Here is a 57,671-nt window from a genome sequence, read left to right on the forward strand (position 1 = left end):
TAACGAAGACGTTGGCATCACGGGAAATGTCTGCCATCCAGCCATTTTAGAGTGTGTTGCGCTTCTGCATGGCTTGCCGGCATGAAAAAGGCCGGATGGCTTCCGCCACCCGGCCCCCTCAAACACTTATGTCATTAACGCAGAATCGCCGCCGGATTCTGCTTGGCCTTCAGAGCGGCACACAGCAGCGTCTGCTCGCGCGTCTGCGCCAAACCGCGATTGGCACCAGTGATGTCCTTCACGCGCGGCGCGAAGTAGGCCTCCAGACGATCGGCTTCTGCCTTGGAGCAACCGCCGCCACCTACCAGCCTGGGCAGCATGCCACCCGCAAAGCTGCCGGTGCGCGCCAACACCTGGTCGTAGTGGCCGGTGAACCAATGCCACAGCGCATCGCGCTGGGCTTGGGTATCGCGATCCCCGCGAAGCACCGCAGCCATCTCGCCGACTTTCACCTGTTTGCTCAGCGCAAAGTCGCGCGCTTCATCTGCCAGCGCTGGTGTATCGGCAGCACTCAAGCCAGCCAGCATGGCATTGCGCAATGCAGGGTCGGTGGTCTTTGGCAATTCGGCAATCAACGCATCGACTGCCGGCTTGCCGTGCTCTTGCACGGCAACGGCAAGGGCATCGCCAAGCAAGTCCGGATCGGCAGCAGCCAAATGGAGGCGTCCATCGGATTTACGGGTCAGCGCCGCATCACCCTGCTTGAGCAGGGCCGCGCGCACTTCCGGAATCTTGAAATCCAGCGCCAGCGCATGGGCTAGCGTAGTGCGCAGGATGATGTCGCCATCCGATTCACCCGGCTTGCGCTGATAGCCCAGCTGCTGCATGCGTCCCAAGTAAGCATCTTTTACCCAGGCCACAACCTTGGCGCGCTGCGCATCCGTCACGGCTTCATTGCGATAAATCCAATCCACTGTCTCCAATGGCGCCACGACCACCTCGCGGGTGCTCGCTCCCGCCAACGGCTTGAGAGCAAGCAATGCATCGCCCGCGTCAAGATCACCGTGGCGGAAGCCGGCATCAATGCCATCGGCATACGCCAGTTGTTCGTTGTCACTCAATGCAGCGATGTGCTGGGTGAGATCAGCCCATTCCTTCTTCGCCAAGCTAAAGCGGTAGTAACCGCGCGCATTTGCGTTCGGCATCACCCAGGTCGGTTGACTGGCGTCTGCCAGCATCATGGATCCGGTCGGCTTATCAAACATTTCGCAGCTGACCTTGCTACCGCCGCTCGTGCCATAACGCACGCAAACCGGAATGCCCCATACGCGCTTGGCATCGCCAGTGCTGCCTACGGGCAAATAACGGCTCTGGCTCAAATGCAGAATGGTCTGGCCACCCTTCTGCTCAAGTCGAGTCTGCACATAAGGCACACCCGACTGGTCGAGGAAGCTGTTGAAGGCATGCTTGAATGCATCTCCCTGATGCGCGGCCGTGGCGATCGCGTCGACCAAGTCGTTGGCCGTGGCGTTGCCGAATTTATGCGCCTGGATATAGGCACGCATGCCTTTCTGGAAGACGTCATCGCCGACGTATCCCTCGAACATGCCGATGACGGCCGCGCCCTTCTGATACGTGATGCCATCGAACGCCGTCTCGATATCCCCGTTGCCGGTGATCGGCTGGCGAATCTGACGTGCGCTCACCAGGCTGTCGTTCTGCATGGCGCGTTCGGCACCGATGATGCGATCGAGGTCTGCTCGGTATTCTGGATGCACCTTCATGGTGACCTTCTGTTGCATCCAGGTCGCAAACGCTTCGTTCAACCAGATATCGTTCCACCATGCCAGCGTGACGGTGTCACCGGTCCATTGATGGGCGAGTTCATGCGCAGTGACGTTGAACGAGCCACGTACATATTTGGCGGGCGAGTCCGGATCGAGCAGCAGCAACCAATCACGGAATGTCACCAGTCCGGGATTTTCCATTGCACCTGCGGCAAAATCCGGTGCGGCCAGCAGGTCGAGCTTGCCAAAGGGATAGCCGAAACCGTAGTAGTTTTCGAGCGCATGAATGATGCTCGGCGTTTCGCTGAGCACATGCTGCATGCGATGACCTTCTCCGTGAGCGGCGATCCCGCGCAACGGCAGCACTTCGCTGCGATAGCTGTCTGGCGTGATATCCGGTCCATTGACAATGTCCCACGGTCCCACCGCAAAAGCGACAAGATAGGTCGGCAACGGTCGCGTCTGCGCGAACGTCAGTGTCTTCCACTTCTCACCTGCCGCCGTCTCGCTGATCTGCCTGGTGTTGGCGACGGCCGTCAGATCGGCAGGAATGGTGAGCGTGATGTCATATGGCGTCTTGAAATCCGGCTCGTCAAAGCCAGGGAAGGCGTAGCGCGCGCTGATCGGCTCCATCTGCGTCATCGCATACGGCACACCGGCATGGGTCACCTTGTACAAGCCCTGCAACTGCTCATTGAGAGGTGCCGTGTACTCCACGGTGACCGTCAATGGCTGAGGCTTGAGCACGCTGCCGAAATCGATGCGCGAGACGCCCTCTTTCGGTGCTACGGCCACGTACTTGCCGTCATGTGTCTTTCCAGACGCGTCGGTGATCGTCACCTTGGAAACATCAAGCTCACGACCATCGAGCCAGACATGATCCGCCGCTTGCTTCAGGTCGACCTTGATCGTGGTCGTACCAGAGAATATTTGTGCGGAAGGATCGACTTTGAATGCAAGTCGATACGACTCCGGTACCGCCCATCGTGGCAACTGTTCGTGAGGAGTCTGGTCGGCGGGCGTCGCCGCGAACGCGGCTCCACAGCACACCGCCAGCGCGGTCATCGCAAAAGGACGGATAAAACGATTCACGGGCACCCCACCTGCGTCACAAAAAGATTTTCACGCTAGAGCACGCAGGCGGTTCACCACAGTGCCAGAGGGCATATACCTCCGGTGATTCGCTCACCTCCCCGCCGAGCATTTTGTGCCAGCACGGTTGGCTCGTAACTTTCCGCTTGTATTATCAAAATCGATCACTACTATATCTTCCATAGACCATACCTATAATTCCTCTATGAACTTGCGCGATCTGCATTACTTGGTTTCCCTGGCCGAGCACCGTCATTTCGGACGCGCGGCCGACGCCTGCTTCGTCAGCCAGCCCACCTTGTCTACCCAGATCAAGAAGCTGGAAGACGAGCTAGGGGTTGCTCTCGTGGAGCGGACGCCGCGAAAGGTTCTGCTCACCGACGTTGGCCGTGAAATCGCGAACCGCGCCCGTGAAGTGCTCAACGAGATCGAGCAGATCAAAGGCATTGCTCGCCGCACTGTGGATCCGGAGTCCGGGACCGTGCGACTTGGTATTTTCCCTACCCTTGGCCCCTATCTGCTACCGCACGTGGTGCCGATGGTGCGCGAGCGCTTTCCACGACTTGAGCTGCTTCTTGTGGAGGAAAAGACCGAAACCGTGCTGCATCGGCTGCGCGAAGGAAAGCTCGATGCGGGCATTCTTGCGTTGCCTATCCATGACGACAGCCTGCATTCGGAATTCCTGTTCGAGGAGCCCTTTCTACTGGCCGTTCCGCAATCCCATCCACTCGCCAAACGAACGCATCTGAAGCTCAACGATCTTTCCGATCAGAGCCTGCTGTTGCTGGAGGACGGCCACTGCCTGCGCGACCAGGCGCTGGAGGTTTGCCACATGGCCGGCGCTGGCGAGAAGAGCGGCTTCCGCGCCACCAGCCTTGAAACCCTGCGGCAGATGGTTGCTGCCAACGTCGGCATTACGCTGCTGCCCACCCTCGCCGTGAAACCGCCGGTCGCGCAAGCACCCAACCTGCAACTGGTTGAGTTCAGCGGCCATCCGCCGAGCCGCCGCATTGCGATGGTGTGGCGCAAAAGCTCGGCCATGGGCGGATTCCTCAAGCAGCTGGCGGAGGTCTTCAAGACATTGCCGCACGATCTGCTTGATCCTCATACCGCGACCACCCTGCCTGCCAAGCGCCGCCGGACAACCTGAAGCGGTGAGCCGAGCCATAGTCTCAATCAATCGTCTTCATAAGAACAATCAATTTCATATTTGACTCGCACCGCGTTAGCCTGGGACAGTACGGCCAGTCATGGCCATCTCTTGCATTGCCCTCTCAAGCCCAACGCCACGAGGTGATGTCATGAGCAAGTTGAAAGGCTCCAAGACGGAGCAAAACCTGAAAGACGCATTCGCCGGCGAATCGATGGCCAACCGTCGATATCTTTATTTCGCATCGAAAGCCGACGTGGAAGGCTATAACGACGTTTCCACGGTATTCCGCTCCACCGCCGAAGGTGAGACTGGACATGCTCACGGTCATCTGGAGTATTTGGAGCAGTGCGGCGACCCTGCTACGGGCAAGCCATTTGGCGCAACGCGCTTGAATCTTGAAAGCGCCATCGCGGGTGAAACCCACGAGTACACCGACATGTATCCGGGCATGGCCAAAATGGCGCATGACGAAGGCTTCGATGAAGTCGCCGACTGGTTCGAAACATTGGCCAAAGCGGAACGCTCGCACGCGAACCGCTTCCAGAAGGCCTTGAACGAACTAACTTGATGCAAAGCATCGGCAGGCTCCATTCGGGCCTGCACGGTGCTTCGGGTGCACCTCCCCCTTTACAGGGGGAGGCGGGGAGGAGCAAACCTATCGGACGGGTTGTTACACGTTCTGTCCCGCCCGCTGTCCGGGCGGGAATGTCTCGTCATGAGGGCTGACGACCCGTCGGAGGCAGAAGCTATGGCAGAACCGATCAATACGGCTCGCGAAGGCAACCTGGAAGCACCGACTCGTCATCCGCTGGACTGGATGAAGCCGGAGTTCTGGGAGCGGCAATCCCTCGAAACGGAACTGGAACGCGTTTTCAACATCTGCCACGGTTGTCGCCGCTGCGTCAGTCTTTGTCATGCGTTTCCCACGCTTTTCGATCTCATCGATGCTTCTGAATCGATGGAGATCGACGGCGTCGCCAAGAGCGATTACGGCAAGGTCGTCGAGCAATGTTATTTGTGCGACCTGTGCTACCTCACCAAATGCCCCTATGTGCCACCCCATCCGTGGAATGTGGATTTTCCACATCTGATGCTGCGCGCCAAGGCAGTGGAGTTTCGCGAGCATAAAGCGCCATGGTCGGCGAGGATCCTTTCCAACACACGCGGCGTAGGTAAGCTCGCATCGATTCCGGTCATCGTGCAGACGATCAACGCGACAAACAAGAACAAGACAGCACGCAAGTTGCTCGAAAAAACCATGAACGTGGACGCGCAGGCGCGTGTCCCCACTTACCAGACACCTACCGCACGGAAGCGCTTACGCAAACTCAAAGGCGAAGGCGAACCCCGGCCAGCCGGGCGTACTCGCGGCAAAGTCGCCATCTTCGCAACCTGTTATTGCGATCATTCCGCACCCGGTATCGTGGAAGACCTCGCTGCAGTCTTGCAACACAATGCGATCCCGGTACGTCTGGTGGAGCAGGAAAGCTGCTGCGGCATGCCCAAGTTTGAACTCGGCGACCTGGACACTGTGCGCAAGTACAAAGAGCGGAATATCCCCGTGCTAGCCAGGATGGCGCGCGAGGGCTGGGATTTTACGGCGGCGATTCCTTCCTGCGTCTTGATGTTCAAGCAAGAACTGCCACTGATGTTTCCAGATGAGGAAGACGTCGCCTTCGTAGGCGATCGTTTCTTCGATCCTTTCGAATATCTGGCCGAACGTCACAAGGCCGGATTGTTCGCCATCGATTTCAAGCAGTCGTTAGGCAAGGTCGCGTGGCAGGTGCCTTGCCATCAGCGCGTCCAAAAAATCGGTCCGAAAACCAGCGATATTCTGCAACTGATACCCGGCACGGACGTTGTCACCATCGAACGGTGTTCCGGGCACGACGGTACTTACGGGGTGAAGCACAAGACCTATGCCCTGTCGCGCAAGCTCGCCAAGCCCGTTGAAAACAGAGTCGCGCAGGCTGAGGCCACCCACTTCACCAGCGATTGCCCGATGGCCGGCGGTCACATAGCTCACGGCCTGGATGACAAGCCCGCCGCAGAGCACCCCTTGACGCTACTGCGCAAGGCTTACGGCATTTGATCCGATCCCGGACCCGGAAGCATCCATGCACACGTCATCACATGAAAACTACGCTATGAACAAATTGCAGCGCCACGATCTACTCTCGCTCGAAGCGTATGCCACGCAGCGCCAGGATTTTCGCGCACGCGTCATGGCACATAAAAAACATCGGGGCGTGCGCCTGGGCGAACATCTGCATCTCGTATTCGAAGACCGGCTTACCATTCAATATCAAATTCAGGAAATGCTACGCATCGAACGCATTTTCGAAGCAGCAGGGATCAACGAGGAACTGGACGCTTACAATCCGCTCATACCGGACGGCACAAACCTCAAGGCAACGCTGTTCGTGGAGTACCCGGATGTAGAACAACGCAAACGCGAATTGGCCCGGCTCGTCGATATCGAACACGGTATCGCCCTGACAGTGACAGGGCACACGCCAGTAACTGCCATCGCTGACGAAGACATGGATCGCAGCACGGAAGAAAAGACAGCCGCGGTGCATTTTCTTCGCTTCGAATTGGACGAAGGAATGATTCGGGACTGGAAAGCAGGCGCCGCCGTAATGCTTGCGTCCACGCTTCCAGCCATGCATGAACAAGTGACGCTTACACCTGCGGTGCGGCAGGCACTCGCCGTTGATTTCGACTAATACAAGCCGGGTTCACGGGGCTTTGACTTCGTACGTTCTTTCCTGAGACGTCATTCCCGCCCTTAGGGGAATGACGTCCGCTGATGATTGACGCAAAGAGAGCAATGCAAACGCTCAAGCCAGCAACCCTATCGGGCAGGAAACCCCGGTGCCGCCCAAACCGCAGTAACCATCGGGATGCTTCGATAAATACTGCTGGTGCTCATCCTCAGCGAAGTAGAACGGACCTGCCATGCTTATTTCGGTGGTGACAGGGCCGTAGCCTGCACGCGTCAGTTCCGACTGGAACTGCTTGGCGGATGCTTGCGCGGCGTCGAGTTGCGCAGCCGTTGTCGCGTAAATAGCCGAGCGGTATTGCGTTCCAGTGTCATTACCCTGGCGCATGCCTTGGGTGGGGTCGTGGTTCTCCCAAAACACTTTCAGCAAGGTGTCAAACGATACGCGCGACGGGTCGTACACCACGTCAACGACTTCGGCATGGCCCGTCATGCCGGAACACACTTCGCGATAGCTGGGATGAGGCGTATAGCCGCCTGCATAACCCACCGCGGTGGTCAACACACCGGGCAGATTCCAGAATTTACGCTCGGCGCCCCAAAAGCAGCCCATGCCGAACAGCACGCTTTCGCTGCCCGGAAAGGCATCCTGCCGCAAGGGGCGGCCGTGGACGTGGTGTGCCTGAGATGGCTGTATCGCTTGCTCACGTCCCGGCAGGGCCTCTTCAGGACGAGGCATACGTTGTTTCCAAGCGCCGATGCCAAGCATGACTGCACCTCTTTCGCTTCGATGAGAATGCTGGAAAGGTGTGGCCGCCTGTCAATAATGCAACACCGTATGCAGCGGCACGTCCTGGGGCCATAAGGCGCGTCCCTGCAACGCCAGCAGCTCGATAACCACAGACGCGCCCACCAGTTCGGCACCCAGCTGCTCAAGCAAGTGACGCGCAGCACCCAGTGTTCCTCCCGTTGCCAGTACGTCATCCACCAGCAGTACGCGCTCACCTTCGCGCAAAGTATCAACGCGCGCTTCGAGCCGATCGGTACCGTATTCGAGCTGATATTCCGCATGCACAACCGGCGGCGGCAGCTTGCCCGGCTTGCGCAGCGGCACGAACCCCGCTTTCAATTTTTGTGCGAGGGCGGCAGCGAAAATAAAGCCGCGCGATTCAACGCCGCATACAGCCTGAACGTGGGTATTGCTCCACGGTTCCGCCATGGCATCAATACATCGTGCAAAAGCAGCACCGTCGGCCAGCAATGGTGTGATGTCGCGAAAGGTGATGCCAGGCTTTGGAAAATCCGGCACCGCACGGATCAGGCTTTCAAACGAGGTCATGCATAGCTCCCATTAGACACGCTGCCGTGGACGCAGCGCGCCCAATAGGATACCTGCCAGCGCAAGCATCAATCCTATCCAATCGCCAGCAACGGTCGGCCGCCCCAGCAACACGACATCCAACACGAACGCCAGCGCAGGTTGTAGCAGCAATAACAAGCCCACCAGCGAAGCTGGCAGACGTGGCATCGCTCGTACCATCAAAAGCCAAGCAAGTACCTGCCCGCAAAAGCCCAGTGCCAGCAGCACCCCCAGGTTCCGCATGTCATGCAACACGAACGAATCACCCTCGCCCCATCCCCAAAGTCCCAGAAGCAGCGCACTGAGCAAGCTCATGAGCGCTAGGAATTGCGCCGACGAGAGTCGCGTATGGATTTTCAATGCCCGCCTGAAACTCAGCAGATAAACGGTATAGGCCACGCCGCTACCAAGGCCGAGCCAGATCCCCAGACGATGCCTCGCATCAAATGCGGACCAATGTGCACCGACTAGCAGCCATAAACCGCCCATCGCCAACAGCATGCCCGGCAGAAACCAGCGCGCCAGGCGTTCGCGAAAAAACGCGAAACCAATCCCTGCCATCAGGAACACCTGAAAATTGGTCAGCAAAGTCGCTATGCCGGGACCGACCCACAAGATGCTTCGATGCCATTGAATCAAGTCGGCGGAAAAGCCTAAGGCGGGCAATAGCACCAGGTAGAGATCACGCCAGCCGATTCTTCGCCACCCGCCGCTGATGACCACCCATACCAGCAGCATGCTTCCGCCGAACAGCATCCGATAGAAACCCGATACCGTAGGGGCCGTGTGGGCGTAGACCACGAACAAGCTTGTGCTGGAGAGCAGCGCTGCACCCGCCGCCATCTGGAGAATGGCGTTGCGCAGCGGCACATCATGACCGACGCCCGGGGACGTCGCGGCAGAACCTTCGGACATGGACATCCCTAGCTGGGCTGCAAGGCAGCATCCCCGGTATCGTCATCCAGCTCCTGGATCGCCGATCGGGCTTCGGCCAAGGCTTGATCGATCTCGCGCACAATCGGCTCAGCGATATCCAGGCTGGATTCGGGAACAAGCACCGCGACATAGTCCAGCGCAGGCAGTTGTCCCACCCCCCCGGTCAAATATTCGCCTGAAATAAAGGCAGGCACTTCCGCACTCTCAAGCGCATCTTTCACCAGATGGGCGTCGATCAGGTTTTGGGCTCGGTAGACAATGCGCATGCATGCACGCTACTGCTGTGCGCCTCGCCAGGCAACCAGATATCCCGGCGCATCGACTTTCAATCGTCGGGCATAAGACGATGGGAACCATCCCCTGCGCATTCACCAAAAGGCGCGGATACCCGCCACGCCCTGCCCCCCATGTCTGCGCGCCTCTTCTGCTTGAAGAGGGGTCAAGCCGCCAAGCGCATAGACTGGCAATGCTGCGGAAGCGGCAAGTGCCTGGAACGCCAGCCAGCCCAGGGGCGCGGCTTGCGGATGGCTCTGCGTGGAAGCTACCGGCGAAAGGGTGGCGAAATCGGCCACGCGCATGGCGGCAGCCAGCTCAAGCGCATGGTGACAGCTAGCTCCCACCAGCTGGGTCCATGGCAAGGGACGCTCTGTGAGCTCACCCAGCTGCACGGCGGTCACGTGAACGCCGACGCCTGCTCCAAGTTTGAACGCGCCGTCGATATCGCTGTTGAGCAATAGATGGGCGTTCGCTTGCACGGCTTCCGCTTGCAAGCGGGCCGCCAGCGCACGGACTTGTTCAATGGACCAGAGCGGGAAGCGCAATTCGATCAGCCGCGTCCCCTGCTTGAATGCGGCAGAGATGCGCACGTACCACGCATCGAAGTCATCGGGAACCACCTCTGCAGGCGTGATGGCGTATACGGCAGGGAGGCGTAGCGCCTGCAAAATGGGACGATCCGCGGGGGCCAGCAGAGAGGGATCGGCTTCTGCAGGGAGTACCCACTGCAAAGCCTGTCCTTCAAGAGAAGCGGGGGTACCTTGCCAGCGCGTGAATTGCCACGCATCGAGCAACAGCTGCGCCCCACCTTCATGGCACCAAGGGATGCGGATCAGGGGCACGCCATCGGCAGCATCGACCTGAATACCCAATTCTTCCCGCAGTTCGCGCCTCAAGGCCTGCTGGGGAAGTTCGCCTGATTCGAGCTTTCCTCCGGGAAATTCCCAGAAACCGGCAAGATGCTTCCCAGGCGGACGTTGCGCCAACAGCACCCGGCCCTGCGCATCACGTAGCACACCAGCCATGACGTGCAACGGCGTGCTGCTCGGGTCGCTCATGCAAGCGCTCAATTGTTGCGGATGTACTCGACCATGTCGAAGTCGTAGCTGTGCTCGCTGTCTTTCTTATGATGCGTGCGCTTGACTTCAGTCCAATCACTGAAATGAATACCGGGAAAGAACGTGTCAGCACCTTCGACCGCCGCACCCACCCAAGTTAGGTACATGCGGCGCGCCAACGGCAATGCTTCGTGAAATACCTTGCCGCCACCGATAACCATCAAGCCGGTGCCATCGGCACGCGCTAGCGCTTCCTCGATCGAGCGTACGGTAATCTGCCCCGGAAACGGTGCCTCATGACGAAGCGAGAGCACCAGATTCTCACGATCCGGAAGCGCCCTGCCAATCGAAATCGCCGTGTTGTATCCCATCAGTACGTGTTTGCCGACAGTCAACTGCTTGAACCATTTCAGGTCATCCGGAAGGTGCCAGGGCAGCTGGCCCTTACGACCGATTGCAAAATTCTCGTCGAGGGCAGCGATCAACGATATGGCCATGGAAACTCCGGGAGGTAACAGTTAGGCAGAACGGCACGTGCAGCCGGACACCGCCCCGGCCACGCTGACCGTCCATTATAGCGATACAGGAGGTTGGCAAGCATGCTGAATCTACTGGGGCTGCTAGCGATGGCAACAGCGGCAGCCAGCGCACCGCCGCAACCGTCAGCTCAACTCATTCCGACGCTATGGCAAGCAGGTCACTTCTTCGCGATACCTCAAACAAAAGACGGAAAGACCCTGCGCCTGTTGATCTATACGGGCGGAGGCGGCGCGGCCCACCTCTATTGGCTCAGCACGTCCGCTGCAAAACGATTGGGATGGGCAACTCACGCCTGCGGAAAGGGTGAAGAGGCTATCCAAGTAGTGGATATTCCCCATTTCGCGCCTGATCGTTCATTACCCGCCCCGTTGGTGGGACCGTGCGGCCACGCTGCCATGGTGATCCCCATGCCGAGCAACCCTCTGCATGTCGACGGACAACTGGGCGCCAGTTTTCTGCTTGGACGCATCTGGACCTTCGATTATCCGGACAGACACGTCATATTAGAGCCTTCGAACTGGCAACCCGATCCTGACGCCCATGCCGCGCCACTGCGGTTTCTACGCGACGAGAGCGGCGTCCCCGTCGATGGCTTCGCTCGTATCCGCATCGAGGTCGATGGACAAGCGCTCGACATGCTGCTGGACACGGGTGCCAGCGCGCACCCCACCGAAGCTGGCGAAAAGGCCAGTCGTACGCCTGTCGTCGACGGCATAGGAGTAACGAGCTATATCACCACGAGTACGCTCGAACGCTGGCATGCCAAACATCCTGACTGGGACGTCGTGGACAAGGGCGACGATTTGCACGGAGCCCACCGCGCAACACGCATCATCAAGGTGCCCGAAGTAAGCATCGCGGGATGGTTGGCAGGTCCCATCTGGTTCACCGAGCAACCGGACTACGCGTTTCACACTTACATGGCGCAATGGATGGACAAGCCAACAGAAGGCGCGGTAGGCGCCAACGTATTCCAACACTTCATCATGACCATCGACTATCCGCGCGCTACCGTGTACTTGCGCTGCGTGGAAAGTTGTCATGCGGCTAGACAGCCACGGGTGCCTTGATCCCGGGATGGGGGTGATAGTCTTCGAACGCTATGTCTTCGTAGCGAAAATCGAAAATCGAGGGCACCTGCGGATTGAGTACAAGGCGAGGCAAAGGCCGCGGCTCGCGCGTCAATTGCAGTTGTGCTTGTTCCAGGTGATTTCGGTAGAGATGTGCGTCTCCCAAGGTATGCACGAAATCGCCGACGCCCAGACCGCAAACCTGCGCGATCATATGCGTCAACAAGGCATAACTGGCTATGTTGAACGGTACGCCAAGGAAAATATCGCCAGAACGCTGGTATAACTGGCAGCTCAACTTGCCGTTCGCCACGTAGAACTGAAACAGGGCGTGGCAAGGCATTAACGCCATCTTCGACAGCTCGCCCACGTTCCATGCGCTGACGATCAATCGACGCGAATCCGGATTGCGCTTGATCTCCTCGACCACCCAGCGAATCTGATCCACGGCATGGCCATCGGCAGCCGCCCACGAGCGCCACTGCTTGCCATACACCGGACCAAGGTCGCCGTTCGCATCGGCCCATTCGTCCCAGATGCTGACGCCATGTTCCTTCAGGTAAGCAATGTTGGTATCGCCACGCAGGAACCAGATCAACTCGTGCACGATCGACTTCAGATGCAGCTTCTTTGTGGTGACCAGCGGAAAGCCTTCGCCAAGATCGAAGCGCATCTGGTAGCCGAATACGCTGCGCGTACCGGTCCCGGTGCGATCGGTTTTTTCGGTGCCATGTTCCAGCACATGACGAAGCAGGTCGAGGTAAACGCGCATACCGAAAGTTTACTATGCCGTTGGCGTCGTTTCCGTCTTTGCCAGGGGCAGTGTCGGTGCCCGGCGTGACATCCACAACAGCCAGATACCGATGACGATCAGCGGCAAGGACTGAATTTGCCCCATGGTCAGCCAGCCCCAGGCCAGGTAACCCAACTGGATGTCCGGAACACGCACAAATTCCACGGCGAAACGGAAGCAGCCATACATCAGGGCAAACAGGCCTGAAATCAGATAGCGCGGGCGTGGCTTCATCGACACCAGCCATAGCACGGTGAACATCACCACGCCTTCCAGCGCCAGTTCATACAACTCCGATGGATGCCTGGGCAGGCCACCGTACTGCTGCATGAGCTGGGCCAGATGCGGATTGCCTGCTGCCAGCGCGACATCTTCATCATGCGCATTGGGGAAAATCATGGCCCACGGCACATCCCCCGGCTTACCCCAGAGCTCCCCGTTGATGAAGTTGCCCAACCGCCCCAAGCCCAAGCCCAGGGGAACAAGCGGGGCAACGAAATCCACCGTATCGAAAAAATGCAGCTTGTACCGGCGCGACCACCAGAAACCCGCCACCAGTACACCGAGCAGTCCTCCGTGGAAACTCATGCCGCCATCCCAGACGCGGAACAAGGCCAACGGATCGGTCCAGATCCAGTGGATGCTGCCCGCGTAGTAGAACAACATGTACCAGATACGGCCGCCAAGGATGATACCCATCATCGCGTAGAAGACCAGGTCGCCCAAGGCATCACGGCTCACCGGCAGACGGCCGCGCCTGCGGCGGTACTCCCCCAGCATCCATGCCCCAAGAAAGCCAAACAGATACATCAATCCGTACCAGTGAACCTGGAGTGGTCCCAGGTGGACCGCAATCGGGTTGAAATGCACGACGAAGGGCTGGGACATGATGTAACCACAAAGACTCAAAGCCGGCAGTTTAGCCTTCCCGCGACCAGGACGTCAGGACATGGCGGCAATTTCGTACCCATTCCTACCTCCCAAGCGGCGCGCCACTTCGAAGAATTCGCACGAGGTCATGGCGGAATACACCATCAACCGAATCCTGGAATGCGCACGGTGCTGGATGCAGGGCACAAACCCTACAAGGGCTCACAAACCCAAGGAAGGTCATGGTTTCAACAAGGAAGAACGCCACGTGAGTCGGCGCCATGCAGGGACGACGCTCTTTTTCATTGCCTTGCGCAACAAGCGCGTTTGACGCCGCGCTGCGCAAGGTGCAATGGCTCAAAGCGAATGCTACAAACGACGTCGCCGAGGGTGGCTCAAGAAACCGTCACCTGCGCTTGCAACGACCGGTAATCCCTGCCAACTAAAAACCTGGATCGAGTTCGCATTGGACGATTGCGTACGTCGCAATAGGTAACAAGCAACAGCCTGCGATCACGGTTCGAACGATTGCTTGAAGATCCGTGGACCAGGTTAGGATGAAAATAGAGCAGGCTCCCCATTGGTCCTTCGGCAGACACCTGCCCTCCCGCTTGCCGCAGCGCTTCGACCTGGGCATCACCAAGCGTATAGCTCTCCCCCGTAACCACTTCACGCTGCCGGGGATCGGACGTCGATTGCACAAACGGCAGCACCGGTAAGACTCCACCAGCATGCGAACCGGGGATGAGCTGTATCGGCCCACTGTCAGACCCCACGTCATCCAAAAAGACGACCGCATTGATCAAAGCGGCGGATGGCAGCTGATCCTCGTTTTTCCAATAAATAAAATCCTGATGCCAACTCCACGCCCCACCTGTATATGCGCGCTTGAAGTTGACCTTCAGTTGATAGATATACAGATCATCGCCTAGCAACTGTTGTGCGGGACGTAACAAGCGGCTATCGCGCGCCATCTCGGCCAATGCGCCCGTCTTCAGATGCGAGCAATAAATCGAACGTGGGGTACGACCGTCCTCTTCCGTGATATAGCCCTCGCTGCAATCCTTCAGCAGTTCAGACAATGCGCCCTCCAGTTCCGATACATCGCACAAGAACCGCGGTAAAAGCAGGTAGCCCTGGCTTGCGTAATGTTGCCGCTGCTCGCCGCTCAACTCCATAAGCGCTCTCCTGTATTGGCAAACACCACATCACTAATGCCCTTCCACATCTGCAACTGATGCTGAGCTATGAATTCAAAATTCTTTTGCACGATACCGGGATGTCGCATCCATATTTTTTCAAGCGGCCCAAAGGTGCTCCCGAAGTGGTCGCCACCACGATGCACGTCAAAGAACGTAAGCGCATCCCCCTTGATACCGAGCCTTTCCGCGAGCCGATAGAGGTTTTCGTAATCGGTATTATCGAGAAACTCATAGGCCGAAAAGATCGACCATTTTCCGTCCCAATCTGTTTCGAGCAACGCCTGCACATGGCCCTCATCGAAGGCCATGAGGAAAGGCGCATAGTGCTCGTTACTCAGCACCTCTTGGCGGATGTCCGGATCAATGCATTCGGCGAAGCGGAAAAATAGCTGCTCATGAGGTTCATGATCTTCCCCAAGCGTACCGAGCTCATCGGCAATATTGCGCATAATGATGCCCTGGCATTCACCCTTCGGCGCCCAGCTCGCCATGATCCACAGAAACCGATGGAAGTGGCCGCGCGCGTGATAGAAGAGGCGGCAAAACAACTTTGCCTGGTCCCGATTAATGTCTTCAACTACACCGGCAAAAAGAGGAACGTTATTCGCCTGCTTCTGATAATCCGATTCCCACGAATGCAAAAATTCCACAAGGGTATTCATACCGATGATGCTCCGTGTTCCGAACAGGTCGTTATATTCCCCTTGGCATGAGCGCGGTTCCGTGACCGCAGGCAGAGCAAGCTTGCGATGCAACTCACAGTTTTTACAGCTTGCAAGCCATCTGTGCTGACCTAAACCCCGCCTTCACTGTGCCTATATTTTTTCTACACATATCCCACACGTTTTCGCGACAGATACCTCGGTGTCGCCCATCGCGTAGACATCCTGTGGCGGGAATCTTGCGGCGGCCAGGCATCACCAGGCATGCAGGGGCTAAAAGGTTCCTGGGCTTTACCGAAGTGATGCCATCGCATACGGCGGTTGATCAGGCGACGGAGTCTATATGCATGGATGACTCACGCAACACGCTACCGAACTGGCCCGATGAGGTGGCATCAGCATATTAAAGCGTTCTCGCAACATAACAAAAAGCCGCCGTCAGACGGCCTTTCTGCTACGCATCAACCGCCCGAATGCATGGCGACCATGTCGGCCTTGGTGCGCTCCAGCGCAATCACACTAGTGGGCGATTTACCCATGGCCGTTTTCAATTCTCGATAGACGTTCAGCACCATTTGGCCATAGCCGCGTGCCAACGCGACATCGTGGCTATGGTAATAACCGATGCGCAACACCGGGTCGCCGCTCTCTTTCATCGCCTTGCGCAACAAACGTGTTCCGATATCAATATTGCGTGCTGGATTGAGCAATGCGATGGGATCGGGCTCCATATCGCGGTGCATGGGGTAATAGACCTGCATGATGCCGACATCCTGCACGGGCACTGCCAGGAGATTAGCCAATTCGATGGCATGTTCCGACTGGGCACGCGTGCCGTTGTGCAAGTGACCGTTGATACGCACGATCCACGGACTTGGAGCCACCGACCCATCTGGCTGCACCCCGCGACTTTCGACTAGCGCGATCGCATAAATAAGGACCGGGTCGATGTGATAACGCGCACCGGCCCTTGCCCACAAGCTAGCAGGCGACGTGACGTCAAGATTGAATCCTCCCGCATGATTGCTAGGCGCCTGTGCCACCACGACGATCGTGCCATCGCCTGCGAGTCCAAGTGCCGTGTCACGTGACTGATTGGAGAGACCTACCTTAGCCGTTCTTCGCGTGGGCAACTGATAAATGGATGAATCCGGCATACGCACGGATTTAGATGACGCAACCGGGTGCTCGACCCGCGCCTGCGCCACGGCCGCCGACGCCACAGTTGCAGACATGCGATGGGCATGCCAACTGTGCATGGCCAACGCAACCCCAGCAATCGCCGCCATCGATCCCAGGTATCCAACCAACGGAACACGATAGGTAATTGCGCGCTGCTTCAAGCCAGACAGCATGGCGACATCAAGCGGCAGCTTCAAAGGCCCTGGGCGATACGTCGCCATCCACTGCCGAACCAAGCTGAGCCCTATCGGCCTTACATCGTTGCGTTGAATTCGGACGGCAATATGGCGGCGCGCCGCCCATCCCTGCGGACCGACCATCAGGATTTTCTTCCCTGATGCTTGCCCACCCGCCGCGCGCTGCCCCCAAAATGCTGCGGGCGCACACAGCACGACCCGCTGCGTCGCATGCGGACGATTTTTAGCCAGGGGGGATTCTGGTCCGGCCAAAGTCATGGAAATTTACGTTTGGCCGAAAACGCTTTCGAGCACACCACGAGTCAACATCCTGACGGCGCCAAACGGCGAGTCGGATAGACAAGCACAAATCGGGCCGAGCGCCAAGCGTCCTGTCAGTGGAAGCAGCGCATCCGTGGCCGTCACAAGGCAACCTCACCGCCCCTCCCAGACCGCCAAAACCCCACCCTTTTTTGGCCAGCAACATCCATCGCGCCGGTCATAAGCACAACAAGACATTTCCCCATGACATTTTTTTGCCGGATGCCTAAGTTTTGATCGTCGCCACTATTCAAGCAGGCTGCGCAATGATTTCAAAAAAATGTCCCGACACGCGCTCATTTTTTGCAAGTCTTCGTTCGTATCTGCACGCGTGGTCCGAGCTTTGGTTTCATCACAGCGGCTTATGTGTTCCATCACACCGCTCTCACTGGGCGCAATGTGGAAAAACCTCGCTGCAAGAGCAATTTCCTATTGGCATTACGCATCAGTCCAGAGTACTCGAAGTGCTTGGAACACCCGATTCGGAAAGCCATCTGCCGCATGCCACCTTTTGGCATTATCACGTGCAGGAATACTGGAGGCCTCTTTCTACACTTTGCGCAGAGCCGCCGCTGATGCGCCGCCATGAACTTGAGTTCATCTTCGACGCTCAAGGCAAACTTAATGGCGTGAACAAATCCATGCATTGATACCGCTGCGCTTTTTCCAAGCCTTGCGCTTTATAACGCGCAGCTTTTGCCGCTTGTCGCCCGCATGCTCGCGGCACCCTTATTTCTGCCGCCAATGACGGCGCCAGGATGCAGCCGTGAGTATTTCTCCACGGCGCCAGCGCTACGGACCGGCATTCATGATGTGGACGCGGGATGATCAAGAACACGTGTTCCCTTGGTCGTCGTAAGCGAACGCCGGTCACCGAAAACAACAAAGGCCTGCGGAACCGCAAGCCTTTGTTTTGTCTGGCGCCCGAAGTTGGACTCGAACCAACGACCCCCTGATTAACAGTCAAGTGCTCTAACCGGCTGAGCTATTCGGGCGGGGAGCTGCATAGTTTGAGGAAATTGGCCATGGCCTGTCAAGCCATGACCGTGTTCACGAACCCGCTTAGTTGGTCAGCACGCGGTAGCAAGGTACGTAAGCGGTACCGCCGGGAAGCTTCATGCGGTGTTGTTGCACAAAAGCCTGCAACAAGCGGTCAAGCGCCCGCATGATTTCGGTCTCACCGTCGATCTCGAAGGGGCCGTATTTTTCGATGGCTCGCACGCCCTCGTCCTTCACATTGCCGGCAACGATGCCGGAGAACGCTCGCCTCAGGTCGGCAGCGAGTTCGTGCCGGGGACGATCACGATGGATCGCCAAGGCGCGCATGGCCTCATGGGTGGGCACGAAAGGCTGTTGGAATGCCAGCGGGATGCTCAATGACCAGTTGAAGAAAAACGCGTCTTTGTTATCCAGGCGATGATGCCGCACCTTGTCGATGCCGCGCACGACTTCATGCGCTACGGCGATGGGGTCGTCCACGATGATTTTGTAATGCTGAGCGACCTCGTCGCCGAGCGCCAACCTTAGGAACGTGTCGATCTGCTCGAAATAAGCGGCCGACTGTTTGGGGCCGGTGAAAATCAGGGGGAACGGAATGCCGGCATTGTCCGGATGCAGCAAGATACCCAGCAGATAGAGTATCTCCTCCGCTGTACCTGCGCCCCCCGGAAACACAACGATGCTGTGGCCCATGCGTACGAATGCTTCGAGCCGCTTCTCGATATCCGGCATGATCACCAGCTGGTTCACGATCGGGTTGGGCGATTCCGCCGCGATGATGCCGGGCTCTGTCACGCCAATATAGCGATCGCTGCGCCGACGTTGCTTGGCGTGCGCGATAGTGGCGCCTTTCATCGGACCTTTCATGGCGCCCGGACCACAACCGGTGCAGATGTCCAGCCCTCGCAGACCAAGCTGATAACCTACCGACTTGGTGTATTCGTATTCGTCACGCGATATCGAATGCCCACCCCAGCAGACGGCGAGGTTGGGATCGATTTGCGGCTTGAGGATGCGTGCGTTGCGCAAGATCTCGAACACAGCATGGGTAATGCCGACTGTATCGTCGAGATCGAACGCACCCTGCGCTAATTGCGTCGACACGTAGACGATATCCCGCACCACGGCAACCAACAGCTCGTTGATGCCACGAATGATCTGCCCATCGACGAAGGCCTTGGCGGGTGCATGGGACAGCTCGATTTTGATGCCCCGGTCCTGTTGCAGCACCTGAATGTCGAAATTCGGATATTGCTCGAACATACCGCGCGGATCGTCACCCACATCACCGGAGGTCAACACTGCCAGCGCGCAGCGACGCAACAGACCGTGCAAGCCCGACCCACTGGCGTCACGCAAGCGCACCACTTCATTGCGAGAGAGAATATCCAGTCCACCGGCAGGCGAAATGCGCGCACTCACCGTTGCAGGCTTGCCGGATTTGTCGATCTGCGTGTCATTCATTCCCATTCTTCTCCTACCACTTCCTACATAAGGGCATGCGTGCGTTTGCCGCAGCCCGGCCACCTAGCATCTCGCCTGGGCGTGGCAGGGTCAATGGATCGCCAACACCAGGCATTGGCGCACACAAAAAAAGAAGCCCTGCGACAAGCGCAGGGCTTCTTGGACATTGCGTATGCACCGCATCACGCGGCCATGGCAAACCTCGGACTTACTGGAACGATGCGCCGACGGTGACCATGTATGTACGCGGCTGCAGCAGGCCGTAGTACGGCGTGCTCGCATACAACGACGGATACAGCTTCTCGCCAGAGGTGGCCAGGAACTGCGCGGAGCCCACGTACGAGAAAGCACGCTTGTCGGTGAGGTTGGACAGGTTGAGCTTGATGTACGGCTTCTTCAACCAATCCCAATCGCCGAAACGATAGCCTGCGCTGAAGTTGAAGGTGGTGAAGCCACCTACATGCTCGGTGTTCAGGTAATCGCCATACAGCGAGCTGGTGACACGGCCGTTGAGGGTCGCCCACAGGCGCGAGTCATCGTAGCTCAGGCTCAGGTTGCCGATGTTCTTGGCGGTATCCGGCATCATCTTGCCGTTGGTCGGATACATACCATCGCCACCGCCATCGATGCTGCCTACGATGTCCGCCTTGGTATAGGTGTACGAGGAGTAGACGGTCCAATCCTGCGCAACCTTGTAGCTGATCTCGCCGTTGAAGCCGCGCATGTGCATGCGATTGATGGCGGTGTAATACGTCTGACCGTTGGCTTCGTCGTACGCGCTTTCCTGCTTGTTGCTGTAGTTGCTGTTGTACAGGTCCGCGCTGGCCGAAATCGCGTCACCGTAGTAACGCCAGCCGAGATCGGTATTCCATGACGTTTCCGGCTTCTTCAGATCCTGGCCCACAAAAGAGTTGAGCAGAACCACGGTATTGGTAGGCACGCGGAAGGTCTTACCGGTACCGATAAAGAACTGATTGTGCTCATCCAATTGGAACTTGATGCCCGCCGTCGGCAGGAATTTGTTCCAGGATGCGTCGGCCGTGGTGTAGGTCTGCTGCTTGGAGACCGAACCCGCAAACGAACCGGGATAGTCATAACCCCAAGCCGTGCGATTGGCATGCAGGAAGGAGGCGCCTGCCGTGAAGGTCCACTGATCGGTCGGTGTCCAGTTGTCGGTGACGAAGCCCTTCTCGATTTCAGTGTTGGTGTACTCGTGGTAGTAGGTCATCGGCATACCGCTCGGGTACGTGATGTAGTTGGAATTACCCCACTCGCTCGCCGGCTGGCCATTGGCGTCGACCTGGAAGTAGCTGTCGTCCTGGGTCTTGCGTGAATCTTCGTACCAGAAGCCATATTCCAAGCTGTTATCCAGCCCGAAGTCCTGGTTGAACTTGACAATCACGCCAGGGCGATAGGTCAGGGCAGCTGAGTACGAGTACACCACGCCCTGTTCGCCATTGACGACGGCGCCGCTGTTGTTGACGTCCATATCGGCATAGCCGAAGCGGTCGGTGTTCGCCGTGCTTTCGGTGACCGTGGCTGCCGAACCGCCACCGCCATTGCCGTACCAGAAATACGGAATCACCGACACGTGCAGGCTATTGGTCAGCTTGAATTCGCCGTCCAAGCTGAAGAGATAGCTGCGGAACGGATTGGTGCGCAGACCGTAGTAGTACGTGTCATTGCTGATCGCGTTCTTGAGTGCGGTACCCGTGAGACCTGCGGTCGGAATCCAGGTGGTGTTGTAATCGGTGAAATAACCGTTCTGCGCAACCTGCTGCTTGGAAACGGTTTCGTAGTTGATGTTGTTTTCGCGGTTGTATTGCAGCGATGCGCTGATCGAATCGTCATCGTCGATCGTCCACACCGACTTGCCATCAACCTTGGTGACGTCCAGCTTTCCCTGGCCACGCCACTTGTCGGCGGTGTTGTCCGAATACGACACCCAGGAGCGCACCGGACCGAGATCGCCCGTGTTCAAGCGGAAAAAGGTGCGGCGATAATCGTTGCCGCCGACGGTCTGGGTGAAATCAACGCCGCCCTGATGCGAAGGATCGATGGTGGCCCAGCCGATATGGCCGCCGCTCGCGCCGGAGTCAGGCATATCCACATCTGGAATACCCTGCAGCACGGTGATATCGCCCATATTTTCGGAGTCGCCATATTCCGTGGCGTAAACCGAATAGCTGCCGGTATCAGTAATCGGCGCACCGTTGACGGTCATGCCGATGTCGGACGAATCGTAACCGCGGATGCTGTAGTGGCCATTCGCCAGGCCGGTGACGTCATCCGTCGCCGCATTGACGCCAGGGATCGTGGCGATCATCTGCGTAAAATTGCTGCCCGGGCTCGCTTTTTCGATAGCTTCGCGCGTAATGGTCGACACAGCCTTGGGTGCTGTCTGCACCGACATCAGGCCGCCACCCAGTGACAGCGATTGTGCCTGCACCGTTACCTGCGACATCTGCTTTACGTCACGCTGGGTGGCGTTGGCCGTCGTAGTGTTGGAGGTGCTGGATGCGTTGACGCGCTGCTGGACCGTCGTACTGCCCTGGCCAGTCTGGGTTTGATCGTTGCCGGTGGTCTGTGCCATCACGACACCGGTCGTCATGCAACAGGCCATGGCAATCGCTGCGGAAAGATGCGTACGTTTCATTAAGAGCCCCGTAGTCCGGTTATTGATTTAAAAAGCTTGGCACCGCTTGTTTTTGGTATGGCCGCTTGAACACTTGCGATGAGCACGCCATCAGCCGACCTCTCCAGACCTTGCGCCGCGGCAATTCTTCGACACAAAAAGGCTCGGGCTCATGAATCGCATGAGCCGCTTCGGCCTTCTCTGGAACCCTAGGTTTTGCGATTTTCGGGAGCGAAGCAAACTACTTCGATCCGTTGACTCACCCTGGACAATACGTGCAAGTGACTGACTCCAGCGCCTTTCTCAGCCTCATGACAAGCTTGAGCCCCGAAAGCGCGGCCACGTATCCTTAGCGATACCTTAGCACGATTGCACATAAGCTTTACATTAATTTTACAGTAGCATCTCAGCTGGTGCAAAGCACCATTGCGCGCGCAGAACGGCAGGCCGCGCCCTTGCGCGGCCTGCCGTTTTCATCGATGACGTATCAGATGCTCTTGCCCAGATAGCGAGCACGTTTGGCCGGTTTGAGACGTGCCAGATCCAGCATGACCAAACCGTCGACACAACCCGAAAAGCCCGGGTCTTCGCCGAAGTCGAGAAACTGCACGCCATCCGGTTCGACCAGGTCGACATATTGGCGGTACAGCACCGGCAGGCTTACGCCGAGGGCATCAAGATGATTACGGAGGCGCCCTAGCCCGCTCACGGAATCCAAGCCCTCCAATTCCCGCCGAACACCTTCAAGGACATCTGGCGACACTCTAAAGGGCTGGCGTGCCGAAGCCAGCCCTGGCGCTCCGAAATAATGCTGATGAGCTGCAGCAATCCATTCGCGCGCCTGGCGCGGCAGGTTGACCGACATGCTCACCGGTCCAAACAGATAACGCACTTCCGGATGGCGCTGGAGGTACAAACCGATTCCCTGCCAGAGCTGGTCCAGTGCGCGCGAGCGCCAATAAGCGGGGGCAATGAAGCTGCGTCCGAGTTCCAGCCCCTGCGCCAGGCGCGACTCCAGCGCCGGCGAGTAATTGAACAGGCTGGCGGTGTACAAACCACCCATACCGCGCTCAGCGATCAAGCGGCCGCCCTGGCCGAGCCGATAAGAGCCAACAATATGCAAGGCCTTCGGATCCCACAGCACCAGATGCTCGTAATGTGCATCGTAGGCATCCAGATCACGGCGAGTATTCGTGCCCTCGCCAACCTTGCGAAAAGTCAGCTCGCGCAACCGCCCGATCTCGCGCAGTGCAGCACCATCGGATGAACCGCGCAGCACCAGCAGTTGCTTGCCATCGGGGAGATCGATCAACTTTTCGCACTGCGCCAGTTCCATCACGATGCGATCGATCGGCTCGGGATGCGCCAGCGGCACCTGACCACCAAAGATCAAGCCACGGCGCCGCCCCAGTCGGTAAACGTGCCGGCGCATCAGATTCGCAGCGCGCTGCGGCGAACCTTCGCTGCGCCGCTCCAACTCTTCCGCGCTTACCAGCGCACCGACGCTGAAGCCGATCCGGCTGACGCTGGTCGCAACCGCTTCACGCGGGAGCATGGCCGTGCTGAGGGGCTTGGCCAACATCGACAGACCATAGAACATGGCTGAATTGCGCGCAGCGACATGAATAGGCAGCACGGGCACCTTGCTACGCAAAGCCAATCTGGCAAACCCGTCCGCCCAGCGTCCATCGCGCACCCCTGCAGGCCCCATGCGCGACACTTCGCCAGCCGGAAAAATAATGAGCGCCTCACCCCGATCCAGCGCGCGATAGATATTGCGCAGACGCGAAGCGGCGCCGCCGCCGAATACGTCTACCGGCAGCAGCAAGGGGCCGAGTTGCGGCACCGCAGCCAGCCAGTCATTTCCCAGAATACGTACGTCCTGGCGTACCGACCCGATCAGTTGCAGCAAAGCAACCGCATCGAGCATGCCAAGCGGATGGTTCGCCACCACCAGCACGCCCCCCTCGACAGGGATGTGCTCTCTTTCCCGCTGCACAACGTGATAGCTGCAGCCAAGCAGATCCAGCACCTTTTCGACGAAGTCGAACCCCTGGGTATCTGCAAGCCGATCAAGGACACGATTGAAGCCTGCCTCATCTGCAAGACGCCCCAACACGCCGGCGACGGGCCTGCGGATCATTGGATGCTGCGCAAGCCATGGCAGACGTTCGGTAAGGGCCTGTTCAACGCGAAGCATGACCGCCTCCCTTGGTTTTAATCCATGTTGCCGACCAAGTGTGACAACTGCGCGAAATTGCGGGGTCAACCATGGCACCGGGCGCAAGAATACACGATCGATTCGGATAGAAGGCTTAAAAGCTTGTTCAACATCACGCTTGCAACGGTCCAGCCGCTGCGAGCAAGACAATGGGAACGCGCCTTACACCGATAGATGCAGGTATGCCGCAACACCACCTAAAAACATTTGCACCGATAAAGCAATCAGCAGCATACCCATCACGCGCTCCAGAGCGATAAGCACGCTTTCGCCCAGCCAGCGAAACAAATAAGTGGAACTGAGCAGAATGATCGCCGTTGCCAACCACGCGCACAGCAATGCTATGGCCCAATCCGCTGTGCGTCCCGGCTGCGTATTCGTGAGCAGCAGCAGCGCCGCCATGGCGGAGGGGCCGGCCACGCCAGGAATCGCCATCGGCACAATGAAGGGTTCGCCCTCGCCGGACTGTCCGAAAATGCCTCCTTCGGCCGGAGGAAATACCATACGGATTCCGATCAGGAAGAGCACGATGCCACCGGCGATGCTGATGGATTCCTCGCGCAGTTGCAGCAGCTTGAGAATCAACTGCCCTCCCATCAGGAATACCAGCAGGACGGCGAGTGCAATCAACAGCTCCCGCACCATCACTGCACGGCGTCGCTTGGGTGGCACGTCTTTGAGCAAGCTGAGGAAAAGTGGAATGTTGCCGAGCGGATCCATGATCAGAAACAGCAGGATTGCCGCCGACAAGGTCGTCATCTGCGTTTCCATTCCGTCCCCTTTTTGTTGCCCGGTGCAGACCGTGGCGCGAATGCGATCATGCTACGCGCAAGTCCAAGATCCCGCCTCGCGCAGCAGCGGCTTGATTGCTCAATAAATAAAGAGCGGCTTCGGCGGCCACATCCGGCGACGGTTGCTGCATGGTGTCTTCGCCGAAATAAGCCATTCGGCGCAAAGCGGTACGCATTGGCGCGGGCAGCAACGCGTGTACCCTGAAAACGCCGGAATCGTACTCGTCATGAAGAATGGAAACGAAGCGTTCAAGCGCTGCCTTCGATACCCCGTATGCGCCCCAATGTGCGCGCTGCACCAGTTCCGGGTTATCCAGCACGAATACGGCGGCGCTATCGGGCGCTGCTGTCAGCAAGGGCAAACACGCCTGCGTAAGTGCAAAAGGAGCGGATGCATTGATGTGCAGCGCGCGCAGCCAGGCATCGGGTTTATGCATAGAGATAGGTGTCAGGCCCGCGAAGCTCACCGCAGCGTGGACGATGCCATCCAAGCGTCCCAGATCGCGCTGCAAGCCATCCGCCAAGGCTTCGTAGTCCTGTGGCGTTGCCACTTCCATATCCAACGGATGAATGACCGGCTCAGGCAAACCCTCTTTCACCATGGCGTCGTACAGCTGCTCAAGCTGCCGCTTCCGCTTACCCGTGATCACCACGGTTGCGCCCGCACGCGCTGCCGCACGCGATACCGCGCTGCCCAATCCGCCATACGCCCCAGTGACCAGCACCACTCGGCCATCCAGTTCCTGCCAGGCGGGTTTCCACGCTGAGGGTAGACGGCACAGCGGCAAGCTCATGCGTGGCTCTCCCCCGAGACATCTCGCGCCATCCGGGCCAACTCTCCGGAAACCTTGAGATCCTCGACGATATCGCAGCCACCGATCAATTCGCCCTGGATGAAAAGTTGCGGGAACGTGGGCCAATTGGCGTAATGCGGCAGCGCGGCGCGAATTTCCGGATCAGCCAGCACGTTCACGGCATGGAACACTGCTCCCGATTCCGTCAGCGCCTGCACCGCACGACTGGAGAAGCCGCACATCGGAAATTGCGGCGTGCCTTTCATAAAAAGCACGATAGGGTGCTCGGCCAGCACCGCCTTGATTCGCTCGTTGACGTCCATAACTTGAGATTCATCACTACAATGCAGCCAGCTTAGTAGTGTACCAGCCGCCTCGGCGTCCCATCGGACCCGTTGGGCCGCCGGAACTGTCATCCTCAGCCAACGCCCAGGAGTTACCCATGGCGATCGAACTTCCCCCCCTGCCTTATGAAAAGAATGCGCTGGAGCCGAATATTTCGGCCGAAACGCTGGAGTTCCACCACGATAAGCACCATCAGGCTTACGTGACCAATCTCAACAATCTGATCAAAGGCACCGAGTTCGAGAATGCCTCGCTGGAAGACATCATCAAGAAGTCGTCCGGTGGCGTGTTCAACAACGCAGCGCAAACCTGGAACCATACCTTCTACTGGCACTCGATGCGCTCGCCTAAAAAGGACAACGCTCCTGCCGGAAAGCTTGCCGATGCGATCAACAAGGCGTTCGGTTCTTTCGACAAATTCAAGGAAGAATTCAGTAAGTCGGCCGTAGGCAATTTCGGCTCAGGCTGGACCTGGCTCGTGCAACGCCCGGATGGTTCGCTCGGTATCGTCAATACGTCCAACGCCGCCACACCGATTACAGGCAGTGACAAGCCATTGTTCACCATCGATGTATGGGAGCACGCCTACTACATCGACTACCGGAATGCGCGGCCGAAGTACGTGGAGTCGTTCTGGGATCTGGTGAACTGGGACTTCGCTGCGAAGAATCTGGGTTAACCAAACAAAACTGGATTTTCGTACTTGCCTTCTCTCCCTCTTGGGAGAGAAGGCAGGCGAATGACCTGTCTCGCACCAGTCGAAGCACTCTTCGAATCATCTTTTTCGCAAAGCTGCTGCTTCATCCAGCCTCCGGACACCTTCTCCCTGAAAGAGCGAAGGGAATCAACGCAGCACGTGCAGCGCGGGTTCTACCTGCTCTTCCCGCTTCAATGCGCGCGCAATGCTGCTGATTCGCGCGGCAAGAATCTTGGCATCCTGCGCGCAAACAGTGGCATGCCCCACCTTACGACCCGGTCGCGATTGCTTGCCGTAATCGTGCCAATGGCCTTCGACCGTATTCAGCACCGGCGCAGCATCCGGCAGTTCGCCGATCCAGTTGAACATGGCAGAGAAACCGCGCGCCGAGGTATCACCCAGCGGCAAACCGAGCACGGCACGGACATGATTTTCAAACTGGCTGGCGGGTGCACCCTCGATCGTCCAGTGACCGGAGTTGTGCACCCGCGGTGCCATTTCATTGCCAAGCAGCTCGCCGTCTTTGACGAACAACTCCAGCGCAAAAACACCCACGTAACCAAGACGTTCCGCCAGCGTGCGCGCGAGGCCTTCTGCACGGGCCTGCAGCGTCCCGACGTCCGGAGCAGGTGCAAGGCTGAGGCTGAGCACGCCATCGGTGTGCCAGTTTTGTGTCAAGGGCCAAACCCGGAAATCGCCGGCGCGCGTGCGCGCCGCCAGCACGGAGAGCTCGCGCTCAAACGGCACGAACGCTTCCAGGATCAGACCATGGGCATTGGCACCCAGCGCATCCCAGGCGGCATCCGCGTCGGACAATTGCTTGATGCGGAACTGACCCTTTCCGTCGTAACCCAGCCGGCGCGTTTTCAAGATAGCCGGCGCGCCGATGGCACCGAGTGCGCGATCGAGATCTTCCCGTGTATCAACCGCCTCGAAGGCAGGAGTTTGCAAACCGCACTGCCGGAACAGGGTCTTCTCTGCAAGACGGTCCTGCGCCACCGCAAGCGCCTGGGGATTGGGAAACACCGCCACGCGTTCGGCCAGCCACTGGGCCGTATCGGCCGGCACATTCTCGAAATCAAACGTGACGACATCGACTTCGGCGGCGAATTTCGCCAATGCGTCGAAATCCGTCCAGTCCGCAACCCGCAAGGGCGCCACCTGTCCCGCGCAAGCATCCGGAGCACTGTCCACTACCAGCGTCTTGACGCCGAGGGGAGCCGCCGCCAGTGCAAGCATGCGGGCAAGCTGCCCACCACCCAAGATACCGAGCACGGGTTGTTGACGTGTAGAACCTGTCTTCATCACGAGCGTGGATCCGGGTTATCCAGGACGGATTGGGTCTGGCGGGTGCGGTACGCCTCAAGACCGGAGGCAACAGCAGGGTCATGCAACGCCAGCACCGCAGCCGCCAACAAGCCGGCGTTGACCGCTCCGGCACGACCAATCGCAAGCGTCCCCACAGGAATGCCAGCAGGCATCTGCGCAATGGAAAGCAAGGAATCCATACCGTTCAAGGCCTTCGACTGCACCGGCACCCCGAAAACAGGTATGCGTGTCTTGGCCGCCAACATGCCTGGCAGATGAGCTGCCCCACCGGCGCCGGCAATGATGACCTGGATGCCCCGCTCAACGGCCTCCTCGGCGTACCGGAACAACAAATCCGGCGTGCGATGCGCGGAGACAATCTTCACTTCATGCTGTATGCCTAGCTCCTGAAGCACGTCGGCCGCGTGCATCATGGTTTCCCAATCCGAACGCGATCCCATCACCACACCGACCCGCGGTGCTGCAGTTGTTCCCGTCATGGCCCGGTCGTCCAAAAGGGGCTATTGTAAGGGCATCCCCGTATTACAACGATACCCGCTCCACGTATGGACAAACGCCTGCTCGACATCCTCTGCTGCCCGGTAAGCAAAACACCGGTACGCCCGCTCAGCACCAACGAACTCGGCGCCCTGAATCGGGCCATCGATGGCGGCCAGGTCGTGAATGTCTCCGGAGCAACCGTGAAGGGCCGATGGGATGAGGGCCTGATCACGGTCGACCGCAAAGTCATTTATCGCGTGGAAGACGGTATCCCCGTCATGCTCCCCGAGGAAGGCATCGGCACGACCCAGTTCACGGATTTCCCGTCGGCCATCTAAGGAGAGCTTCCTCTCCCGGCTGAACAGGGGTACACAGAACCTTGACGGCCGACATAGCGGGAAAACCATTTTTCGCTTATGTTCCGCAGATCGGCGGCGCCAACGTGGACGGCCTTTCCAAGGTCGCATGGTCGGTAGCTGCCGTCTACGGCAGCCCTCCATCAGTTGAATAGCCGAGCCAGGCAACCACAGGGGTGTGGCGATGAAAGAAGCCAACGACTCATCGAACATCGTCAATCTCAGCCAGCGGCTGGACCCCTCGAATGGTCGCGGAGGCGATCTCTTGAATGCTGTCCGCCATATCGCCTCCCGTCGATTGCAGCAGTACATCGGCAACATGTTCGAACACGTGGATGACGCGTTGTTTGACTTGGCGGAAAAGGCCGAGAACAACGCCGCCCAGATGCACTACTTCGACGGCATGCGCGAAGTACGCAAGCGCCGCCCCATGATCGAGCGCGGTTTTCTGGCGCAAGTCACGCGTGAGCTCAATGATTTTGTAACCGGCCAGCGTTCCCCCAGCCCAGGCAGCACCGCAGTGCCGACAGCCGGCTCCATCGAGCTGTCGCTGGTAGCCGACAACGAACTGGAGGAGTCGCTGGCCATCACCAGCATGATCGGCAAAAACGAGACGCGCTTGGCACGTGAACTCTTCGCGGTGAACCAGCGCCTTTCGGTGATCTGCGGCGGTGCGCGTATCGAAGACGCCATCAATCCGATCGGACCCGCCTTGCTGGCTCAGGCGTTCCGGCAGTCAATGCGTGAGCTCAACGCCGACATGCGCGTCAAGCTCATCATCTATAAGTTGTTCGATCGCTATGTGATGGCGTCACTGGAAGAGCTTTACCAGGAAACCAATGCTGAACTGATGCGCGCAGGGGTATTGCCGCAGCTACGTCACGAAGTCGTTCGCAGCAGCCCTGCTGGCAGCGGCACGGGTGGCGCAACGACCGCCGCGAGCGCGACGAGCGAGATCCCCGCACCCCTGCCGGCTGACGACAGTGAAGCGTCTGCCGAACTGCTGCAGACCCTTCGCACCCTGTTCAGTGCGCGCCGCGCGCATCCGAGCGTGCCGCTGTCGACCATGACGCATGGTCCGCTCCCCACCGCCAATGAATTAATCGGTGCGCTGAGCGTATTGCAAAGCCAGGCCGCGACAGTGTCAGCGCCGCCCATGCCAGCCATGGGCGACGCAGCAGACATTGCTCAGCAGGTCTTGCAGCTGAAGGAACAACTGCTGTCACAGCTCGGCTCCTTGCGCGGACAGCGGCCAGGGCAGATCGCCACCATCGATGAAGACACCATCGATCTGGTGGGCATGCTGTTCGAATTCATCCTCGAAGACCGCAACCTGCCACCGCAGATGCAGGTACTGCTGGCACGCCTGCAGATTCCCTATCTGAAAGCAGCGATTCTCGATCGCAAGCTGTTCGCGCATCGCCAGCACCCGGCGCGACGCCTCCTTGACGGCTTGGCCGAGGCCGCCAAGAGCTGGTCGGAAGAATCCGATCGGGATGGACGACTGCACGACACCATCAAGGCCATTGTTGAACGCCTGCTACAAGAGTTCGACGACGACATGACGATCTTCGATCGTCTTTCCGCCGAACTGCAGCAATTCCAGGAGGCCAATCGCCGTCGCGCGGAACTGGCTGAGCAGCGCGTAGCCGAATCCACTCGCGGTCGCGAAAAGCTGGAGCAAGCGCGCCGGCGCGCCGCGCGTGAAATCCTCAATCGCATCGGCGATCACGTGCTGCCGCCACTGATCCACGGTGTGCTGACGCGCGCCTGGGCCAATTATCTCGTGCTTACGATCCTGCGCAAGGGTGAAGATTCCGGTGATTTGCGCGACGCACTGCGCTTCATTGATGCCTTCATCGCCAGCACCAAACCGGTACGCACACCGGAAGCCAAGCGCGATCTGCGCCAGCTACTGCCGGGCATCGAACGTGCGCTACGGAAAGGACTCGCAAACGTCGCCTTCCAGGAAGCCGACATCGAAAAACTTCTCAGCCAGCTGCATACCTATTATCGACAGCAGCTAGGCGAAGTGGCACCTGCTCCTGACCAAGCTCAGGCCGTGCACAACGCGCCAGCTCCGCTACCGATTCCTGAAAGCATCCAACCGATTGCCGAAAGCATGGCAGAGCTCGAAGACGATCCGGCAAGCATCGAACCGGAAGCGGAAGCCATGACGCAGGAGATACGCGAGGAGCTTGAGCGCGTCCATGCGCTTAAGCCAGGCACTTGGCTGGAATTCATCGGACAGGACGAGCATTTCGAGCGCGCCAAGCTTTCCTGGATCAGTCCGATGAGCGGTCGCTATCTGTTCGTCAATCGCCGCGGTTTGAAGGTCGCCGATTACTCCCCTTACGAGCTGGCCAAGCTGATGGTGGACGACCATGCGCGCATCCTCGCATCCAATGCCTTGTTTGATCGCGCCATGGACGCCATCGTGGATCGGCTTAGCCACGAAGAGGAAAGCACCGGCGAATAAGCACGCTTAAATCGCCGCTTTACGGATCTCTAATCTGCACCCCGCACGCCGCGCATAACGCGGCCGACGATTTCCTTGCTCCCATGTGTGCGTGTACGCTCATGCGCCTCACAACCTGCGGCTCTTCAGCATGCCGAGCAGGGTCACCCACGACATGGATACAAGCCCCATGACACTTGCCTTTCGCTTTGCACCACCCGATCACGCTTTGATCGATGCCGACGTGGAGCGCAGCTTCGCGGAAGATCTTGGTCGAGGCGATGCCACTGCCAGCCTGCTGCCCGCAGAAGCTCAAGCTACTGCACGCCTCACCTGTCGCGAGGACGCAGTGATCGCCGGCATTCCCTGGTTCAACGCCTGCGTGCACAAACTCGATCGGAATGCTCGGATCGATTGGCATGTCAGCGATGGCGATCGCGTCAAACCCGGCGACATCATCTGTGAAATGCATGGCAATGCGCGCGCACTTGTCAGCGCCGAACGTTCCGCTCTGAATTTTCTGCAGCTTCTGTCTGGCACGGCTACCACCACCGCCGCATATGTAGCCGCCGTTGCCGGCACCAAGGTTCATGTGCTCGATACACGCAAAACCGTCCCAGGTCTGCGGCTTGCCCAAAAGTACGCCGTACGCTGCGGCGGTGGCCATAACCATCGCATCGGGCTTTACGATGCCATCCTCGTGAAGGAAAACCACATCATCGCCGCCGGCAGCATTTCAGCCGCTGTGCTCGCGGCACGCCAGCTTCATCCGGCGCTTTTGCTGGAAGTGGAAGTAGAAAATCTCGATGAGCTGCAGCAAGCACTTGATGCCGGCGTGGACCGCATCATGCTGGATAACTTCACGCTATCGCTGATGCGCGAAGCCGTCGCACTGGCAAACGGACGTGTACCGCTGGAGATTTCGGGCAACGTCGATCTGCAGACCATCGGGGATTACGCCCGCACCGGGGTGGATTACATCTCGGTCGGCGCACTGACCAAGAACGTGTGCGCCGTCGATCTCTCCTTGCGCTTGACGGTGCTCTAATTTACTTGGCCACCGTTTTTCGCCCACGCGGAAAACGGCATGCCGCAACCGACCTTTATTCGGCCGCCTTGCGGTAGGGACGGGTCGCCCACATGCTGGAGCTATGAGCAAGGCTCTCCGATATTTCACCCAGTATGAGCGACCTCATTACCCTTCTGCTACTTCTTGTATTAATGGCCATCGGCGGCATGTGGCTGACGCTGAGCCGCGCTCGCGACCGCGCCATCCAAGAAGCTCGCTCGCGCTGCCAACAGTATGGTTTGCAGCTGCTGGATGAGACGGTTGGGTTGAGCGGATTGCGGCTGCGCCGCTTGAACGGTCAGCGGTTCATCGAGCGCCGCTACAGTTTTGAAGTAAGCATCGACGGCGACGATCGCGAAGCGGGCCATCTATGGATGGTAGGCAATATGCTGACAGCACTGATCCTACCGACCATCGAACTGTATACACCCGAGCACGACAAGCTCCTGCCCCATACGGCCGGCACCAATGTTCTACCGTTCCGGCGCCGCTATCGGGATCGGGACCTGCCGCACTAGCAGCGGACTGCGATTTTGCCGAAGCGGCGGTAGCGTCAATGAAACCGCCAACCGATTACTTCACCACGCGCAAGTGAGAACCACCACCGCGCTTGGGCTTGTCGCCATCGGCAGACGGAGGTTCCGGCGCAGGGGGCGGCGAGGGCGGCGTATCGTTCGGCGGCTCTCCATCGTCTTCCTCCGCGGGAAACATCATGCCCTGCCCGTTCTCCTGGGCATACAACGCCATCACCGCTGCAATCGGAATCTGGATGCTATGGCTGACTCCGGAAAAACGCGCCTGGAAACTGATCCACTCATTGCCCAGATCGAGATTCGCTACAGCACGCATCGCGAGGTTCAGCACTACCTGCCCGTTCTTCACCACATGCGGTGGCACATGCACACCATGGCGAGTCGCATCGACCAGCATGTATGGCGTGAGATTGTTGTCGCTAATCCAGTCGTAAATCGCCCGCAATAGATACGGACGATTGGAAGTCATCTGATGAGTGTCCTGCTGGGTCAACGGAAAGTGCTCTGATGAATGAATGTAGCGGGAAGGTCGCGAAAACCGTTCGCACCCTGACGGAAGAACCGTCTCCGGGCAGGTAGTCGCCAACCGGCACGCCAAAAGGCTATGGACAGACAGAACCGGCCCGGCGTATTGAAGGGGAAACGCGAGGGGATGTCCAGAACCAGTCAGCCCCCCCTGAGCGCCTTTTCCTCAGGTGTAAGGCTGCGTGCGTATCCCTGGCTGTGAAACAGCCGCTCCCCGTAATCCATGATCGGCTTCCCCTCACGCCCCAGATCCACGCCGAGGGAAGGCAACCGCCAGATCACGGGCGCCACCAGGCAATCCGCCAGACTCATTTCCGGATTGAGGAAGAACTTGGATGCCTTGAACAATGGAAGCGCCGCCAAAAGCTGTTCACGCAGCCGTTTGCGCACTGCGTCGGCAGGCCGGCCGCCAGCCCGGATTTGTTCGATATCCGGCAGCCAGTCGCGCTCGATGCGAACCATAGCCAGGCGCAAACGGGCACGAGAGAGCGGGTCAATAGGCATCAGCGGCGGGTGGGGATACCGCTCGTCCAGGTATTCGCACACTACCGCCGTGTCGTACAGCGTAAGCTCCCGATCGACCAGGGTCGGCAAGATGCTGTAAGGGTTGAGATCGATCAAATCCTGGGGCGGCTTGGCCGGGTCGACCAGGATCAAGTCGTAAGTCACTCCCTTGGCTGCCAGCACCAGCCGAACACGGTGACATTGAATGTCATCGGCAGCGGAGTACAGGGCGAGTACCGTCCGGGAACGAGCGTTCTGGACCATGCACAACCTCCCCATTGTCGTGGCCGCAAGCATGGGGTTACCCACCCTGCGGCCACAAGTCCTTTCAGTGGACGTCCTTCCAATATTCTTTCTTGAGCAAGTATGCCAGGAAGGTGAATCCTAATAGGAACAGCACCACCCAGATGCCGTACCGGCGCCGCTGCAGCGCAGCGGGCTCCGACACATATTCAAGGAAATTGGTCAGATCGCGGGTGGCTTGCTGATACTGTTCCGGCGTCAATTTGCCGGGGCTTTGCAGCTTCAGCTTTTCGATCTGCGGATCGTCGCCCGGCTTGGCCGGCGGCTTGATCACCGGTACCTGCAGGCCTTGCAGTTCCCACAACGGGAACGGCATGGCCGCATTGGGCAGCACGGTGTTGTTCCAGCCGATCGGACTCTTGGGATCGAGATAGAAAGAATTGAGGTAGGCAAATACCCAGTTCGCTCCCTTGGCCGCCACCTCCAACGAGAGATCCGGTGGCGCCTTACCGAAGAACTTTTGCGCATCCTCGGGCGGCATATGCGAAATCACCGGATCACCGAATTTCGCACCGGTGAAGTTGAAATTCTTCATCACTTCATCCTCGGTTAGCCCGAGGTCGTCAGCAATACGCTCATAGCGCATGTACTTGAGCGAATGACAGCCCACGCAGTAATTGAAGAAAAGGTGCGCACCACGCTGCAGTGACGCCTGGTCACGCAAATTGGTAGCGGCGGCGGGCAGTTCCGGCCCCTCGCCCTCGGCCATCACGGCGGTAGCGCCCAGCAACAATCCCAGCGCCAGCGCGAAGCTGGAAATGTAGCGCTTAATCATGCGTCGTCACCCGTTCCGGAACCGGCTTGGTCTTTTCCCAGCCAAGATGCGTATACAGCCACAGGAATACGAAGAATCCGAAGTAGATCAGCACCATCACCCGACCGAACGTGTTGTCCCAGGCCGTGATGTCGATGTCCTGCCCGAACAGTTTCGGGAACAACTCATCGGTCAAGTCAGTGCCGATCAAGGCCAAGCCTAGAAAGGAGAGCACGAACAGAAACAGCGCGATCTTGTAGCCGATACCGCGATAGCGCACGGATTTCACTTTGCCCGCATCGATCCATGGCAGCGCAAACAGCAACGCAATCGAACCGAACATGCCCAGCACGCCCCAAACCGCCGTGCCCATTGCCGAAGGAATCATGCGCACGATTGCGTAGAAAGCCGTGAAGTACCACACCGGCTTGATCTGCGCTGGCGTGACCAGGTTGTTCGCAGCAATGGAATTGTCGTGTTCAAGGAACCAACCGCCGAGCGTGGGCTGGAAGAAGATGATGAACGCGGCAATCGCCAGAAACAGGCCGACGCCAACCAGATCCTTCACCGTGTAGTAGGGATGGAAAGGAATGCCATCTGCCGGTTTGGTCGGATCCCAGCGATTGCCCTTCGGACCATGCTTGACGTCCACACCGTCCGGGTTGTTCGAACCCACCTCATGCAAGGCGGCCAAATGCAGCACCACCAGCAACAACAGCACCAGCGGCAGCGCGATGACATGCAGGGCGAAGAAGCGATTGAGCGTGGCATCGGCAGGCAGGAAATCACCCATGATCCACTGGACCAGATCCTTGCCGATCACCGGGATCGTACCGAACAGCGAGACGATCACCTTCGCGCCCCAGAACGACATGTTGCCCCACGGCAACACGTAGCCCATGAACGCCTCGGCCATCAGCACCAGGAAGATGAGCATCCCGAGCAACCACACCAGCTCGCGCGGCTTCTGGTACGAGCCGTACATGATGCCGCGGAACATATGCAGGTAGATCACCACGAAGAACAGCGACGCACCGGTGGAGTGCATGTAGCGGATCAGCCACCCCCACTCCACGTCACGCATGATGTACTGCACCGAGTCGAACGCGCCGGCCGCGCTCGGATCGTAATTCATGGTGAGGAAAATGCCGGTGACGATCTGGTTGACCAGCACCAGCAGCGCCAGCGAGCCGAAGTAGTACCAGATGTTGAAATTCTTCGGCGCGTAGTACTCGGTCATGTGCTTGCGATACACGGGCATCAGGCCCGGTGCACGCTCGTTGACCCATTCACCAATATTTGAGAAGACATTCGCCATTACGCAGCCCCCTGCGGATCCACGCCGATTTGCACGGTCATGTCATCGACAAAGTGATAAGGCGGGATCGCCATGTTCTTCGGCGCAGGCACACCCTGGTAGACGCGGCCGGCCATGTCGTAACGCGAGTGATGGCAGGGGCAGTAATAGCCGCCCTGCCAGTTCGGATCGAAAGGCTCGGGCTTCATCTCGCCCACGTAGTTCGGCACGCAACCGAGGTGGGTGCAGATGCCGATCATCACCAGCCACTCGGGCTTGATGGAACGGGTTTCGTTCTGCGCGTACTTGGGCTGCTGATCGGCAGAGGAGCCGGTCGAGGTCGGGTCGACCAGTCGCGGGTCCTGCTTGGGCAGCGCAGCAAGTTGCGCCGACGTGCGATTGACGATGAATACCGGAAGGCTGCGCCAGGCCACGATCAATTGCTGGCCAGCCTCGATCTTCTTGAGCGATTGCGTAACGGGAGCACCGGCAGCCTTGGCTCTTGCACTGGGTTCCCACGATTTGATGAAGGGCACAGCTGCCGCCACTACACCTACTCCTCCCACCACGACGGTTGTCGTAGTGAGAAAGCGGCGGCGGCCTTGATCGACGACTTCGTTCGCCATCAGGCTCTCCGGTACTTGCATGCCATGGACACTGCAGAAACCAAATCCTGCCATTGCGGACGAGAAAGGTTGCGCTTCGCCGACCGCCCCAGGATCGTGCCCCTGCAAAATCGCGTTACCTACAAAAATCGCGTTAGTCTAGCCTCAGGTCAAGCACCCTACAATAAAACCGCACAGGCGGTCACGTCGCTCCGCCACACTCTCCAGCCTCCTTTCCAAGACTGCATTACGACATGAAGCATGCCGCCGGCATCGTCGCCTTTGTTGCCCGATTCGTTGTACTCGGGTTGGCGATCGCGTTCGTGATCAGCCTGATCTGGCCGGGAGTCGGTGATCGCTTGCGTACCCGATTCGGTTTGGAGCATGCGACCGTTGCGACATCCAGCGCAGGCAACTCTTCCATCACACCGCCCATGTCGACCGCGCCTGCGGCACCGGTTTCCTACGCCGATGCAGTCGCCAAAGCGGCACCCTCGGTGGTCAACATCTACGCCAACAAGATCGTCACCGAACAAGCCGTACGCATGTTCACCGATCCGCTGATGCAACAGCTCTTCGGCGGCACACCCATCGGTACGGTCAAACGCCGCGAGCAGAACCTCGGCTCTGGCGTAATCGTCAGCGCAGACGGCTACGTGCTTACCAATAATCACGTTATCGCCAACGCGGACGACATCCAGGTACTGCTGTATGACGGGCGTGTCGCGAAAGCCAAGGTGGTCGGAGCTGACGAAGAAACCGACCTCGCCGTGCTCAAGATTGAAGCAGGTAATTTGCCCGTGATCCACATGGCGGATCCAAAAAAATTGCGCGTTGGCGACGTGGTGTTGGCAATAGGCAACCCGCTCAATCTCAATCAAACCGTCACCATGGGCATCATCAGTGCGATCGGTCGCCAGCTGAGCAACAGCAGTCCGGAAGATTTCATCCAGACCGATGCCGCCATCAACTTCGGCAACTCGGGGGGCGCGCTGGTCAACACCAATGGCGATTTGGTCGGCATCAATACCTTGTTGATCGGCAAAGCAGCCAATGCCGAAGGCATCGGTTTCGCCATTCCCGTCGATACCGCCACCAGCGTCCTGCGACAATTAATCGCAACCGGACGCGTCATTCGTGGCTGGCTCGGCGCCAATTACGGTTTCGTTCCAGTAGCGGCTGACAGTGGCTTGCCTGCCGCCGCCGCCCGCGGTGCGCAAGTCACCGACGTCTATCCCGGTGGACCCGCTGCGGTAGCCGGGATCCAGGCGCATGACATCCTGCTGCGCCTTGGCGACGACGATATCCGCGATCCGGCCGACTTGAGTCGCCATGAAGCGGCCCTCAAGCCGGGCAGCAAGGTCGAAGTTTCCGGGTTGCGCAATGGCGTTCCCTTCCATGTGCTGGTGCATGTCATCCAGCGGCCACCGCAATTGCCTACGGCAAATTCAGCAGCAAATAGCGGCACCAATATCGAGGGTTAAGCCCGTGGGGCAACACGCGTGTAACCGTAACGTCACCCGATGACCCAGTACCAATTCAAAGACTGGCCGACAACGGCTGATGCAACGCCTTGCTATAACGCTGCAATAACTCGCCCACCCGTTGCACGTATACCTGCGTTTCGGCAAAAGGCGGCACGCCGTTGTAGTGCTGCACCGCCGCCGGCCCGGCATTGTAGGCTGCGGCAGTTAGTCGCACGTTGCCATTGAAATTCTTCAGCAGCAAGCCGAGGTAACGCGCACCGCCGCGGATGTTCTGCTTTGGATCGAACGCGTCCAGCACGCCCATGTCACTGGCCGTGCCCGGCATCAACTGCATCAAACCCTGCGCCCCCTTGAGTGACATCGCGCGCGGATTGAAGGCGCTCTCGGCATGAATGATGGCGCGGATCAATGCCTCATCCACACCCGATTCCAGGCTCGCATCATGGATGGTCTGCGCATAATCCGTCAGATCGAGCCGCACGGTGCCCCAGTTGATCGGCGAGTGCAGATTGCACGCCATGCACGTCGCGATGTAGCTGAAAAGACGCGTGATATTTTTTCCTTGTTCGCCGGCGGGCGGAATGTTGGTGTATTCCACACTGCCATCGCGATGCACCACCCGATAGACTGCGCCGCGCAAAATCCGATTCTCCGGGGAATCAGGCATATCACGGGCAGCCCATGCCGGCGATAAAGCGTCGCGTGATTCGCTATAGGTCCACTGTCCGGGCTTGCCGGTTAAAAAAGAAGGCACAACCGCACTTCGTGCTGTCGTCTCCACACCGCCCTGAATTCGATCCAGCGACGCCACCTGCAAAGTGATCGGCGTAGCCGTAGTCTCAGCCCAACCGGTCACCCACGCCAGCGATGTGATCGGTTTCGACACTGCCCGCCGTAGCCCGCTGCGCGGAGCCGGCGTTGCAAACGACGCGACCTGCCGGCAATCCCGATAACCAAGCCTGGTACTGCTGAAGACGATCTCGCCCTGCGAACCGGCGCAACGATAGAGCGCACCCGCGTAGGCCGGGCGAGCCACGAACACGCTCATCACCCCCAGCAGCAACTGCAGCAGGGCAAGTAAAAGCACAGGGAGGCAGGTTGTTCGGAGGCCGTGGCCTCCCCCTTGGCGAGCGGCGGCGAACATGGCGGCCAGTGTGCCCCTACGTCCGGCGACAGCCAAGCCCAAATGGTGGGTTTCGTGCGCCAAATGCGTTTTTGCAGGTTCACGAGCCGCGATTTCCATTCCACCACCGACGCCAGTCACGCTTGCCTGCGTGCCGATCCCCCGCTTCGCTCGCAAGTGATTGATCCGCCAATGGCAAGGTGGCCAGACGGCTAGTACAATAGAGAGTTCGACGCGAACATCATCGCGCCCTTCGAACCCACGGTACCGAACGCCATGAGCGGCAAGCTTTTCATCAAGACCCACGGTTGCCAGATGAACGAGTACGACTCGGCCAAAATGGCTGACGTGCTGCGGGCATCGCACGGTCTGGAGCTGACCCAGGACGAATCGGAAGCCGACGTCATCCTGATCAACACCTGCTCCATTCGCGAGAAGGCACAGGAGAAGGTGTTCAGCCAGTTGGGGCGCTGGAGGGAATACAAGCAGGGCGGCAAGCCGGTGCTGATCGGCGTGGGCGGCTGCGTCGCTTCTCAAGAAGGTGAGGCGATCATCAAGCGCGCCCCGTTCGTGGATCTGGTATTCGGCCCGCAAACCCTGCACCGCCTACCCGAGCTGATCGAAGCCAAGCGCAGCACCGGCAAGCCACAGGTGGACGTGAGCTTCCCCGAAATCGAAAAGTTCGATCGCCTGCCCGAACCACGCGCCGAAGGCCCGACCGCTTTTGTCTCGATCATGGAAGGCTGCTCCAAGTACTGCTCCTATTGCGTGGTGCCTTACACCCGCGGCGAAGAAATCAGCCGTCCGTTCGACGATGTGGTCGTCGAAGTGGCCCAGTTGGCCGAGCAGGGTGTGCGCGAAGTGATCTTGCTGGGCCAGAACGTGAATGCCTATCGCGGCCCTACGCATGACGGCGGCACGGCGGACCTGGCGGTATTGATCCACGCCATTGCGCAGCTCGACGGTCTTGGTCGCATCCGTTTCACTACCTCGCATCCGCTGGAGTTTTCCGACTCGCTGATCGAGGCCTACGCCAACGTACCCAAACTGGCGAACTTCCTGCATCTGCCGGTGCAAGCCGGCTCGGATCGCATCCTTGCCGCGATGAAGCGCGGCTACACCACGCTGGAATTCAAACAGAAGATCCGCAAGCTGCGCGCCGTACGTCCGGACATCTGTATCTCCTCCGACTTCATCGTCGGTTTCCCTGGCGAAACGGAAGAGGATTTCGAAAAGACAATGAAGCTGATCGACGATGTCGGTTTCGATCAGAGCTTCTCCTTCATCTTCTCGTCGCGCCCTGGCACCCCGGCTGCCAATCTCGCCGACGATACCCCCGCATCGGTGAAAAGCGAGCGGTTGTCGCGACTGCAGGCTGTGCTCAACAGCAACGCGAAAGCCATCAACGAAGCCATGGTCGGCACCATGCAACGCGTGCTGGTGGAAAAGCCCAGCAAGAAAAATCCAAACGAACTCACCGGGCGCACGGAAAACATGCGCTACGTGAACTTTCCCGGTCCTGCTCAACTGATCGGCCAATTCGTGGATGTAGTGATCACTGAGGCCATGACCAACTCATTGCGGGGACGGCTTGGCAACATGGATAGTCAGGCTGCCTGAACCCCCATGGATGCGAATGCTGCAAGCACAGCCGCCCGCATCCCGTGTATGCCTTACCGGGCTGGACATGATGTTCGTCGCAACCGATTACCGCGGCGCTGAACTCGGGGTTGCTGCAGCGCTGCTGCACACCGCGATGGAGTGGGCCAAACGCCACGCTGTACGGCTCATCTTCCTAGGGCCTGTTTACCCTATTGGCGTAACTCGCGTTGCCGTTGCGTAGCCGCCAGGTGGTAGTGCGTGGCGCAGGCCTGGCTGGCTGAGAAGGCACGGCGTAGCGTGATGGCACCGCCACCTATCCCATACCACCCACCTTCACGCTACCGATGAGCGATACCGCAACAGCCAACGAACTGATCATCCGGGAAATCGGCGCGGACGAATTTGGCCGAATCTGGCCCGTCTTCCAAACCGTGATCGCTGCCGGCGACACTTACAGCTATCCACCCGAGCTCAGCATGGAACAGGCCAGGGAGTGGTGGACCACGCCACCCAGCCGCTGCTTTATCGCTGAACGCGACGGCGAGGCACTTGGTTGTTACATGCTGCGCCCCAATCAACCCGGCCTAGGGAACCATATCGCCAATGCCGGCTACATGGTTTCGACGGCGGCACGTGGGCAAGGCATCGCGGGCATCATGTGCGAGCATTCCATGCAGCAGGCGCGCGAAGCCGGCTTTACGGCCATGCAGTTCAATTTCGTGGTCGCCACCCATACCGCCGCGGTGCGCCTCTGGCAACGCCACGGTTTCAACATTGTCGGGCAGGTACCAGGCGCATTCCGCCATCTCGTGCATGGCCCGACCGACATTTACGTGATGCATCGTTATCTATGACCAATGGTTTGAACCAACGTGATTTCTCGCTCGATCCGGAAGACAACGCCCGGCTCGCCAATCTATGTGGCCCGTTCGACGAACACCTGCGTCAGGTGGAGCTGCGCCTGGGTGTGGAGATCGACCACCGCGGCAACCTGTTCAAGGTGATCGGCGAAGAAGCCGCCACGCGTGCTGGCGAGAAAGTCCTCAAGGCGCTCTACGCCGGCACGGAAAACGAATCGCTCACCGGCGCCAAGATTAATCTGCACCTGGCCGAGTCCGGCATCGACGCGATGACCGACGAAATCGCCGACGGCGCGCAAGAGGTCGTCATCAAGGTGAAGCGCGGCGTGATCAAGGGACGCGGTCCCAATCAGGCACGCTACCTGCACGCCATCACCACGCATGACATCAACTTCGGCGTCGGTCCTGCCGGCACTGGCAAGACCTACCTCGCCGTCGCCAGCGCCGTCGAAGCACTGGAGGCCAATCGCGTGCAACGCATCCTGCTGGTGCGCCCTGCGGTGGAAGCCGGTGAGAAGCTGGGCTTCCTGCCCGGTGATCTCTCGCAAAAAGTCGACCCCTACCTGCGCCCGCTCTACGATGCACTCTACGAAATGCTTGGTTTCGAAAAAGTCGCCAAGCTGATCGAGCGCAATGTGATCGAAATCGCGCCGCTGGCCTATATGCGCGGCCGCACGCTCAACGATTCCTATGTGATTCTGGACGAAGCGCAGAACACCACCGTCGAGCAGATGAAGATGTTCCTCACGCGCATCGGCTTCGGCTCCGTAGCGGTGATCACCGGCGACGTCAGCCAGATCGACCTGCCCCGCCACGTGCGCTCCGGCCTGCGCCATGCGGTTGAGGTGCTGCGTGGCGTGGATGGCATCAGCTTTACTTTCTTCACCTCGCGCGACGTGGTGCGCCATCCCTTGGTGGCCAAGATCGTGCGGGCCTACGAAGCGTTTGAAGAAAAGAACGAAGCGCGCGACAAACCGAATCCCGCGAGCTGACCACCCATGCCGATCCAACGCCATCCAGCATCCGCGCCTGTCGCCACCGTGCATCTCAGTTACGGCGTTGCGCGTGCGGGTGTGCCGTCGCCAGTGAGTTTTCGCCGTTGGGTGGAAGCCGCCCTGGCCGGAGCGCGCCGCCACCGCCCTGCCGAATTGGCCATCCGCATCGTGGGAACGCGGGAAGGCCGGACGCTCAACCGTACGTATCGGGAAAAGGACTACGCCACCAACGTCCTATCCTTTCCCGCCGACCTGTCCCCGGGCCTTCGTCTTCCCCTACTCGGCGATATCGCCATCTGTGCCCCGGTCGTCAAACGGGAGGCGGCCGAACAGGGCAAGCCGGCGGCCCACCACTGGGCGCATCTCACCGTACACGGGGTGCTGCATTTGCTCGGCTACGACCACATGGTCGAAGCCGATGCCATCAAGATGGAGGCACTGGAAAGGCGCATTTTGAAGGGCCTGGGTATTCCCGATCCCTATCGGGAAACCGCCGTAGAACGGCAATAGCCTCCCTCCCAGCCTCCGCCCCCAGCCGCCCTTGTCTCTGAACGGCAAAGGCTTTTCCTATAGACTTGAGTTTCCGCCCCTTCGCGGGCTGTTTTTCCGAAAGTAATGAACGAGGACCCTGGTAGTACCAGCGGCCCGGCCCACCGAAAGTGGTGGGATCGACTGGGCCATTTGTTTTCCGGCGAACCACGCAACCGCGAAGAACTGATCGACGAGTTGCGGACCGCCCAGGCCAACGGCCTGCTAGGCGCCGATACCCTTCCCATGCTGGAAGGCGCGCTGCGAGTCACCGAGCTCAACGTGGACGACGTCATGGTGCCACGCATGCAGATCGTGATGATCAACGTGGAATCGCCGCTCCCCGACATCCTTGCCGCCGTGGTGGAATCCGGGCATTCCCGCTTCCCCGTGCACGGCGAAGACAAGGACGACATCCTCGGCATCCTGCTCGCCAAAGATCTGCTCAAATACTTCGGCAATGGCCAGGACTTCGACCTGCGCTCGATCCTGCGCCCGGCCGTGCTGATTCCCGAATCCATGCGCCTGAACATACTGCTGGCCGAATTCCGGCGCAGCCGCAACCACATGGCGCTGGTGGTGGATGAGTATGGCGGCGTGGCCGGCCTGGTCACCATCGAAGACGTGCTGGAAGAAATCGTCGGTGAAATCGATGACGAGCACGATGACGAGGAAGAGCCCGACCTGATGCAAGCCCAGGCCGAAGGCGAATGGATCGTCGACGCCCTCACCCCCATCGCCGACTTCAACGAGGAAATGGGTGCTTCGTTTTCCGACGAGGAATTCGACACCATCGGCGGCATGGCCACCGCGGAATTCGGTCACCTGCCGGAAGTGGGCGAGCAGATCGCCATCGGCAGCTTCGAGTTCCACGTCACCCAGGCCGACGACCGCCGCGTGCAGCAATTTCGCGTCGTACGCCGGTAACGTCAGGCGTACACATCCTATCGATGCCGCTGCGCCCCCGGAGTGCAGACATCTAGACCACCTGCGACTCATCTCCCCCTCTCCTGCTTGCAGGGGAGGGTCGGGGCGGGGTTGGTCGTACTTGCTCTTGAAGCCTTCCCGTAAGAAGTCACTTCCTCGCCTATTGCCTTATGAAAGGACGACGAACTTATTGCGGGCATTGTTTGAGCGCATCACATGCCAAATCATGGAGTCCCAAGCCTGTCGATCTGTCGATCGACACGCGCGCCAAGCCTGAAAACCCACGCTTGAGAGCATGCGAAATCCACTTCATCCTCATCACTGCGGCGAACGCCAGGGTCCAGTGCCCTTAGTACCCAACAGCCACAGTGCAATCGACTCGCCCATCCTGCTTCGAGCCGGTCACCCATATCCGCTACCCTAGTGCGTCCCCCATCACCGCCCATCCCATGACCCTGGCCGGCCGCATCCTTCTTTCTGCCCTCGTACTCCTCTGCTGCACGATCCTTCCGGCTCATGCGGACGTGTCCAATGCCCCTGGGGAAAACCTGGAGGTTTCGCTGATCACCTACGGCCCCGGCGATATCTATTGGGAACGCTTCGGCCATGACGCCATCGAATTGCGCGACACCGGCACCGGCGAGGAAGTGAATTTCAACTACGGCGTATTCAACTTCGACGAGAAAAATTTCTTCCTCAACTTCGCGCGCGGTCGCATGCATTACCTCATCGATGCCGAAGTCACCACCGACGAAGAAAACTTCTACGCGCAAGCGGGCCGGTCCATTACCAAACAGCGCCTGGCGCTCACTCCAGCGCAAGCCGCTGCGTTACGCGATTTTCTGTTCTGGAATCTGCGCCCGGAAAACGCCGTCTACAACTACGACTACTACGTCGACAACTGCACCACTCGCGTGCGCGATGCACTCGATCATGCACTGGGCGGCATCATCAAGGCACGCCTCAGCACGCTCCCCGGCGGCATGACGTATCGCCAACAAACCATCCGCCTGATGAGCGCACAACCCTGGTTGATGTTCATCCTCGACCTCGGTCTCGGGCCGTATGCCGACCAGCCCCTGAATGCGTGGCAGGAAAGCTTTCTACCCGAAGAACTGCAAACCAACCTCCGCCACGTCACTATTTCTGACGGCCATGGCGGCACCCAGCCCCTCATCCAAAACGAAACCCTGCTCGCCCCCAACCATCTCGCCGTACCACCCACCGCACCCCCGGACTTACGCATTCCGCTCGGCATCGCCGGCTTGATTATGGCCGTGCTTATCGTGGTTACATGGCGTCGCGTACGCATCGCTTATGCACTGCTCGGCACCCTGTTCTTGCTTTTCGCAGGCATCGCCGGCTTGCTCATGCTGATCCTCTGGACCCTGACCGCCCATCACTCCGCATGGGCCAATGCCAATCTGTTTCTCTTTAATCCGCTCGCGTTCGTGTTGATCGCGTCGCTATGGCGAGCACGCCGCAACATGGCACCGTCACGCCTCGCCCATAGCGTCCTGATACTGCAACTCATCGCGCTGTTGCTCGCCGTACTGATGCACCTGCTTCCTGGCACAGTGCAGCAGAATCAGCCGTGGATACTCTTCGCGCTGCCCTGTTGGTTGGCACTGGCATGGACACTCAGACGTATCGAGTCACATATTCGCCTCTGACGGAAGCTGCGTGGCCGCGTCATTTAGCTGTAATCGACTATCGAGTACTCGGGCAAGAGAGCTAGCAAAAGCTGCGGTCATGTGCTGAGAGTCACGAAAAACAATCACATCGTCTTGTTCAGCATGACAGACACCACCCTTGCATATGTTTCCATTCATATCCAAAACATGGACGTTCCCAAATTGAGCTGCGGCTTTCTGCAAGGAAGCATAGACTTCGTCTGCGTGCCGGCTACCTGACGAAGCACTGCAGTCACCCGATGCAAGCAACCAATGCGGACGCATAGCATGCTCCGCGAGGCAATCAGGTCCGTCAAAAGGTAAATGAGGTGTAGCGCGAAGTACGTAAACCTGGACTGCGACTTTACTGATCGCACTAATTACTTTGCTTGAGCCTTCCGTCCAGTCGCGATCAGAAAAATGAGGCGTATCTGATGAACTCATAATCACTACATCCGGCTTGACCTTAGCAAGATCTGTCAGCACCGCATTTCTCCATGTCGTGCACTCGCTATACACACGCCCTATACGAGCGTAGAAAAAATCACGATCGACCATGGGGCACGATGATTTGGTCACTACCAGCAAACGCCAATCAGGTCGATCAAAGACCTTCGAGACGGCAGGAAACCATTGGCCCGCAATACTATCGCCGAGCAGCACAGCCGTGTGTTTTGCACGCAGGTTCCCAAAAGCACATATTTTTACCCGGTCGCTTCTGTACCAGTCATCGCAGCCCATTGCATAAATAATTGGGGCATTGAAGTGCGATGTCACAATACGCCGCTGCTCTGGCGTATGCGCCAAATCGTCGGCGCAGACATACCAGTGCCATAGACCTGTCAGGGTGACCACAACAGCAACAATCAAGCCATAAACCGCCGCACGTTTATAGACTAACCACCAGCGCTGATGCCGGATCGGTGACTCGATAAACCCATATGATGCAGACGCGAGTAGAAGTGAAACGAGCACATACATAGCTCGATACCTCGGGTCATTCGAGCCAGTCAATGCGTGTCCAAGCACTAGTACCGGCCAATGCCAAAGGTACCAAGAATACGAAATCCGACCGATCGCCTGCAGTGGCCAAAGTGACAAAAGACGCTGAACTGCTGTCCCCTCCCCGCAGCTGCCCGAGGCAATGATCAATGCAGCCCCAATAGACGGAATTAGCGCGTAGAAGCCAGGATACGGCTTATCTGCATTAAGCAGGCAGCCCGCTCCAAGCAGCATAAGTATGCCTGCCCATCCCAATAAGCTTCTCACCCGGACGCTGGAGCAACGAGCCGCCAGGCCACTCGTCTCTTCCCTAAATTCCAACCAGACAAGCGCACCCAGTCCAAACTGCCATGCTCGGAGTGGCATCATATAAAAGGCCAATTGGGGAGCGCGGTAAGTCATTGCGATAGACGGCAGCAAGCTGATGGCAATGACCAGAACCATCGCCAGACGCAGTCGATTCATCCCCTGTGCAGAGCTTCGCCGCAAACTCAGAAAAATGAGCGCCGGCCATACTAAATAAAACTGTTCTTCAACCCCTAGCGACCAAGTATGCAGAAAAATATTTGCGTCGTTGCCTGGTGCGAAATAGTCCAACTTACCTAGAGCGAAATGAATATTGCTGAGCCATGTCGCAACACTGATCCCCGTCACGGCCTGCGTCATCTGCGCTTCTGGCGCAAGAACTAGTGCTGCAAAAGCACTACTGATGAGTAGCATGACGACAAGGGCAGGGAATAGACGTCGTATGCGGCGAATATAGAAATCCGTAAACTTCAGATGCGATGTAGCGGAGATTTCCCGTATCAAGAGTCCAGTTATCAGGAATCCCGAAAGAACAAAAAATGCGTCGACCCCAACAAAGCCTCCACTTATACCCGGAACTCCAGCATGCGCCCCAATAACCAATAGAATGGCAAGCGCGCGAAGACCTTCGATATCAGGCCGATAGCCAAGGCGATACTCATCATTACGAATCCCCACTTACCACCCCCTACAATGCCTACATCCGTGATTTATCGATCTTATGGCGTACGCAAGCACCCTGCCACCTAACAATCGCTACTTGATTGCGAAGTATCCCCCATCAGCGGCATGATTTTGCTATGTCCAATGACAACGTGCCGCCCACTGTGACAGCCACCACACCATCCGCCATGGTCGTGAACTGCGTGGCCTATCGGGATAACGGTACCCGCCTGGGCGATATCCCGATCGATGACATCAGCGAAGTGTTGAAAGAATCCGACACCTTTGTCTGGGTTGGTCTGCACGAACCCGATGACCAACTGCTTATGAAGCTGCAGGAAGAATTCGACCTACATGACCTCGCGGTGGAGGATGCTCGCTACGCACATCAGCGCACCAAGATCGAAACCTACGGCAATTCGCTATTTATCGTGGTGCAGACCGCACAACTCATCAATGGCCACATTGCTTTTGGCGAAACCCACGTGTTCTTGGGACGACGCTATCTGATCACTATTCGCCACGGCGCGTCGCTTTCTTACAAGCCTGCACGACAAACCTGCGAGAAGACGCCTGAGCTATTGGCGCACGGCCCCAGCTACGGCCTATACGGCGTGCTCGACTATATCGTGGACAACCTGCTTCCTATCGTGCGCGATTTCCGCGAAGAGCTGCAGGAGCTGGAAAAAGACATTTTTTCCGACACGTTGAATCGCGACACCGTCCGCCGTCTCTATGACATGCAACGTGACCTACTGTCGCTACGTCTTGCCGCCGCCCCGATGCAGGATGTGATCAACCAACTGGTCCGCTTGCATCCTGAATTGATCCCGGATGAACTCCGCGTCTACTTCCGCGACGTCCACGACCACGTCTTCCGCGTCAATGAGTCCATCAGCGCCATGCGCGAAATGCTCACGGCCGCCATCAACGTCAACCTCTCCCTGGTGACATTCGGTCAAAACGAAGTGATGAAGAAACTGGCCGGTTGGGCAGCCATGCTGGCAGCGCCCACGCTTATCACCAGTTGGTATGGCATGAACTTCACACACATGCCCGAACTCAACAAACCATGGGCCTACCCTGCGATCATGATAGTGGTCGCCTGTCTGGTCGGTACGATCTATGGGCTATTGAAGCGCGCGAAGTGGTTTTGAAAAGCCCGGTTGCAATAAAGGGCGAGTTTCCTTCGCCATTCATGCCTCTCAACGGTCCCACACATCGGGATGCAGTCAGGATGAAGACAGACTTGCCAAGCCCACGATGCAGCCTGATGACGTTTTTAAGCCTCGTGTGCAAAGGTCGCATCGTGCAAGGCTGTCCCTTTGCCCGCCAACCTTGACCAGCCCTCACACCACTCACCGCTCCCGCCGCCTGAACCGGCAAGCAAGAACCTCTCGCACGGGCGCCTACGCTTTTGCAACTTTCCGGGTGCTAGATTTCACTTACTGCGGGCAAATGCCCGTCCAACCCGAGGGGAATAGTCATGCTGCATATCAGGTCTCGTCGTGCTGCCATATTCGCCGCGCTGCTGACCATGGGCCTCGCGGGCGTCGCCAGCGCCAGCACACCTCCGGCAACGGGTCTGGGCCAGGCTTGGCCCAACACACCGGACGTGAGCGTAAGTCCGAACTATCACGCCTATGTTTTCATGCTCGGTGGTATCCAATACATCCAGATCAATGATCTGGGCGGCAATGTGCTTGGAAGCGTGGGAACCGCGGCCGGCCAATTCATCACCTTGCCGATCGGCAGATTCGCCCAGCTCGTCAGCACCCCACAGCAACCGGCAGCGCTGACCACCAGTGCCACGCCAGTCGCTGCACCGACCACTGTTTACAACGATGGCACCACGACCATCACGGCCACGCCGATGAGCGATGGCACAACGCAATTGAATGTTGCGGCCATCTGTTCAGATCCAGCCTCGTGTGGATCGAAAGGCTAATGCTCAGAAGACGGCTAATGAAGCTAAAAGCCCAGCGTGTCGCTGGGCTTTTAGCTTATAGATCGAGCATCAGCCATGAAATGCGGTGACCACCGGGAATGTCCCGCTGCCGCGCATAGCCTTCAAAAACAGCCGCTCTGTCCTTGATGGCCTTGATGCCCATTCCCGTCGTCATGCGGACAAGGCGAGGAAACAAGCCTTCCCATTGCACATGCGGCAGGCGCACCGCATGTCCGCGGAAGACGATGCTTACAACTACCCAGCGTCTGCCATTGACGTCACCGCCACGGATACGGACGCATATGTCGCTCACGTCTCGCTTGCTGCAGCCTACGGCAATGGCCTCGCTCACCATCCGATAAATGGCAAGGTGAACGCTCGAAGACAAGCAACTCAGCGGCCCCTTCAATTCACACCAATAACGAATACCTGCCTGATCCAGCATGCGCGCCACCGTGCCCTCGCGTAGCGCAGCAGGCAGACCGCGATCACGCCAGACCACCGGATGCAGGCTGTCGGAAATGCCAAACAACTGATCCTGCGCGGCCAACGCCAAGCGCTGATACCCTGCATCGTCAACGGCGGGCTGCAAGTGGCGCAGTCGCCCCATCATCATGGTGAACCCGCCACGCACGGTTTCCCGCACCTGCTCCAGTGCCTGGGCAGTCATGCGCAGCTGCAATTCGCTTAGATGCACATTGCGTTGCGCCAGCGCCAAGGCAGTACGGACATCCCGGCGTTCCTTTTCGGCACGGCGGTCGAGCACCTCGATGCGTGCGCCAACCAGCAGCATGGTCGAGATCGCAAACGCCACCACCACCTCGGCCTGGATAGTCGTTTGATCGAACTTCTCCGGCATCAACCACACCAGGGCGAGACTGGCCACGGTGCCCCCTAACGCAGCCCCTTGCCAGCCATGACGAAGCGCAAGCCACACCACGGGTATGAACATCGCGATCTGCGCGACGCCGCGAAAATGCGGCTGGGTAAATCCAATCCACAGCAGAACCGCGAGCGCCGGCACCAGGTAACACACGCTCTCAAAAGTGAGACGGCTTTCGGCAACCGCTGAGAACAGCGTCCGCCATCCGCGCTGATGTCCCGCTTCGCGCACCGCAAGCACGCTGGGAACCACCGTCAAAATCCCGAGCAAATTACCAAGCACCCATTGCGCGGCGAGATGGTCATAGTGCGAAGGCTTTACATCCGGCGCATAAACGACGGTTGAGAACTGCAACTCGTTGACGCCGGTCATGACCAGTGAGATCACCAACGCACAGAGCAGCAGCCTTCCTATGTGCACGTCGCCCTTGCGATCGAGGACAGGCATGTACTCTCTGAAGTAATAAACGATGGGCCCACTGAACATGATGCCTGGCACCAGCATCAGCACGGACCAAAGTACCCCGTATGACGGAGCGCACATCACCGCTACCGGGATCTGGGCCACTATATCGGCCACGATCAGCGCGGGCCAATACCGATAAGGCACCAACAGCAGCACGGCCAGATGCACGCCGCAGAGCAAGAGAAAGTGCGGAACGTTTAATTGTTGAACAAGCCAAATGCCGACGCCATAACTTAAGGCGACCGCGAGTTGGCGTTTCCACCCGTCTCTTGTCTTCACCCCTGAACGATCCTGCATTTTTCCACTCCCCAGTGGATATGACGCCCAACCTAAGTGCTGCGACATTCCCGGTGGAACTGTGAAATTCTGGTGAAACCGTGACTCTTTCCCGGGCTATACGCTTATATAGTAGCGCGACTGGGCGGCGTAGAGTTTTACGACAGTCAAGCTGTGTGATAGCCGTTGTGAAGCCGATCATCACAGAGCTGCTGACTCGCCTGTTTTGGGGCATTCCACCCCCGCAGACCGGGTTTAAGAGGCCCTATTGCCTCAGCCCACCGGGTCCAGAAGCCGACGCCAACGGACTGGCGCGTATTCAAAAGACCCAAACCCTGCGCAAAGAAGTGCCCTCGCCACCAAGGCGGCAAGGGCATCTTCAACTGGACTCGTTTTAGCGAATCCCATTACTGCTTGTTCGACGGTCCACTCTCGGACGTCCATTTCTTGAGCCATGCATTGACCGTCTCATGCCATAGCACGCTGTTCTGTGGCTTCTGCACGAAATGATTTTCGTCCGGAAAAGTAAGGAACTCGCTGGGAATGCCTTGACGTTGCAGCGCCGTGAACGCGCCCAATCCCTGCGTAATCGGAATGCGGAAATCATGACCCGAATGCACCACGAGCATCGGCACGCGCCAATCTTTCACATGATCGACCGGATTGAACTTCTCGTAGTTATCCGGCGCATCGAATGGCGTGCCACCGTTTTCGTGCTCTTCGAACCACAGCTCATCCGTCGCGTAATACATCATGCGCGCATCAAACACACCATCATGATCCACCAGGCATTTCCAGGGTTTGTTCCATACGCCAGCGATCCAATACGTCATATAGCCGCCGTAACTGGCGCCGAGCGCACACGCACGGTTGCCATCCAGAAAAGAGTACTTGTCCAGCGCGGCCTGCCATCCCAGCTTCAGATCCTCCAGCGGTTTGCCACCCCAATCACCCGAGATGGAATCGGTGAAGGCTTGGCCATAGCCCGTGGAACCATGAAAGTTGATGGTGACGACGGCGAAACCCTGGCCCGCATACGTCTGCGGATTCCAGCGATAACTCCAATCATTGTTCATCGCACCCTGCGGGCCGCCGTGGATGATGAAGGCCACCGGATAGGTATGCCCGGCTTTGTAATCCACCGGCTTCACCACATAGCCCTGCACAGTTTCGTTATTCCAGCCTTTGAAGGTGAAAAACTGGAAATCACCCATGCGCGCGTTCTTCAAGCGCACCGCATTGAAGTGCGTGACTTGCTTCAATTCATCACCATCGGTGCTGACCGTATAAAGATCGGCCGGGTGCTTGAGATCGTCGCGCGCCAGCAGAATGCGCTTGCCTGCGATGGAATACGCCGTCACCGAACCCTTGCCGACCAGTTTGCTCACCTTGCCGGTGGTCGCATCCACGGCAAACAAAGGATGCTGCCCTTCGTCATCCGCCGTCACGAATAGCGTTTTGCCATCCGCACTCACCTGCATGCCACCCGGCGAACGATCCCATGACGGATCGACTTCATGCGTCGCGCCCGTCGCCAGATCCATCGCCATGATGCCGAAACGATCCGACTCGAAACCTGGCGTTTTCATCGCCAGGTAATACAGCGTCTTCCCATCCGGCGAAGGAACCGGATAACCGTCCCACGCTTTGTTGGCAGCAGTGAGGTCCTGCGGCACGGAAGAACCATCCGCCGCGACCTTGTAGACATCAAAGTTCGTGGACCACGGCTCGCTCTTGCCCGCAATACGAACGTCGAAGTACACCGTATTGCCATCCGGCGAGAACGCAAACTCGCTATCGTCACCGAACGGCTTGCTGGGAATATCCCCATCGATACCCTTGCTCAACAAAGTTGGCTCTGCCGGCAGGCTACCGTCCGCACCAAAGCGCGCGATATACAACTGATTACGCCGACCATCCTCCCACGTATCCCAATGCCGCACGAACAGCTTGTGATAAAGCGTGCCCGTGGCCTTGCTCTTGGCGCGGCCGTCGAGACGCTCCTTGGTGCAAGCAAGATCATTGCAATCCGTAAACACCGCATAGGAGAGAAGCACGCTCTTGCCGTCCGGTGAGAGCTTGTACGCTTCGATGTCCAGCGGGGCGTGGCTTACTTGTATCGGCCGCGAGGCAGCCGCCAGATCCAAGCCGTGCTTGCCAATGCTGAAGTCCAAACGCCAGAGTTGCGCCACACCATCCACAGGCGCGACGTAATAAAGAGACCGCCCATCCGGAGACCACCGCGGTGATGACGCCTGCTTCGCCACCACCCTGATGGGTTCGCTGCCGGACTTGTCCAGGTCCCTCACGTAAAGAGTATTGATACCTTTGTTAGCGGCGTAGTCCGTGCTGCGTACCGAGAATGCGGCATAGCGGCCATCCAGGGAAAGCTGGGGGTCGCTAACGCGATCGAGCATGACTAGGTCATTGACGCCAAAGGAATGCGGCGAATGACTTTCTACCAAGGTGCTAGATACGGAATTCACTGCCATGGCCGGCATGGCGACCCATACCACCATGAGGGCCGCAAGCAATCGTTTCATGGACCGTCCTCTATGCGTGGAAAACGCCAAGGTAAGGGCAGGGACATCTTGAGACAATCCCAATGGAAAATCGGGATGCCGGTCACGATCCTAGTTAGGGCCTTGGTACAGAACCTGCCTAACTTAACCAGTCCAAGAGGGGGAATCCATCATCATGACGCGCCAGCGCCTCACTGCAGGCTTCACTTTGATCGAGTTGATGATTGTCGTGGCAATTATTGCCATTCTGGCAGCGATTGCTATCCCGGCCTACCAGGACTACCTGATCCGCGCCCAAATATCAGAAGGTTTTAGCCTTGCTGAGGGTGCCAAAGCAGCAGTATGGGATTACGTATCGGCATACGGAACATATCCAGCTAGCAATAAAACAGCAGGACTGGTAAGTCCGGTATCGATTGCTGGCAGATACGTGTCTAGCGTGAATGTAGCCGACGGTACCATTAAAGTACTTTTCGCCACTCCCGAAGCAAACACTGCGATAAAACCCGCGACGATTTATCTACTACTTTCACCCATAACAATTGGAGATGGCAGCATTAACTGGACCTGTACTGCCAGCACTGTGCCCGGGAAATATCTACCCTCCACTTGCCGCCTCTAAATCGATACACCAGGGAGTGACGGCCTTAGTTAGCAGAACTGACAAAATTGGTCACTATCTGCCCCAATTTGATAGGCACTTAGGTTGCGCCATCCAGCGGGCTCTGTCCGCCGGTAAGTGCCTAGATTCTTTGCTTAGCTACTTTCGTGACAAGGACCACAACCAACAAACATACGAGATTGAGAGAATGTTTTAGCGGCCTTGATGGCATACTACCTGCTTCATTCTGCCGCGAGCTTCCTGGTCTTTCCTGACCAAGAGTGAGGTACCGGTTCCGCCTAGGGGATTCGGGACAGGGGCTCAGGGGGCATCACCCAAGGTTAGCTAACCAAGACAGAGGAACCACTTAATGAAGAGCATGCAAAAAGGTTTTACGCTGATCGAACTAATGATCGTGGTTGCGATCATTGCGATCTTGGCTGCTATCGCCATTCCTGCTTACCAGGACTACCTGATTCGCTCTCAAGTCTCGGAAGGGGCATCTTTGGCCGACGCAGCCGAGACCGCAGTTGCGGAGTTTTATAGCAATACTGGTCGCTTACCTGGTAACAATCAGTCAGCCGGCCTTGCAACAAATACGTCGATCAAGGGCAAGTACGTCTCTCAGGTCGACGTAACAGGTGGCGTGGTGAAAGCAACGTTTTCTGACGCAAATGGGTTCGTGGCAAACACTGCACTTAATGGCCTGATCCTGGCCTTTTCTCCGGTCACTGGCGCTAGTGCTGGCAGCATTGCGTGGCACTGTGGCATGGCAACTACCACTATCCCACAAAAGTATTTGCCGGCCTCATGCCGCGGCACTGGACAATAAAACTTTTTAAACTGAGCAAATACCAAAGGGCCGCCCTATTGCGGCCCTTTTTTTAAACAACGTAAGCTTCCTCTATAGTTTCAGCAATGAATACATACAAAGCACAGTTGCCTCAGATTTATAAGGCAACAATCTTTGCGGCCTTATTGATGGCAATGCTGTTACTCTCCTGGCGGATTTATCACCCTGGATTATACGGATCATTTCTTTTTGATGATTTCGTTAATCTGAATGCCTTGGGTGATACAGGCCCTATAAATAACTGGCCATCTTTTCTTCGCTACATCACCTCAGGTACAGCAGACCCAACAGGCCGACCACTTACCTTATTTAGCTTCCTACTGGACGCCCAAAATTGGCCTGCAGATCCATTCTCGTTTAAACATACGAACGTATTATTTCATCTTTTAAACGGTACGTTACTATGTTGGGCGATGTTCAAACTTGGTCGTCATACCAATTTGGATGAAAATCGCAATTACACAACTGCATTGCTAGGCTCTGCCATTTGGCTACTACATCCGCTTTTTATCTCGACAACCCTCTATATTGTACAAAGAGAAGCTATCTTACCCACTACTTTCAGCTTGGTGGGTATCTTACTTTGGTGCACTGGGCGCGGCCGCCTTGCTGAGAATCGCATTGCCTCTGCTTGGACTTGGATGGCAGGAGGAAGTTTGATATGCACATTCCTCGCCGTGCTGTGCAAAGGCAATGGTGCTTTGCTCCCGCTCCTGATCGGTGTAGCGGAATGCACTGTTCTGCGAATTGATAACAGAAAACTGTCATCCGAAGCATCAAAACATCTTAGATGGCAGCGCATTGGATTATTGGCTCTTCCTACCTGCTTACTAGCTGCATACCTGCTAGCACAGATACCAGCCTATATTCACGTAGCGCTCGACAAACGCCCTTGGACTATTACCCAGCGTCTGCTAAGTGAACCCCGGGTATTAGTGACTTATCTACGCCTGCTATGGCTACCTCGAGCCACCTCCCAAGGTATCTTCAATGACCAAACAATAATTTCTACCTCCTTGTTTAGACCCTGGACCACTCTTCCGTGTTTACTTGCAATTATCGCGCTATGTACGTTCGGCTGGGGAATACGTAAGCGAAACCCGATCACTGCATTTGCCATACTGTTCTACTTCGCGGGACAGGCAATGGAGAGCACCTTCATTCCGCTGGAATTGTTTTTTGAACATCGCAACTATTTGCCAGCCACCTTCATGTTCTGGCCTTTAGCACTGTGGCTGACAGGCATTAATTCTAGATTATTAAGGTACTGCTCTATCGTTCTTGTCCTTGCAACTGTTGCACTACTAACGTGGAGTGGCGCAAAAGTTTGGGGTAATCCCCGGGAACAGGCACTTATATGGGCCGCAACGAATCCAAATTCCGCACGTGCTCAAGCTGTAGCCGCCTCAGTAGAAATGAAGCGCGGAAATTACTCTGCGGCAGTTATTCGATTACGCAATGCTTCCAGAAAGAAGCCCAACGAAGTACAGATCACGCTCAATCTCGTCGACGCAGAATGCTCTATCGGAGAAGTAACACCAGCAACGTGGCACCTTGCATTGTCTTCGTTACGCCATACCAGCAATGGATCAGGGGCCATGCTTGACTGGCTTGATGACGCCGTGCAGCGCGCAAAAAGCCATGCTTGTCCTGGA

Annotated in this window: 52 protein-coding genes and 1 tRNA gene (1 of these 53 cut by a window edge); 23 read left to right on the forward strand and 30 right to left on the reverse strand. The window is 57.9% G+C overall.

Annotation, left to right across the window (positions count from 1 at the left end; genetic code table 11):
• Window positions 1–134: 134 nt before the first annotated feature.
• Complete coding sequence (locus AC4HNJ_RS03655) at window positions 135–2,792, reverse strand: M1 family metallopeptidase (RefSeq protein ID WP_490478563.1); 2,658 nt, start codon at window positions 2,790–2,792, stop codon at window positions 135–137.
• Between the two features lie 232 nt (window positions 2,793–3,024).
• Here AC4HNJ_RS03655 and oxyR point away from each other — a divergent pair, with 232 nt between their 5' ends.
• The 4 genes from oxyR to AC4HNJ_RS03675 all read left to right on the forward strand — a co-directional run bounded on the left by oxyR (window position 3,025) and on the right by AC4HNJ_RS03675 (window position 6,701).
• A complete protein-coding gene (gene oxyR, locus AC4HNJ_RS03660) occupies window positions 3,025–3,969 on the forward strand; it encodes a DNA-binding transcriptional regulator OxyR (protein WP_490478172.1) in 945 nt (314 codons plus the stop codon).
• Between the two features lie 151 nt (window positions 3,970–4,120).
• Window positions 4,121–4,540, forward strand: a complete 420-nt coding sequence (locus AC4HNJ_RS03665) for a rubrerythrin family protein (RefSeq protein ID WP_490478173.1) — start codon at window positions 4,121–4,123, stop codon at window positions 4,538–4,540.
• A gap of 180 nt (window positions 4,541–4,720) precedes the next feature.
• Complete coding sequence (locus AC4HNJ_RS03670) at window positions 4,721–6,064, forward strand: (Fe-S)-binding protein (protein ID WP_490478174.1); 1,344 nt, start codon at window positions 4,721–4,723, stop codon at window positions 6,062–6,064.
• 55 nt (window positions 6,065–6,119) lie between these two features.
• Entirely contained in the window at window positions 6,120–6,701 is a 582-nt protein-coding gene (locus tag AC4HNJ_RS03675) for a DUF3501 family protein (RefSeq protein WP_490478175.1), read from the forward strand.
• Between the two features lie 114 nt (window positions 6,702–6,815).
• Here AC4HNJ_RS03675 and msrA read toward each other — a convergent pair whose 3' ends face one another.
• The 6 genes from msrA to AC4HNJ_RS03705 form a co-directional block, all read right to left on the reverse strand.
• Window positions 6,816–7,466: a peptide-methionine (S)-S-oxide reductase MsrA gene (gene msrA / locus AC4HNJ_RS03680; protein ID WP_490478176.1), complete on the reverse strand. Its 651-nt coding sequence runs from the start codon at window positions 7,464–7,466 to the stop codon at window positions 6,816–6,818.
• Between the two features lie 51 nt (window positions 7,467–7,517).
• Window positions 7,518–8,036 (reverse strand): adenine phosphoribosyltransferase, encoded by a 519-nt coding sequence (locus AC4HNJ_RS03685; protein ID WP_490478177.1) that lies wholly within the window; start codon window positions 8,034–8,036, stop codon window positions 7,518–7,520.
• A 12-nt stretch (window positions 8,037–8,048) separates the two neighbouring features.
• A complete protein-coding gene (locus tag AC4HNJ_RS03690; protein WP_490478178.1) occupies window positions 8,049–8,972 on the reverse strand; it encodes a DMT family transporter in 924 nt (307 codons plus the stop codon).
• An 8-nt stretch (window positions 8,973–8,980) separates the two neighbouring features.
• Complete coding sequence (locus AC4HNJ_RS03695; protein WP_490478179.1) at window positions 8,981–9,259, reverse strand: putative signal transducing protein; 279 nt, start codon at window positions 9,257–9,259, stop codon at window positions 8,981–8,983.
• A gap of 102 nt (window positions 9,260–9,361) precedes the next feature.
• Window positions 9,362–10,327 (reverse strand): Nudix family hydrolase, encoded by a 966-nt coding sequence (locus AC4HNJ_RS03700; RefSeq protein ID WP_490478180.1) that lies wholly within the window; start codon window positions 10,325–10,327, stop codon window positions 9,362–9,364.
• Between the two features lie 8 nt (window positions 10,328–10,335).
• On the reverse strand, window positions 10,336–10,824 hold the full coding sequence (locus AC4HNJ_RS03705) for a dihydrofolate reductase (protein ID WP_490478181.1): 489 nt from the start codon (window positions 10,822–10,824) through the stop codon (window positions 10,336–10,338).
• 102 nt (window positions 10,825–10,926) lie between these two features.
• On the opposite strand from AC4HNJ_RS03705, the gene AC4HNJ_RS03710 reads away from it, so the two are divergent.
• Window positions 10,927–11,937 carry a hypothetical protein gene (locus AC4HNJ_RS03710; protein WP_490478182.1) on the forward strand — a complete coding sequence of 337 codons (1,011 nt, stop codon included), beginning with the start codon at window positions 10,927–10,929 and terminating at the stop codon, window positions 11,935–11,937.
• On the opposite strand, the gene AC4HNJ_RS03715 is transcribed toward AC4HNJ_RS03710, so the two are convergent.
• The 5 genes from AC4HNJ_RS03715 to AC4HNJ_RS03735 all read right to left on the reverse strand — a co-directional run bounded on the left by AC4HNJ_RS03715 (window position 11,915) and on the right by AC4HNJ_RS03735 (window position 16,966).
• The gene (locus AC4HNJ_RS03715; RefSeq protein WP_490478183.1) at window positions 11,915–12,709 is read right to left on the reverse strand and encodes a thymidylate synthase; all 795 of its coding nucleotides are present in this window, start codon (window positions 12,707–12,709) and stop codon (window positions 11,915–11,917) included. The two genes, AC4HNJ_RS03710 and AC4HNJ_RS03715, sit on opposite strands and share 23 nt — an antisense overlap.
• Window positions 12,710–12,721: 12 nt before the next feature.
• Window positions 12,722–13,618, reverse strand: coding sequence for a prolipoprotein diacylglyceryl transferase (lgt, locus tag AC4HNJ_RS03720; RefSeq protein WP_490478184.1), 897 nt, complete (start codon window positions 13,616–13,618; stop codon window positions 12,722–12,724).
• Window positions 13,619–13,995: 377 nt separating this feature from the next.
• On the reverse strand, window positions 13,996–14,778 hold the full coding sequence (locus AC4HNJ_RS03725; protein WP_490478185.1) for a phytanoyl-CoA dioxygenase family protein: 783 nt from the start codon (window positions 14,776–14,778) through the stop codon (window positions 13,996–13,998).
• The gene (locus AC4HNJ_RS03730; protein WP_490478186.1) at window positions 14,769–15,464 is read right to left on the reverse strand and encodes an iron-containing redox enzyme family protein; all 696 of its coding nucleotides are present in this window, start codon (window positions 15,462–15,464) and stop codon (window positions 14,769–14,771) included. Before AC4HNJ_RS03730 ends, AC4HNJ_RS03725 begins: the two co-directional genes overlap by 10 nt.
• Before the next feature lie 461 nt (window positions 15,465–15,925).
• On the reverse strand, window positions 15,926–16,966 hold the full coding sequence (locus AC4HNJ_RS03735; protein ID WP_490478187.1) for a lytic transglycosylase domain-containing protein: 1,041 nt from the start codon (window positions 16,964–16,966) through the stop codon (window positions 15,926–15,928).
• Between the two features lie 410 nt (window positions 16,967–17,376).
• Between AC4HNJ_RS03735 and AC4HNJ_RS03740 the strand changes: the two genes are divergently transcribed.
• Complete coding sequence (locus tag AC4HNJ_RS03740) at window positions 17,377–17,793, forward strand: hypothetical protein (RefSeq protein ID WP_490478188.1); 417 nt, start codon at window positions 17,377–17,379, stop codon at window positions 17,791–17,793.
• Window positions 17,794–18,061: 268 nt separating this feature from the next.
• Here the strand turns inward: AC4HNJ_RS03740 and AC4HNJ_RS03745 are convergent.
• The 7 genes from AC4HNJ_RS03745 to grxD all read right to left on the reverse strand — a co-directional run bounded on the left by AC4HNJ_RS03745 (window position 18,062) and on the right by grxD (window position 26,370).
• Window positions 18,062–18,138, reverse strand: a tRNA-Asn gene (locus tag AC4HNJ_RS03745).
• A gap of 67 nt (window positions 18,139–18,205) precedes the next feature.
• Window positions 18,206–19,606, reverse strand: a complete 1,401-nt coding sequence (ppnN, locus tag AC4HNJ_RS03750; protein ID WP_490478189.1) for a nucleotide 5'-monophosphate nucleosidase PpnN — start codon at window positions 19,604–19,606, stop codon at window positions 18,206–18,208.
• A 208-nt stretch (window positions 19,607–19,814) separates the two neighbouring features.
• Window positions 19,815–22,262 (reverse strand): TonB-dependent receptor, encoded by a 2,448-nt coding sequence (locus AC4HNJ_RS03755; protein WP_490478190.1) that lies wholly within the window; start codon window positions 22,260–22,262, stop codon window positions 19,815–19,817.
• Between the two features lie 466 nt (window positions 22,263–22,728).
• The gene (gene olsF / locus AC4HNJ_RS03760) at window positions 22,729–24,441 is read right to left on the reverse strand and encodes a bifunctional ornithine lipid synthase OlsF (RefSeq protein WP_490478191.1); all 1,713 of its coding nucleotides are present in this window, start codon (window positions 24,439–24,441) and stop codon (window positions 22,729–22,731) included.
• Window positions 24,442–24,624: 183 nt separating this feature from the next.
• A complete protein-coding gene (locus AC4HNJ_RS03765; protein ID WP_490478192.1) occupies window positions 24,625–25,221 on the reverse strand; it encodes a YhgN family NAAT transporter in 597 nt (198 codons plus the stop codon).
• A gap of 58 nt (window positions 25,222–25,279) precedes the next feature.
• A complete protein-coding gene (locus tag AC4HNJ_RS03770) occupies window positions 25,280–26,047 on the reverse strand; it encodes an SDR family NAD(P)-dependent oxidoreductase (RefSeq protein WP_490478193.1) in 768 nt (255 codons plus the stop codon).
• Window positions 26,044–26,370 carry a Grx4 family monothiol glutaredoxin gene (gene grxD / locus AC4HNJ_RS03775; protein ID WP_490478194.1) on the reverse strand — a complete coding sequence of 109 codons (327 nt, stop codon included), beginning with the start codon at window positions 26,368–26,370 and terminating at the stop codon, window positions 26,044–26,046. The genes AC4HNJ_RS03770 and grxD overlap by 4 nt, the downstream gene beginning before the upstream one ends.
• A gap of 119 nt (window positions 26,371–26,489) precedes the next feature.
• On the opposite strand from grxD, the gene AC4HNJ_RS03780 reads away from it, so the two are divergent.
• The gene (locus tag AC4HNJ_RS03780; RefSeq protein WP_490478195.1) at window positions 26,490–27,071 is read left to right on the forward strand and encodes a superoxide dismutase; all 582 of its coding nucleotides are present in this window, start codon (window positions 26,490–26,492) and stop codon (window positions 27,069–27,071) included.
• 165 nt (window positions 27,072–27,236) lie between these two features.
• Here AC4HNJ_RS03780 and AC4HNJ_RS03785 read toward each other — a convergent pair whose 3' ends face one another.
• A complete protein-coding gene (locus AC4HNJ_RS03785; RefSeq protein ID WP_490478196.1) occupies window positions 27,237–28,394 on the reverse strand; it encodes a 5-(carboxyamino)imidazole ribonucleotide synthase in 1,158 nt (385 codons plus the stop codon).
• On the reverse strand, window positions 28,394–28,897 hold the full coding sequence (gene purE / locus AC4HNJ_RS03790) for a 5-(carboxyamino)imidazole ribonucleotide mutase (RefSeq protein WP_490478197.1): 504 nt from the start codon (window positions 28,895–28,897) through the stop codon (window positions 28,394–28,396). The genes AC4HNJ_RS03785 and purE overlap by 1 nt, the downstream gene beginning before the upstream one ends.
• Before the next feature lie 66 nt (window positions 28,898–28,963).
• On the opposite strand from purE, the gene AC4HNJ_RS03795 reads away from it, so the two are divergent.
• The 4 genes from AC4HNJ_RS03795 (at window position 28,964) to AC4HNJ_RS03810 (ending at window position 33,299) form a co-directional block, all read left to right on the forward strand.
• Complete coding sequence (locus AC4HNJ_RS03795) at window positions 28,964–29,236, forward strand: Trm112 family protein (protein WP_490478198.1); 273 nt, start codon at window positions 28,964–28,966, stop codon at window positions 29,234–29,236.
• A 202-nt stretch (window positions 29,237–29,438) separates the two neighbouring features.
• Entirely contained in the window at window positions 29,439–31,733 is a 2,295-nt protein-coding gene (locus tag AC4HNJ_RS03800) for a DUF1631 domain-containing protein (protein ID WP_490478199.1), read from the forward strand.
• Between the two features lie 169 nt (window positions 31,734–31,902).
• Window positions 31,903–32,760, forward strand: coding sequence for a carboxylating nicotinate-nucleotide diphosphorylase (nadC, locus tag AC4HNJ_RS03805; protein WP_490478200.1), 858 nt, complete (start codon window positions 31,903–31,905; stop codon window positions 32,758–32,760).
• Window positions 32,761–32,894: 134 nt separating this feature from the next.
• Window positions 32,895–33,299 carry a DUF3301 domain-containing protein gene (locus tag AC4HNJ_RS03810; protein WP_490478201.1) on the forward strand — a complete coding sequence of 135 codons (405 nt, stop codon included), beginning with the start codon at window positions 32,895–32,897 and terminating at the stop codon, window positions 33,297–33,299.
• A gap of 55 nt (window positions 33,300–33,354) precedes the next feature.
• On the opposite strand, the gene AC4HNJ_RS03815 is transcribed toward AC4HNJ_RS03810, so the two are convergent.
• The 5 genes from AC4HNJ_RS03815 to petA all read right to left on the reverse strand — a co-directional run bounded on the left by AC4HNJ_RS03815 (window position 33,355) and on the right by petA (window position 37,323).
• Window positions 33,355–33,783 (reverse strand): ClpXP protease specificity-enhancing factor, encoded by a 429-nt coding sequence (locus AC4HNJ_RS03815; protein ID WP_490478202.1) that lies wholly within the window; start codon window positions 33,781–33,783, stop codon window positions 33,355–33,357.
• Between the two features lie 197 nt (window positions 33,784–33,980).
• Window positions 33,981–34,607 (reverse strand): glutathione S-transferase N-terminal domain-containing protein, encoded by a 627-nt coding sequence (locus AC4HNJ_RS03820; RefSeq protein ID WP_490478203.1) that lies wholly within the window; start codon window positions 34,605–34,607, stop codon window positions 33,981–33,983.
• Window positions 34,608–34,671: 64 nt separating this feature from the next.
• The gene (locus AC4HNJ_RS03825) at window positions 34,672–35,421 is read right to left on the reverse strand and encodes a cytochrome c1 (protein ID WP_490478204.1); all 750 of its coding nucleotides are present in this window, start codon (window positions 35,419–35,421) and stop codon (window positions 34,672–34,674) included.
• Window positions 35,414–36,718 (reverse strand): cytochrome b, encoded by a 1,305-nt coding sequence (locus AC4HNJ_RS03830; RefSeq protein ID WP_490478205.1) that lies wholly within the window; start codon window positions 36,716–36,718, stop codon window positions 35,414–35,416. The genes AC4HNJ_RS03825 and AC4HNJ_RS03830 overlap by 8 nt, the downstream gene beginning before the upstream one ends.
• On the reverse strand, window positions 36,718–37,323 hold the full coding sequence (gene petA, locus AC4HNJ_RS03835; RefSeq protein WP_490478206.1) for a ubiquinol-cytochrome c reductase iron-sulfur subunit: 606 nt from the start codon (window positions 37,321–37,323) through the stop codon (window positions 36,718–36,720). Before petA ends, AC4HNJ_RS03830 begins: the two co-directional genes overlap by 1 nt.
• 233 nt (window positions 37,324–37,556) lie before the next feature.
• Here petA and AC4HNJ_RS03840 point away from each other — a divergent pair, with 233 nt between their 5' ends.
• Entirely contained in the window at window positions 37,557–38,786 is a 1,230-nt protein-coding gene (locus AC4HNJ_RS03840; protein ID WP_490478207.1) for a S1C family serine protease, read from the forward strand.
• A gap of 55 nt (window positions 38,787–38,841) precedes the next feature.
• On the opposite strand, the gene AC4HNJ_RS03845 is transcribed toward AC4HNJ_RS03840, so the two are convergent.
• A complete protein-coding gene (locus AC4HNJ_RS03845; protein ID WP_490478208.1) occupies window positions 38,842–39,876 on the reverse strand; it encodes a lytic transglycosylase domain-containing protein in 1,035 nt (344 codons plus the stop codon).
• Between the two features lie 312 nt (window positions 39,877–40,188).
• Between AC4HNJ_RS03845 and miaB the strand changes: the two genes are divergently transcribed.
• From miaB to AC4HNJ_RS03875, 6 genes are all read left to right on the forward strand, one after another.
• Window positions 40,189–41,532, forward strand: a complete 1,344-nt coding sequence (gene miaB / locus AC4HNJ_RS03850) for a tRNA (N6-isopentenyl adenosine(37)-C2)-methylthiotransferase MiaB (RefSeq protein WP_490478209.1) — start codon at window positions 40,189–40,191, stop codon at window positions 41,530–41,532.
• A 326-nt stretch (window positions 41,533–41,858) separates the two neighbouring features.
• Window positions 41,859–42,368, forward strand: coding sequence for a GNAT family N-acetyltransferase (locus tag AC4HNJ_RS03855; RefSeq protein ID WP_490478210.1), 510 nt, complete (start codon window positions 41,859–41,861; stop codon window positions 42,366–42,368).
• Window positions 42,365–43,366, forward strand: a complete 1,002-nt coding sequence (locus AC4HNJ_RS03860; RefSeq protein WP_490478211.1) for a PhoH family protein — start codon at window positions 42,365–42,367, stop codon at window positions 43,364–43,366. The genes AC4HNJ_RS03855 and AC4HNJ_RS03860 overlap by 4 nt, the downstream gene beginning before the upstream one ends.
• A 6-nt stretch (window positions 43,367–43,372) precedes the next feature.
• Window positions 43,373–43,879 (forward strand): rRNA maturation RNase YbeY, encoded by a 507-nt coding sequence (ybeY, locus tag AC4HNJ_RS03865; protein ID WP_490478212.1) that lies wholly within the window; start codon window positions 43,373–43,375, stop codon window positions 43,877–43,879.
• A 105-nt stretch (window positions 43,880–43,984) separates the two neighbouring features.
• Window positions 43,985–44,824: a CorC family transporter gene (locus tag AC4HNJ_RS03870; RefSeq protein ID WP_490478213.1), complete on the forward strand. Its 840-nt coding sequence runs from the start codon at window positions 43,985–43,987 to the stop codon at window positions 44,822–44,824.
• Between the two features lie 449 nt (window positions 44,825–45,273).
• Entirely contained in the window at window positions 45,274–46,497 is a 1,224-nt protein-coding gene (locus tag AC4HNJ_RS03875; RefSeq protein ID WP_490478564.1) for a lipoprotein N-acyltransferase Lnb domain-containing protein, read from the forward strand.
• Here AC4HNJ_RS03875 and AC4HNJ_RS03880 read toward each other — a convergent pair.
• Complete coding sequence (locus AC4HNJ_RS03880) at window positions 46,480–48,483, reverse strand: acyltransferase family protein (RefSeq protein WP_490478214.1); 2,004 nt, start codon at window positions 48,481–48,483, stop codon at window positions 46,480–46,482. The two genes, AC4HNJ_RS03875 and AC4HNJ_RS03880, sit on opposite strands and share 18 nt — an antisense overlap.
• A 122-nt stretch (window positions 48,484–48,605) precedes the next feature.
• On the opposite strand from AC4HNJ_RS03880, the gene corA reads away from it, so the two are divergent.
• Window positions 48,606–49,625, forward strand: coding sequence for a magnesium/cobalt transporter CorA (gene corA / locus AC4HNJ_RS03885; RefSeq protein WP_490478215.1), 1,020 nt, complete (start codon window positions 48,606–48,608; stop codon window positions 49,623–49,625).
• A gap of 329 nt (window positions 49,626–49,954) precedes the next feature.
• Window positions 49,955–50,416, forward strand: a complete 462-nt coding sequence (locus AC4HNJ_RS03890; protein ID WP_490478216.1) for a hypothetical protein — start codon at window positions 49,955–49,957, stop codon at window positions 50,414–50,416.
• Between the two features lie 55 nt (window positions 50,417–50,471).
• On the opposite strand, the gene AC4HNJ_RS03895 is transcribed toward AC4HNJ_RS03890, so the two are convergent.
• Both AC4HNJ_RS03895 and AC4HNJ_RS03900 read right to left on the reverse strand, forming a co-directional pair.
• Window positions 50,472–52,043 carry an MASE1 domain-containing protein gene (locus AC4HNJ_RS03895; RefSeq protein WP_490478217.1) on the reverse strand — a complete coding sequence of 524 codons (1,572 nt, stop codon included), beginning with the start codon at window positions 52,041–52,043 and terminating at the stop codon, window positions 50,472–50,474.
• A 404-nt stretch (window positions 52,044–52,447) separates the two neighbouring features.
• A complete protein-coding gene (locus AC4HNJ_RS03900) occupies window positions 52,448–54,583 on the reverse strand; it encodes a prolyl oligopeptidase family serine peptidase (RefSeq protein WP_490478218.1) in 2,136 nt (711 codons plus the stop codon).
• Window positions 54,584–54,737: 154 nt separating this feature from the next.
• Here AC4HNJ_RS03900 and AC4HNJ_RS03905 point away from each other — a divergent pair, with 154 nt between their 5' ends.
• The 3 genes from AC4HNJ_RS03905 to AC4HNJ_RS03915 form a co-directional block, all read left to right on the forward strand.
• Window positions 54,738–55,184 carry a pilin gene (locus AC4HNJ_RS03905; protein WP_490478219.1) on the forward strand — a complete coding sequence of 149 codons (447 nt, stop codon included), beginning with the start codon at window positions 54,738–54,740 and terminating at the stop codon, window positions 55,182–55,184.
• A gap of 349 nt (window positions 55,185–55,533) precedes the next feature.
• Window positions 55,534–55,995, forward strand: coding sequence for a pilin (locus AC4HNJ_RS03910; protein WP_490478220.1), 462 nt, complete (start codon window positions 55,534–55,536; stop codon window positions 55,993–55,995).
• An 86-nt stretch (window positions 55,996–56,081) separates the two neighbouring features.
• On the forward strand, window positions 56,082–57,671 hold the 5' portion of the coding sequence (locus AC4HNJ_RS03915; protein ID WP_490478221.1) for a tetratricopeptide repeat protein. The gene runs 426 nt beyond the window's last position; the window shows 1,590 of its 2,016 coding nt (coding positions 1–1,590); the start codon lies at window positions 56,082–56,084; the stop codon falls past the right edge of the window.

The organism is Dyella sp. SYSU CM1112, assembly GCF_058216415.1.

Bases quoted from the DNA above. Each gene is read 5' to 3' on its own strand.
- AC4HNJ_RS03655 (WP_490478563.1), bottom strand. From the start codon at position 2,792: ATGACCGCGCTGGCGGTGTGCTGTGGAGCCGCGTTCGCGGCGACGCCC.
- oxyR (WP_490478172.1), top strand. From the start codon at position 3,025: ATGAACTTGCGCGATCTGCATTACTTGGTTTCCCTGGCCGAGCACCGT.
- AC4HNJ_RS03665 (WP_490478173.1), top strand. From the start codon at position 4,121: ATGAGCAAGTTGAAAGGCTCCAAGACGGAGCAAAACCTGAAAGACGCA.
- AC4HNJ_RS03670 (WP_490478174.1), top strand. From the start codon at position 4,721: ATGGCAGAACCGATCAATACGGCTCGCGAAGGCAACCTGGAAGCACCG.
- AC4HNJ_RS03675 (WP_490478175.1), top strand. From the start codon at position 6,120: ATGAACAAATTGCAGCGCCACGATCTACTCTCGCTCGAAGCGTATGCC.
- msrA (WP_490478176.1), bottom strand. From the start codon at position 7,466: ATGCTTGGCATCGGCGCTTGGAAACAACGTATGCCTCGTCCTGAAGAG.
- AC4HNJ_RS03685 (WP_490478177.1), bottom strand. From the start codon at position 8,036: ATGACCTCGTTTGAAAGCCTGATCCGTGCGGTGCCGGATTTTCCAAAG.
- AC4HNJ_RS03690 (WP_490478178.1), bottom strand. From the start codon at position 8,972: ATGTCCGAAGGTTCTGCCGCGACGTCCCCGGGCGTCGGTCATGATGTG.
- AC4HNJ_RS03695 (WP_490478179.1), bottom strand. From the start codon at position 9,259: ATGCGCATTGTCTACCGAGCCCAAAACCTGATCGACGCCCATCTGGTG.
- AC4HNJ_RS03700 (WP_490478180.1), bottom strand. From the start codon at position 10,327: ATGAGCGACCCGAGCAGCACGCCGTTGCACGTCATGGCTGGTGTGCTA.
- AC4HNJ_RS03705 (WP_490478181.1), bottom strand. From the start codon at position 10,824: ATGGCCATATCGTTGATCGCTGCCCTCGACGAGAATTTTGCAATCGGT.
- AC4HNJ_RS03710 (WP_490478182.1), top strand. From the start codon at position 10,927: ATGCTGAATCTACTGGGGCTGCTAGCGATGGCAACAGCGGCAGCCAGC.
- AC4HNJ_RS03715 (WP_490478183.1), bottom strand. From the start codon at position 12,709: ATGCGCGTTTACCTCGACCTGCTTCGTCATGTGCTGGAACATGGCACC.
- lgt (WP_490478184.1), bottom strand. From the start codon at position 13,618: ATGTCCCAGCCCTTCGTCGTGCATTTCAACCCGATTGCGGTCCACCTG.
- AC4HNJ_RS03725 (WP_490478185.1), bottom strand. From the start codon at position 14,778: ATGGAGTTGAGCGGCGAGCAGCGGCAACATTACGCAAGCCAGGGCTAC.
- AC4HNJ_RS03730 (WP_490478186.1), bottom strand. From the start codon at position 15,464: ATGAATACCCTTGTGGAATTTTTGCATTCGTGGGAATCGGATTATCAG.
- AC4HNJ_RS03735 (WP_490478187.1), bottom strand. From the start codon at position 16,966: ATGGTCGGTCCGCAGGGATGGGCGGCGCGCCGCCATATTGCCGTCCGA.
- ppnN (WP_490478189.1), bottom strand. From the start codon at position 19,606: ATGAATGACACGCAGATCGACAAATCCGGCAAGCCTGCAACGGTGAGT.
- AC4HNJ_RS03755 (WP_490478190.1), bottom strand. From the start codon at position 22,262: ATGAAACGTACGCATCTTTCCGCAGCGATTGCCATGGCCTGTTGCATG.
- olsF (WP_490478191.1), bottom strand. From the start codon at position 24,441: ATGCTTCGCGTTGAACAGGCCCTTACCGAACGTCTGCCATGGCTTGCG.
- AC4HNJ_RS03765 (WP_490478192.1), bottom strand. From the start codon at position 25,221: ATGACGACCTTGTCGGCGGCAATCCTGCTGTTTCTGATCATGGATCCG.
- AC4HNJ_RS03770 (WP_490478193.1), bottom strand. From the start codon at position 26,047: ATGAGCTTGCCGCTGTGCCGTCTACCCTCAGCGTGGAAACCCGCCTGG.
- grxD (WP_490478194.1), bottom strand. From the start codon at position 26,370: ATGGACGTCAACGAGCGAATCAAGGCGGTGCTGGCCGAGCACCCTATC.
- AC4HNJ_RS03780 (WP_490478195.1), top strand. From the start codon at position 26,490: ATGGCGATCGAACTTCCCCCCCTGCCTTATGAAAAGAATGCGCTGGAG.
- AC4HNJ_RS03785 (WP_490478196.1), bottom strand. From the start codon at position 28,394: ATGAAGACAGGTTCTACACGTCAACAACCCGTGCTCGGTATCTTGGGT.
- purE (WP_490478197.1), bottom strand. From the start codon at position 28,897: ATGACGGGAACAACTGCAGCACCGCGGGTCGGTGTGGTGATGGGATCG.
- AC4HNJ_RS03795 (WP_490478198.1), top strand. From the start codon at position 28,964: ATGGACAAACGCCTGCTCGACATCCTCTGCTGCCCGGTAAGCAAAACA.
- AC4HNJ_RS03800 (WP_490478199.1), top strand. From the start codon at position 29,439: ATGAAAGAAGCCAACGACTCATCGAACATCGTCAATCTCAGCCAGCGG.
- nadC (WP_490478200.1), top strand. From the start codon at position 31,903: ATGACACTTGCCTTTCGCTTTGCACCACCCGATCACGCTTTGATCGAT.
- AC4HNJ_RS03810 (WP_490478201.1), top strand. From the start codon at position 32,895: ATGAGCGACCTCATTACCCTTCTGCTACTTCTTGTATTAATGGCCATC.
- AC4HNJ_RS03815 (WP_490478202.1), bottom strand. From the start codon at position 33,783: ATGACTTCCAATCGTCCGTATCTATTGCGGGCGATTTACGACTGGATT.
- AC4HNJ_RS03820 (WP_490478203.1), bottom strand. From the start codon at position 34,607: ATGGTCCAGAACGCTCGTTCCCGGACGGTACTCGCCCTGTACTCCGCT.
- AC4HNJ_RS03825 (WP_490478204.1), bottom strand. From the start codon at position 35,421: ATGATTAAGCGCTACATTTCCAGCTTCGCGCTGGCGCTGGGATTGTTG.
- AC4HNJ_RS03830 (WP_490478205.1), bottom strand. From the start codon at position 36,718: ATGGCGAATGTCTTCTCAAATATTGGTGAATGGGTCAACGAGCGTGCA.
- petA (WP_490478206.1), bottom strand. From the start codon at position 37,323: ATGGCGAACGAAGTCGTCGATCAAGGCCGCCGCCGCTTTCTCACTACG.
- AC4HNJ_RS03840 (WP_490478207.1), top strand. From the start codon at position 37,557: ATGAAGCATGCCGCCGGCATCGTCGCCTTTGTTGCCCGATTCGTTGTA.
- miaB (WP_490478209.1), top strand. From the start codon at position 40,189: ATGAGCGGCAAGCTTTTCATCAAGACCCACGGTTGCCAGATGAACGAG.
- AC4HNJ_RS03855 (WP_490478210.1), top strand. From the start codon at position 41,859: ATGAGCGATACCGCAACAGCCAACGAACTGATCATCCGGGAAATCGGC.
- AC4HNJ_RS03860 (WP_490478211.1), top strand. From the start codon at position 42,365: ATGACCAATGGTTTGAACCAACGTGATTTCTCGCTCGATCCGGAAGAC.
- ybeY (WP_490478212.1), top strand. From the start codon at position 43,373: ATGCCGATCCAACGCCATCCAGCATCCGCGCCTGTCGCCACCGTGCAT.
- AC4HNJ_RS03870 (WP_490478213.1), top strand. From the start codon at position 43,985: ATGAACGAGGACCCTGGTAGTACCAGCGGCCCGGCCCACCGAAAGTGG.
- AC4HNJ_RS03875 (WP_490478564.1), top strand. From the start codon at position 45,274: ATGACCCTGGCCGGCCGCATCCTTCTTTCTGCCCTCGTACTCCTCTGC.
- corA (WP_490478215.1), top strand. From the start codon at position 48,606: ATGTCCAATGACAACGTGCCGCCCACTGTGACAGCCACCACACCATCC.
- AC4HNJ_RS03890 (WP_490478216.1), top strand. From the start codon at position 49,955: ATGCTGCATATCAGGTCTCGTCGTGCTGCCATATTCGCCGCGCTGCTG.
- AC4HNJ_RS03900 (WP_490478218.1), bottom strand. From the start codon at position 54,583: ATGAAACGATTGCTTGCGGCCCTCATGGTGGTATGGGTCGCCATGCCG.
- AC4HNJ_RS03905 (WP_490478219.1), top strand. From the start codon at position 54,738: ATGACGCGCCAGCGCCTCACTGCAGGCTTCACTTTGATCGAGTTGATG.
- AC4HNJ_RS03910 (WP_490478220.1), top strand. From the start codon at position 55,534: ATGAAGAGCATGCAAAAAGGTTTTACGCTGATCGAACTAATGATCGTG.